Source organism: Pseudanabaena sp. FACHB-2040 (genome assembly GCF_014696715.1).
In the GTDB taxonomy this organism is placed as follows: domain Bacteria; phylum Cyanobacteriota; class Cyanobacteriia; order Phormidesmidales; family Phormidesmidaceae; genus JACVSF01.
Genome location: NZ_JACJQO010000019.1, coordinates 110835 through 167620, shown reverse-complemented (window position 1 = coordinate 167620; position 56786 = coordinate 110835). Strand labels below are relative to the sequence as shown.

Below are 56786 nucleotides of genomic sequence, written 5' to 3'. Positions count from 1 at the left end.
GCAAGCTTGGATTGAGCGAGTCAAGCACCTTCCCGGCTTCATCAGCATGCGCAACATAGAAGCGCCTTCCCTGGTCTAAACCCCAGTCACCCCGTCATCCCTATTTTCCGTAGAGTGTTGAGAGCGTTGGGTCATGCTGCGCTTGACACCAACCTACAGGGCCACCTCCCCGCGTCTCCCCTGCCCCCTTCTCCCAAACACCATGCCTCGCAAATTCACCCAAATCGCCTTCACCCCCGCTGTCAAAGCAGCTCAGGAACAGCGCGGCTCGCGCGAGACGTATGCCCGCTTTGAGAAAAGTGGCCCTGACAACGACAGCGTCACGCCCGAAATTGCTGACTTTATTGCCCGTATGGACGGTTTTTATCTGGGCACCGTCGGCTCCAACGGCTATCCCTACATTCAGTTCCGGGGTGGCCCACCGGGCTTTCTCAAAGTGCTAGACGACAAGACGCTGGGCTTTGCTGACTTCAAAGGCAATGTTCAGTACGTTACCGTGGGCAATCTTGGGGAAAACGACAAAGCTTTTCTTTTTTTGATGGACTACCGCCATCGTCAGCGCCTCAAAATTTGGGGAAGCGCCCACTACCTTGAAGGCGAGAGCGAAATACTCAATCGATTAAGGCTGCCAGGTTACAACGCAGACGTGGAAAGAGCCATTCTATTTACGGTAGAAGCCTGGAACTGGAACTGTCCGCAGCACATTCCTATTCGCTACTCTGAGGCGGAAGTGGCTGCCCTACAGGCTAGAGTGGCAGAGCTAGAGCAGCAGCTTGCCGACCGAGAATGATTCTCTAGCTATAACGGGTTAGGGTATAGCCAAAACGCCAGGTTCTTGGTGAGCCAGGGCATGACTGGGTAAGTCAGCAACGCCGACACAAACACGACCGAAAGCAATAGTGCCAGCAAAGCCGGCATCTCAGCTAGAAACCGCCCCAGCAGCGCATTCGACAGCAGAATGAGGGGATAGACCGCCAGCACACCCAGCACCACTTTCTTGTAGTAAGGCGGTTGACCAGCGGCTTTGACCTGCGACTTGGGCAGCGTAAACCACAGCTCCAGGCCACTGGGCAACTGCTGGTGGCTTCTAGCAGAAATCAGCCCGTAGGACTTGTCCATCCAGGCTTGATAGGTGGAGGACGTTAGCCAATCTCTCAGGTGAGCATAGGTATCGAACTTCACAATCACCACGTATTCAGGATAGTCGTGGTCGCGAGGCCGAATGATCTCTATTCCTAAGAAGCCATCAAACTGCTTGGCATCTTGATTGATACCTGTTGTCCAAGCCTCATATTCCTGAATGCGGCCTGGCTTCACAATTTCTGAGATCACCACTGTAATTGAGCCAGACACCTGTGAATCGCACACACAACCCCCTCATGCCGTAGATTAAGACAGGAGATTCACTAGCCAAGCATACCCCGTGAAATTTGTCTTTATTATTGATCCGATCGAGCGGCTGGATCCGGGGCACGACACCAGCGTTGCCCTGATGGAAGCGGCTCAGCAAAAGGGGCATGAAGTCTGGATTACCCAGGCATCGCTGCTCAGCGTAATTCAAGGAAAAGCGATCGCATTGCTGCAGCCCGTGCAGCTGAAGCCGGTGCAGCTGGTAGAAGGCCGTTGGGTCGCGGAGCCGCAGTGGTTTGAGGTTGGAGAAGCGGTGCATCGCCCCCTAGAGGACATGGATGCGGTCTTTATGCGAACTGACCCTCCCGTTACGGTGCCCTACCTCTACGCTACCTACATTCTCGATCACATTGATCCGTCTAAAACACGGGTTGTGAACGCGCCTAATGGTCTGCGAACGGCCAATGAGAAAATGTACGCCCTGCAGTTTACCGAGGCCATTCCCGAAACGATTGTCAGCCAGAACAAGCAGGTGATTCGAGACGCGGTAGAACGCTGGGGGGCAGCCGTGCTCAAGCCCCTAGGCGGCAAAGCCGGGGAAGGGATTTTGTTTTTGGAGGGTAGCGATCGCAACTTCAACTCCATGATTGAGATCAGCACCCAGCAGGGCAAAACACCCGTGATGGTGCAGATCTATCTGCCAGCCGCCAAAGAAGGTGACAAGCGCATCATCATGCTCAATGGCGAACCCATTGGAGCCGTCAACCGCATTCCTAGTGGCAGTGAGTTTCGCGGCAATATGGCAGTAGGCGGACGCGTCGCCCAGGTAGAAATTACCGAGCGCGAACGGGAAATCTGTAGTCAATTAGCCCCCACGCTCCGTCGAGATGGCCTATTTTTGGTAGGAATCGATGTGATTGGTGGCTATCTCACTGAGATCAACGTCACCAGCCCGACCGGCATCCGGGAAATCGACCGGCTAGACGGGGTCCAACTGGGCCACCAGGTCATTGAGTGGGTTATTCAGTCAAAAAACACTACGCTGCATTGATGGAGTCACCTCTGAGCATGAAATCACAGGTCCCTAGCTTCAACCGCCGTCAGTTTATCCGCTATGGGTCGCTGGCCTTGGGAACAGGCGTTTTAGCCGCCTGTACCGGCAGGTCGCAAACGGATCAAGCCCCAACCGCTGCTAACAGCACCGCTGCAGACCAGCCGTTGCAGACCGTCACCTTTGGCACCAACTGGTATGCCCAGGCCGAACATGGCGGCTTTTACCAGGCCGTTGCCACCGGCATTTACAACGACTACGGCCTTGATGTCACCGTTCAAATGGGCGGCCCCCAGGTCAATGGCACCCAGCTGCTGATGGGCGGTGCAGTTGACTTCTTCATGGGCTACACTGCCGACGCTGTTAAAGCCGTCGAAGAAGGCATTCCCAAGCGAACTGTAGCCGCCATCTTCCAAAAAGATCCCCAGATTCTGGCAGCACACCCCGGTGCCCAAGATCTAGCTGAGCTGAAAGGCCGACCGATCTTTATTTCCTCAGCCGCCAACGTTACCTACTGGCCCTTCCTAGCTGCCCGGTACGGCTTCACTGACGATATGAAGCGACCCTATAACTTCAACCCTGGCCCCTTCCTGGCCGAAAAATCTTCAGCGCAGCAAGGCTACCTCAGCTCCGAACCCCTAGCCATTCAAAAAGAAGGCGGGTTTGAGCCCGCAGTCTTTTTGCTAGCCGACTACGGCTACGACCCCTACGCCTGCACCATCGAAACCCGCAACGAGCTGATCGAGCAAGACCCCGACCTAGTGCAGCGCTTCGTCGACGCCTCGATCAAAGGCTGGTACAGCTACTTCGAAGACCCAGCCCCCGGCAATGAACTGATCAAACAGGCCAACCCCGAGATGACCGACGAGCAAATCGCCTACGGCATCGAAAAGATGCAGGAATACGGCATTGTTCTATCCGGCGAAGCCCAGCAACAAGGCATTGGAGCCATGACCGACGCCCGCTGGGAGTCGTTCTTCACCACCATGTCCGAAGCCGGAGTCTTCGGGGCAGACACCGATTTTAGACAGGCATATACTCTGGATTTTGTGAATAAGGGGACAGAGTATTACCAGGCGTAGGGGGGTACATGGGGAGATGGGTGGGTAGGTGGGTGAAGGGTTTAAGGTTTAGGGTGTAGGGAGGCGCTTGCTTTTGGGTCTCGTTGCCCCCAAGCGTTCCCGGCAATTTAGCCAATCCTGCTGGAAGGTATAGGGAGGCGCTTGCTTTTGGGTTTTGTTGCACCTGCTAGCCGCAGCTTATGTCTCGATTCTCTTGAGTAAGGTTTTTGCTGGGTTTTGGCATAGGCAGGAGAGGCCGAACCTCGGTTTGGCATTCCCAGGCAGAGCCCTAGGAACGAGGAATAGTAAGAAACACTCGAACCCCTCTAACCACTCCCTTCTCCTTAAACCCTTCACCCTAACCCCTTCACCCTAACCCCCACCCCCCATCAACCCGCCTACCCATCCACCCCTCGCCGCCCCATGCCCCCCATCATCACCCTCCACCAAGTCAGCAAAGTCTACGGCAACGGCACAGTTGCGTTGCAGGGGCTTGATCTCGCGGTGGAGCCGGGTCAGTTTGTCAGCCTAGTGGGGCCTTCGGGCTGTGGTAAGAGTACGGTGCTGCGGCTGGTGGCGGGGTTGGGGCAGCCCAGCAGTGGGCGGATTGAGTGGGGCCTGTCGCCGGGGGAGCGCAATCTGGCTTTTGTCTTTCAAGATGCGGCGCTGATGCCTTGGGCGACGGTGGTGGATAACGTCCACTTGCCGCTCAAGCTCAAGGGCAAGTCTTTGAGAAGCTGCCGGGCCGACATTCAAGAATCGCTCAATCTGGTGAGTCTGGGCGGGGCGGAGAGGAGCTACCCCCGGCAGCTTTCGGGCGGCATGAAAATGCGGGTGTCGATTGCGCGGGCGCTGGTGACTCGGCCCAACGTTTTGCTGATGGATGAGCCTTTTGGGGCGCTTGATGAGATGACTCGGGCGCGGCTCAACAGTGATGTGCTACACCTGTGGGAACAGAAGCACTGGACGGTGCTGTTTGTCACCCACAATATCTATGAAGCTGTTTACCTGTCTAATCGGGTGGTGGTGATGGCGGCTCACCCTGGTCGCATTGTGGCTGACCTGGCCATTGATGCGCCTTACCCGCGTAGCGAAGATTTTCGCACGTCTGCCCAGTTCAACCATTACTGCCGCGAGATCTTACGCTACCTGTCTTCACCGGAGAGGACGGTGACTGTGCCCTGATAGCTGCTGCCCTGCATTTTGGTTTTGCCATGGAGCCCAATTCTTCACTTCCTCAATCCTCTGCCCCAGGCTCGCCGGGAGCAACTGTTTGGGGCGCAGCCTCGCAAATAACTCGGTTCAGCCGTCTCTGGTCGCTAGAGGTAATAGCCCCGATTGTTGTGGGGCTGGGGGCACTGGTGCTGTGGGAGGGAGGGGTGCGGCTGTTTCAGTTGCCGCCCTACTTGCTGCCCGGCCCGCTGCTGGTGCTGCAAACGCTGGTGCAGGAGTGGCCGCAGCTTTTTCCCTCGCTAATAGTGACGCTGCAAATTACGGTGGCGGCTTTTGTGGGGGCAACGGTGTCGGGGGTGCTGATTGCGATTTTGTTTACTCAGAGCAAGTGGATCGAGCGCAGCTTTTTTCCCTACGCCGTAATTTTGCAGACGATGCCGGTGGTTGCGATCGCACCTCTAATCATCATCTGGTTCAAAAGCAACACCTTTGCCGCCCTGGTGGTGTGCGCCTGGATTGTGGCCCTCTTTCCGATTATTTCTAACACGACCTTAGGCCTCAACAGCGCCGACCATTCCCTGCAAAACCTGTTTCAGCTCTATGGGGCCAATCGCTGGCAAACCCTGTGGCACCTGCGCCTGCCCAGCGCCCTGCCCTATTTCTTGGGCGGCCTGCGGATTAGCGGCGGGCTGTCACTGATTGGGGCAGTCGTGGCCGAGTTTGTCGCCGGTACGGGGGGTGCTCGCTCCGGCATTGCCTATCAAATTCTCATGTCCAGCTACAATCTGCAGATCCCTCGCATGTTTGCCGCCCTGATTATGACTACAGGGCTGGGGGTGATCATTTTTGTCCTGCTTACTCTGCTATCTGACCGGCTGCTGCGTCACTGGCACGAAAGTGCCCTGCAGCGCGAAAATTAAATCGTCCTCTAGCTTGACCCGATGGCAGTATCTTCCTTTGCGTCTGTTCCCGACACAGCCCACTACTGGCTGGCTAATGCCCGCATTCCCCTAGCCCTGCTGACTCGAGACGGCGCGCCCAGCGACCCGATCCCCTGGCTGGCCGCCGCGCCTCAATCTGAAGACTTAGTAGCGGTCAATATCGAAATCAAAGGGGGAGCGATTGCCACCTTGACCCCGGCCAGCCTTCATGTTCCTGAGGGCGCTGCGGCCTGCGATCTGCACCAAGGACTGGTGTGGCCCTGCTTTGTCGATATCCACACGCATCTAGACAAGAGCCACACCTGGCACCGCACTGCTAACCCCAGCGGCACTTTTGAGCAGGCCCTCAAGCAGATTGACATCGACCGGATCAAGTACTGGCGCTCTGAAGATCTCTATCGCCGCATGGAGTTTGCCCTCAAGTGTGCTTACGCGCACGGCACCCGCGCCCTGCGTACCCATCTCGATGCCCTAGACGACCAGGCCGAAATTAGCTTTTCGGTTTTTAGAACGCTGCGGCAAGAATGGGCGGGACGACTGGAGCTACAGGCGGCCAGTCTGCTGCCGATTGAAGCCTTCGAGACTGACCAGGTTTCGGCTTTGGCAGATCTGGTGGCTGAGAGCAGCGGTATTTTGGGCGCAGTAGCCTATCCCAATCCCAACCTGGATCAGCAGCTAGACCAGCTCTTTCAGCTAGCCCAAACGCGGGGCCTAGACCTCGACCTACACGTAGATGAGAATCTAAATCCAGCCGCTATGGCCCTGCGGCATGTAGCTCAGGCCAAACTGCGAAATGGCTATAGCGGCACTGTAGTCTGCGGCCACTGCTGCAGCCTGTCGGTGCAGTCGTGGGAGGTGGCAGCAGAGACGATACGCTGGGTTAAAAAGGCCGATATTGGCGTGATTAGCCTGCCGATGTGCAACCTGTTTTTGCAGGATCGGCAGATCGGCCGTATGCCTCGGCGGCGGGGCGTCACCCTGCTGCCCGAACTTAAGGCCCAGGGCGTTCCTGTGGCTTTTTCCAGCGACAATACCCGCGATGTTTTTTATGCCTACGGCGATCTAGACGGGCTAGAGGTCTTTACCCAGGCAGTGCGGATTGGGCAGCTAGATCGGCCTATTGGCGATTGGCCCCAGGCAGTCACCGCTACCCCCGCTGCCATGATGGGGCTAAAAACACCGGGCACTCTAGCCGTTGGGCAACCGGCAGATTTGGTGTGTTTCAAAGCCAGAACGTTTAATGAGTTGCTGTCACGGCCACAATGCGATCGCATTGTTCTACGCCAAGGCAAGGCCATCGACACCACCCTACCTGACTATGTTGAACTGGATGATCTGCTAGACCGTTAACGCCCGATTTTTCCCACAGCTTCCTCTAAGGGGTGAAAAAGCTGACAGTGTCACTCAAATGCAGGCCTGCTTCCTAGACTGAAAAGAAGCCCAAATCGGCCTAGCAGGCCCACCCCCAAGAGCAATGCTTCAAGCCCTGATTGTGCTGCTGACGGTTAGCCTGATTGCAGTAGGAATTTTTATCCAGCCGCTACTGCAGCGGCAGCACCGGGAGCGTCTTAAAAAACAGCCGCTGCCCCCCCTTTGGCGAGCTCTGATCGAGCAAAACTTACCGATCTACCACCAGCTTTCACCCAATCAGCGGCAGCGGCTACAGGGACACATCCAGGTCTTTTTGGCAGAGAAACAGTTTATTGGCTGTCGGGGTCTGCAGGTCAGTGAAGAGATGAAGGTGACTATCGCTGCGGTGGCCTGCCTGCTGCTACTCAACGAGCGCAGCACCTACTTCCCCAAACTCAAGTCGATCTTGATCTATCCCGATGCCTATATCGTGAAGCAGCCCGCCGCCAACGGCCCCTACGTGGTGGAAGAACGGCAGGAAGTCCGGCTGGGCGAATCATGGTCGCGGGATCAGGTGCTGCTGACCTGGCAAGAGATTCAGGCAGACGCGCGCAACTGGAGAGATGGCCACAACCTGATCCTGCACGAATTTGCTCACCAGCTCGATCAGGAAGATGGCAAAGCCGAAGGCGTACCCATCCTCAAGAAACGGACTGACTATGTCCGCTGGCGTGAGGTCATGAGCAACGCCTACGACCAGCTTTGTCAGGCCGTAGGGCGACGATATCCGACGGTGATGGACAGCTACGGGACTAAAAACCCAGCAGAATTTTTTGCGGTTGCGACTGAAACTTTTTTTGAGAAGCCCAGGCAGCTCCGGGCTCATCATCCGGCCTTATATACGGAGCTGGAGCAGTATTACCAGCTCGACCCAGCGGCGTGGGGATGAGGGGGTGGATGGGTGGATGCTTTGAGATGAATTAAGAGACTGTAGAGATGCGATTAAATAACCTTGGGCAAGGATTCGCTGAGGTGTCTCTATAGTCTTGAATAATTTTGTGGGATGGGCTTCTGAAATGCCCATCCCACGGGAATGCCTACTAATTGATCCTATGCTGGGACGGCAGCCGGTAGGTAGCCCAGTTCTTCTAGCTTGGCCAACACCTTGTTGACGCTTTCCTCTAGGGTCTCCTTGTGGGTTTCGCAGTTGACCTCGGGGTTCAGCGGCGGCTCGTAAGGATCGTCAATGCCGGTGAACTGCTTGATCTCTCCGGCGCGGGCGCGCTTATAGAGGCCCTTGACGTCGCGAGCTTCGCAGACTTCGAGGGGGGCGCTGACATAGACTTCCATGAAGTCACCAATGCGATCGCGCACCTCATCGCGCATTGCCCGGTAAGGAGAAATGGCCGAAACCAGCACAATCACACCGTTGCGGGTCAGCAGGTGGGAGACAAAGCCAATGCGACGGATATTTTCGTCCCGATCTTCTTTGCTAAAACCCAACCCCTTGGTTAAGTTGGTGCGGACGATATCGCCATCGAGCACTTCCAGTTTGCAGCCACGGGAGCGCAGTTCTTGCTCCAGCGCTTCGGTAATCGTGCTTTTGCCAGCGCCGCTCAAGCCCGTCATCCAGACGGTGACACCACGGTGTTGCATGGGTGTTGTTCTCCTTTATCAACCAAACTACGTCTCTTTGCCGCCAGCCCAAGTCTTTACCCAAGCCAGCCGAAATCCCCTGCCAAAACTCAGTGGCGAGGATGCCTCAACCTAAAGTAGCAGGAAATAATACCTAGCGATCCCTACCAGTTTAGCCCTTAATACGGACTGGTAATGATCGATTCATTGGCAGCGTCGGCAGCAGATTCCGGTGAATTAGGGCCGGTACTGACCATATAGCGGCGACGCTCACGAATGAGCTTGGGCCTGAGGTAAAGGTTTTCTAACAGCACGGCTCCGCCTGCTACCCAGGGCGGCACAATCAGCGCCCCAATTAGCCCTAGTACCTGGGTTCCGCCCAGCACTGCCAGCAGCTGATACAGCGGATGCACCCCCACTGAGGAGGCTACCAGCAGCGGATCGAGGATGTAAGTCTCGAGGTTCTGAATGATGATGTAAAACAGCAGCACCCAAAGAAACACCCAGCCGCCTTGGGGCACAGCCACCACCAGCGCCGGAATGGCTCCCAAAATTGGCCCCAAAAAGGGAATCAGGTTAGTCACCCCTGCGATCGCACCTAGACCCAGAGCAAAGTCAGACAGGCCCAAAAAGGTGAGGCCGATCGTCGTTACAACTGCCAGTGTCAGCGACACCAAAAACCGCCCTCGAATGTAGCTGCCAATCCGGTTGCTGACCGGGCCGACCTGGGCTGCCAGCCTTTCATCCCAGGGCCGGGGCAGCAGGCGCACCAGATTGTTGATTAGCGTGCGGCTGTCGGCCAGCATATAGCCCGACAGAAACAGAGACAAAATCAGGCTAAACACCCCGCCTAAAATGCCTGTCGTCAGCCCGTAGGAGCGAATCAGCAGCTGCTGGCTAGAGCGAATGGCCCAGCTAGTCAGCCCCTGCACATCGAGCACCCGGTTGACCAATTCATTGGCCAGCTCCGGGCGCGTATTGTTGAGATTCAAAGCCCAGGCCGAGATCACGTCATAGACGTTTTTGATCGACACCGGAATCAGTCCAATCAGCCGCTGGATTTGCTCAAACACAGTCGGCCCTACCAGCACTCCGGCCCCAACTATGCTGGCAATAATCGACAGGTAAATCAGCACGACTGCTAGCCAGCGCGGTACTCGATAGCGTTCTGCCCTGTCTACCACCGGCGCAATAGACGAGGCCATCACCACTGAAATCATCACCAGAAAAATCAGGCTACGGAGCTGCCACAGTAAGATCAGCAGCGGCACCGACAGCACCAGCCCCAGCACTGTGCCCAGGGGAATCGTCAGACGTTGTTCTAGCGGTCGGTTAGGCGTTCCCGGATTAGTAGAAATTCCTGGCATGGCAGGGAGTCAGCCCAAAAGGACACAGCACATTAGTGTTTCTTGTGCTGTTGTCTATTGTGCATCAGGTAATGCCGAGGCGCTGTTGTTTGGGGGATGGATGGATGGGTAGGGGGTGGGAACGTCGTGATGTGGGGATGCGGGGAGGTAAGCCCTGGAGGTTGGCGTTAAGCGCAGCGCGGCCCAGTTCCGTAGGCTGGGTTGAGGCTCGGCAAAACCCAACGCCATTAAGAGTTTGTTGGGTTATCTCCGAAGGAGAGGCTACGCCAACGCAAGCTCAACACCAACCTACATTTCTAAATTCCCGCATGGTTCCTGCGAAGGCTTTTGATAAGGCAATGCCTACCCCACCAATGCTCTCACCCATCCACCCCCTACCCATCCACCCTTACACCTCTACAACGTATAGGTAAACTCATCCACCAATACTCCCGGCACCCAGGCTCCGCCTAGCGCCCGGTGCTCATAGGAGCCGACTTCGGGCACGCAGACTACGGATTGGGTTAGATCCACTAGACAGTCGCCGAAGCAGCGGTAGAGGCTTTCGTCAAAACGCAAGTTTTGAATTGGCGCGACGATCTCGCCCTGCTCTACCCAGAAGCAGGCGTAGCGGGTCATGCCGGTAACGCGGCCCTTGGGCTGATCGCTCCAGTTGAGGTAGTGCAGGTTGGAGACATATAGCCCGGTGTCAAGCTGCTTTAAGATGTCGGCTTCGTTGAGCGTGCCGGGACTTACTTCTGGAGCCCTTAAGTGCTCTGCCGTTACTGCGTAGTTGGAGACCAGCCCGTACTCCTGGGCGGTGCGGGAGCTAATTAGGGTGTTGACCAATTCTCCAGAGGCAATTAGGGGCAGTTCAGTAGGGGCCACTTCTCCCCACTGGTTAAACCGAGGCACCAGACCCCGGCCAAAGTTTTCTCGCAGGTGAAACTTTGGTGAGAGCTGCCGCTCGTTCTGCTGTAGTGCTCTTAAAGCGCCGCCCGAACGCCGCAGGGCGGCTTCACTGATGCCACCCCAGGAAAACATACTGAGCAGATCGGCTACGGCTGCCGGGGCTAGATAGGTGCGGTACTGCCCTCGGGGCACTGCTTTGGGCGAACGCCCCATCAGCCCCAGAAACTGGCGGCAGGTTTCGATTTGGCGCTCGTACTGGGCAGCATCCCAATAGTTTCCGGCCAGGACTTCTTTGACGGCCTGACCATCTGCTGTAAAGAGGGAGTAGTCTAGCGTAAAAGTCTCGGTCTCAAACCAGTGCAGCTGGCCAAGAGAGTCGGCGTACCCTCGTATACAGCGGCCCCCAGCATAGAGCCCAGCGCTGTCGGTGCCTGTTAGGGGCGCGAGAATGGCCTCGGGCACTGCTGCTGCCTCTAAAATCTGGCCGGGGTATTCCTCCCGGCTGGTGGCGGCTCCTCGGGGCGTAACCAGAAACGGGTCTTCTGGCAGCTGGGGCAGTTCTTGGCGGGCTTCGACTAGGGCAGCAGCAATCAGGGGCCAGTCAGTTTCCTTGTCGCCGGTGAAGGGCAAGATGCGATCGCACACTCGCCCCGAGCCGATCAGCGTTAGCTCCAGCTGACCATCACTGACTTGCCCTGTTTGCCGCACACGGCCCCGGTTGAAGCGGGTAAATTGGCTCTCTTCAGCCACCAGGTGCAGCAGCACCTGCTCCCCCCGCTCAACATACTGATTAAGAACTTCGGCAATCTGATTAAATGTGCTTTCCCAGCCCACAGAACGACTCATTGGGCACCCCCGAATACTTCTACATTTTCAAACGCGCACACTGGAGCAGCATGGCCCACCCGAATGACCTGGTTAGGCTCTCCCTTACCGCAGTAGGGCGTGCCGTACATTTCCCAGGTGTTGCGATCGCCTACCTGCACTAGGCTGTGCCAGAAGTCGGGAGTGGTGGCCCGGTAGTTGGGGTTGCGCACAGGCCGAGTCAGTTCACCGTTTTCGATCAGGTGACCATATTCACAGCCAAACTGAAACTTATAGCGCTGATCATCGATTGACCAAGAGCGATTGGTCTCCATAAACACGCCTCGCTCGATCGAGCCAATCAGGTCAGCTAAAGACGTTTCCCCTGGCTCTAGGTTAATGTTGGCCATGCGGTCAATTGCTGGGCGATTCCAGGAAGAAGCTCGGGCACAGGCTACGCCCTCTACCCCCAGACGGGCCTGACTCTCCAAGCTGCCCAGCCCTCGCTCAAGGCGACCCTGCCGGATTAGATGCTGCCGAGTTGCAGGAGCACCCGTATCGTCATAGGCATAGCTGGCAAACTCCCCGGCCACAGTCGGGTCAAAGGTAATGTTCATTAGCGGCGACCCGTAGGCCAACTGGCCAAAGTCAGTGGGCTTTACAAAGCTGCCCCCAGCATAGTTGCGCTCGTCGCCCAAGATTCGATCTAGCTCTAGGGGATGGCCGACGCTTTCGTGAATTTGCAGCATCATCTGGTCAGGGGCCAGCACTAAGGTCGATGTCTCAGTTGGGCACTCCTCTGCTGTCAGCAGCTCCAGCGCCTGATGGGCCACTCGATCTATCTGCTCCCATAGCGCTGCCTGCGGAAACAGCTCCCAGCCGCCCTGGTAGCTATGGGCCAGATAGCCGTTGTTAGTGCGAGTCTGCACCACTGATCCAGATTGGGCAGTGGCGCTAAAGTGTGTCTCCAGCAGCGCCAACTGCTGATAAACCTCAGACCCATTGGAGCTAACAAACCACGACTCAGTCTGGTTGGCGATCGCCGTCGCGTTGGTTTGCATAATCTGCTCAGACACTTTAAGCTCCCGGCAGATCTTGCTCAAAAGCTCGCAAAGCTCGGCCGGTGACAATCCATCTAGAGGCTGCTGCTGAGGGGAATAGTATTGCCCCACCACCGGGGGGCGAGCCTCTACTGAAAAGCTATGGAGACGCAGCGCACTGGCCGCGACTGCCTGCTGGTAGGCCGCGACTGCCGCTGCCCGCAGCGCCTCCGGCGTCAGCCGGTTGGTAGCAGCATAGCCAAACTGACCGTGGGCCAGCACTTCGACCATGGCTCCCTGGTCGAGCGATCGCATATTGTCCTCAGGGTGTCCGTCCCGCATCATTCGCCGCGTTATTGACTCTCTGACCCCTCGGATACCAATCCAATCTGCGGGTAAATCAATTCCTTCTAGCACCCTGGCTAAAGACGCCAACGTTTTATCCGATCCAAACCCGATAGACATAAGCTCCAGCCCACAAGCCCTGATTGAAAACCTAAAACACTGAGCCAGCGACCCCATCTACGGGCCAGACTGGCTGAGTGACTGTTCTTTAGTGTAAGCAGTTTTTCCCGCTCCACTTCACTGCTCGTACAAGAACCTGGTGAGATATCGGCGGCCCTCCCAGGTTCCTGCCTCTACGGCTGAAGAAGTTAGAGGTTTCTATCAATAAAATAAAAAGTAGATTTCAGGATATGCCTTTTAATAAAAGCTAGAAATAGCTAATTTGGTTATCATGTAAGTCACAGAGAGGAAACGGTTTAGAGATTTAAAGCCATGGAGCTGGACAAAATCGATCTCACAATACTGTCCTGCTTAACCGCCTCTGGGCGAATGACCTGGGCAGAACTGGCAAATCAACTGGGTATTTCTTCTCCCGCTGCCGCCGACCGAGTCCGGAAACTCGAAGATGCAGGCGTCATTGAGGGATACACCGCCCTTCTCAACGCTGCCAGCCTGGGATATGACCTGACAGCCTTCATCGCAGTCACGCTAGAGCGCCCGGGCCAACGATCCACCTTCCTAGAGCACATCGATCAGCTAACCGTGGTGCAGGAATGCCACCACATGGCAGGCGAAGACGACTACCTGCTAAAGGTGCGCTGCCGCCACACGCGCGATCTAGAGCACCTAATCAGCGATGTGATCAAGGAGATCCCTGGCGTCGTCAAAACCCGCACCTCGATAGTCCTCTCCACTCTGAAGGAGACTCCGGTGTTGCCTATGGGGGAGACGTTGGGGAGGGATAGGTGAATGGGTGGATGAGGTAGGGGGTGGATGGGTGGATAAAGAGCTGGGAGATCTCTTACCTCCCTTGGGTCTCTTGTGTTCCCATATTCCGCCTTTCCCAGCAAGGCTCATCTTTTGTAGAGAGTTGAGTCGCGCTGCGCTTGACGCCAACCTACAGAGTCCATCTTCCCTGCCCCTTCACCCTTCAACCATCCACCCCTACCCCCATGGAACCCCTCCCCTTCCTCACCAAAGGCATACTCCTCGGCTTGTCTATAGCCATCCCCGTTGGCCCCATTGGGCTACTGTGCATCCGCCGAACGTTGGCTCAGGGGCAGCTTATGGGGCTGGCTTCTGGCCTAGGGGCAGCGACTGCTGACGGCCTCTACGGCTTGGTTGGGGCTTTTGGATTAACGCTTGTCGCTGACTTGCTGGTGGACCAGACAGGTTGGCTGCGCCTGATCGGTGGACTGTTTCTGTGCTATCTGGGGATCACTACCTTTTTGGCTAAGCCAGCAGAAGCGGCGGCTAATGTTACCAGCCGGGGCCTATTTGGGGCCTATGCTTCAACCTTTGCCTTGACGCTGACCAATCCCGCGACTATTCTTTCGTTCATTGCTATTTTTGCTGGGCTGGGCATTGCCGAGTCGGGGTCGGGCCGCTTTGGTGCCAGCCTGACTGTGATTGGCGTTTTTTTGGGCTCTGCCCTGTGGTGGGTGCTGCTGAGTTGGGGTGTGAATCTTTTTCGGACTTCGTTCAGTCCTAAGCGGCTGAGGTGGTTAAATAGGCTGGCTGGCGTGGCAATTTTTGCCTTCGGCATCGTGGCCCTGACAGTGAGGTGAGGGAATGGTAGTAAGAAGCTTCCGGTGGCGGCATGGAAATCCTTGGCGATGGGTCTGGATTGCCCTGCTGCTGGCTCTTGTGCTAGTGAGCCTGACGGCTGTTCCGGTGGGCGCGCGTTTAGACTCGCCAGGCCTGGAGGTGGCTCAATCCGTTCAGCAACTTCAGCAGCAGCAGCAGGAAATCAACAAAAAGCGTGCTGAGCTAGAAAACGAACAAAATCGCCTGCAGACTGAACAGGCCACCTCCGAGAACCGCCTGCAGGGTCTTCAGCAAAACATTACTGCTACGGCTAACCAGATTACGGAAACAGAATATCGGCTTAGCCAGGCTGAGAAACAGCTCAAAGACCTCCAGGCCAAGCTTGAACAGGCGCTAGCTCAGTTCCGGTCCATGCAACAGGCAACGGTTGCCCGGCTGCAGTTTCTACAGCGGCAGCAGGGCAGCGAGGGTTGGGCTGTGTTGCTGCAGAGCAATGACTTTAATGAGTTTCTAGATCGCCGCTACCAGCTCAAGCGGGTGTATCAGGCCGACCAGAACGTCTTGGACGAGCTTAAGCGCCGCACCGACGACATCAACCAGCAAAAGGCGGGGGTAGAAGCGCAAAAGAATCAGGTGGCTTTGCTGCGGCAGCAGCAGCTGGCCCAAAAGCAGCAGTATGAGCAGGAAGCAGCCTCAGAACAAAGCATGATTGCCCGCTTGAAAAACGAGCGAGGTGCGCTAGAAGCGGCAGAGGCCCAATTAGCTCGTGAATCGGAGCAGCTAGCCAATCTAATTCGGGAAAAGGTAGCGGCCCAGACCGGCATTATTCGAGGGACAGGGCGCTTTATTTATCCGGCAGGTGCTCGCCTCACTAGCGGTTTTGGCACTCGGGTTCACCCGATTTTAGGCTCCCGTCGGTTCCATTCGGGGGTTGACTTTGGCGCAAGCCACGGGACAACGATTCGAGCGGCAGATTCTGGGCGAGTGATTTTCTCGGGCTGGTATGGCGGCTATGGTCAGGCGGTAGTGATTGACCATGGCGATGGGCTGTCTACGCTCTATGCCCACGCCAGTCGCCTGTTTGTGCAAGAGGGGCAGGCGGTTCAGCAGGGACAGCCGATTGCAGCAGTGGGTTCTACCGGCCTCTCCACTGGGCCTCACCTACACTTTGAGGTGCGCCGCAACGGTAGCCCTATTGACCCGATGGGTTTTCTCTAGGGGCTTCGGTGCGAGGGCTGTTTTTGAACGGCTAGACCTAATAAAAAAGGCGCAAGAGTTTGCGCCCTACCACAAAACCAAACCGAGACGTCAGCCTTGGTTTGGCAGGAAATAATTGCCTAAGAATTAACCTAGGCTCTTTTTGACATGCTCTTTGATGCGGGCTTTGCGCTCTTGATCACCCTTCATGTTAGGCATGCTGCTGAGGCTGATTTGGGTGGTCATTGCGATATGTCGTTTGATCTGATCTTTGTCTGCCATTGCTGATAGCCCTACTTACTGCGTAAAACGATTCACTGGATCTTTGCCCAATAAACAGGCCGCTTTGCCTTAGCGAAGCGACCTTTTGGCAATCATCACTACGAAAGCTAGGGATCGCCTGAGAAACGCTCTGACGCCTTTGTACCTTCATATTTATTAATGTACGGCAATAAAATGCAAGTTGTTGATCCACGGCACAGAACTTTGGCAGACAGGTAGGCTGGATAGGGGCCTAATGAGGGTTTGAAGGCAGATGGTGGGAAGTTCTCGGCGGGTTGTGGTGATTGGTGGGGGTGCTGCTGGGTTCTTTGGCGCAATTGTCTGTGCTGAGACGCACCCTCGGGCTCAGGTTGAGCTATTAGAAGCGGGTCGCAGCCCGCTGACTAAGGTGAGCATTTCTGGTGGGGGGCGCTGCAATGTCACGCATCACTGCTTTGAACCGGCTGCGCTGGCGCAGCACTACCCACGAGGCAGCAAGGCGCTGCGGGGTGCCTTTAGCCGGTTTCAGGCTAAGGACACGGTGGACTGGTTTAGTCGCCGGGGGGTAGCTTTGAAAACCGAGGCCGATGGCCGCATGTTTCCCACCACAGATGATTCTGGCACCATCATTGATTGTCTGATGGATCGGGCAGGTCGAGCTGGAGTCAGGCTGAGGACGGGGGCTGCGGTGCGTTCTCTGCAGCGAGTGAACGAGGGCTTTGAACTGGTTTTGCGATCGCAAGAAATCCTAAACTGCGATCGCATTCTCCTAGCCACCGGCAGTCACCCCACTGGCTATGCCCTAGCCCAATCGCTGGGCCACACCGTCATTTCCCCAGTGCCTTCCCTGTTTACCTTCAACGTTAAAGACAAAGCTCTACAGGCGTTGGCCGGGGTGGCCGTCGATCCGGTCGTGCTCACCCTCAAGCTGCCGGGCCAAAAACCCTTGACCCAGACAGGGCCACTACTCGTTACCCATTGGGGTCTTAGCGGCCCTGCCGTGCTCAAACTTTCCGCCTGGGGAGCTCGCCCTCTCCACGAGAGTCGTTACCTGGGCACGCTGGCCGTGAACTGGCTACCGAACCAGTCGCCCGATAACCTGCGACAAGCGCTCCTTACTACCAAGACTGAGCAGGCCAAAAAACTCGTCCTTAACTACTGCCCCTTTGATCTGCCCCGTCGCCTCTGGCAGTACCTCGTGCTAGAGCGGGCCAACCTGGCAGAGACCCTAACCTGGGCCAACCTGCCCAAAGCTGGACTGCAGGCACTGATACAGGAATTGGAGCAGGGGGCGTTTGCGATCGCAGGCAAAGGCGTTTTCAAAGATGAATTTGTCACCTGCGGCGGCATCAGTCTCAAGGAAATTGACTTCAAAACAATGGAGAGCCGCCTCTGCCCCGGCCTCTACTTCGCTGGAGAAATCCTGGACATCGACGGCATTACCGGCGGCTTTAATTTTCAGAACGCTTGGACGACGGGATGGTTAGCGGGACAGGCGATGGGGTAGGAGGACTCCTCCACCCTTACCTCAACTGACAAAACTTCCGCACCCGATCAAACTCTGCATCTTGCCAAGAATAGGCGAAGTGGCTAACCGTTTTAATCTGGGGTGCCACTCGGCGAATGGCCTCCATCTGCGTCTCTAGAGCCGGGCGGTTGTTGGTCGGGCGGCCCCAGGTTCCAGCAATAGCGGGTTTGACAAACTGATGTCCGCCTGAACCTGCCGCGTCCAGCACGCGTCGAATCTCATCTAGAATGCAGCCCGTGTTGCCACAGACGCCATAGGCCATCGGGTGCCATTCCAAAGAGGGCGAGAAGCGATCCCAGTACTGCAGGCGTGAGTCAAACCCGCCGGTGCCCACGGTCTGATTGCCGTTAGGGAAAAATACGGCCCCTGCCGGAATGCCCTGCTGCTGAACGGGCTGAGCCACCTGATTGAGAAAATCGATCACGCCCTGAACGGCATGGGCCACGCTGAAGCGCCACAGTTCGCTTTGCAGTGCTGGTCGGCGCACCGAAGCCGGGGGCAGGGGGTTGACGGCAGAGGGCGTTTTGCTTTGCCAGAGGGGTTCTGGCTCTGCTGGATAGAGCTGCCCCACCTGGTCGAGGTCTGAATCGACTAGGTGACCCCGGCTGATGTAGCGCTGAATTAGCTCTAGCCCTTGTTGATTTAGGGCCCGCTGAAACAGCACGTTGCGCGAGGCATCGCCGTAGATCCAGAGATCATCGACTCTAGCGGCGACAGAGCCAGCCCCATTGCCGCGTGGGTAGCGGATATAGTCAAACAGCACCCCATCCGGACGGCGGCGCAGTACTGACTGCAGCATGCGCTGGTAGTCTTGCTGAGCCTGGGGGTTGTAGGGGTCGATAAAGATTTCGTCGGAGTTGCTGGTGCCTCCACTGCGGGCAAAGGTCAGGGTATCCATGCCTCGGCCATTGCGGGCCAGCACTTGCTGTCGGTCGGGGCGCTGGGCATAGGAATAGCCAAAGTTGAGAGTAAACATCCAGGCATAGACCTGCATGCCCCGCTGCCGCCCTTTTTCAATCGACTCTGCCAGCAGATCGCGCCGCTCATAGCCGGGTGACTGCACCACCGAAGGCCAGACCGTTGGATTGTCGGCCTGGGGCAGCAACACCTGGCCGCCATAAAAAGCTTCGACGTAGACCTGGTTGTAGCCCAGGTTAACCATTCGATCGAGCACGGCTTCTAAGATGCCGGGCTGCAAATCACAAGGGTAGAGCCGTACCCAGACCGCCTGGTTGCTAGGCCAGTTTTGGGTGCGGCAGTTTCTTAACCGATCAGCGTGCTGCTGCACCAGAGTGCTGTATTCCTGGCGAGCACTGTCATTGCCTTCAAAGGCTGCTTTTCTTAGCTCTTCTTTGCGGACTGCCTCAGCCTGTGACACTTGGCAGTAAACATTGAGCTGCTGCGCCTGAGCCGCCGTTGGCTGAATGCCAGCGCTGATTAGACTCAGCATACTGATTCCCAGCAACAGACCTCGCAGCTTTTTTGCTCGCAGACGGCTGAGCCAATTTTTGCCAATACCCATGCAACGTTCCAATTTCCCAACAAAACCCCGGTCTTGACCAGGCTACCCGGTCAGGCAGTGCTAAGCTTAGCACTGCTATTCTGAAAGCTGCGAATCTTCGTTGGCGCTCTCTAAAAGCATGTTTTCGAGGAGCGATCGCAACTTCATGCGCTGAATATAGGGCCAGCCTCCATTCAGCTCAATGTCTCGCAGCAGCGCATAAAGCTGCTGACGATTTTCCGGCAGAGAAGTTCGAAAGAGGGTATCTCGGATTTCTCGATGCAGATACTCCAAAACCCGCAGCAAAGACAAGATTTCTAGGCTGTCATTACTGCGATTTAGAGCAGCCGCTTCGATGTAACGGGCAATATCCTTTAGATCCTCTGGAAGCGTCCCATCCAATTCAAGGAAAAGCGGCTCTTTCATAGAGATTGACTATCGCTGCAAGACTTCCCTTAACTCTAGCGGCAGTTAGGCCAGTGTTTAGTCAACCGCTTTAGGAATTCATCAAGCCCTGATTTATAGGGGAAATTTGAGGCCAGTCGCGAGAGCTGCCCCTAAATTTATCTTTGACTCAAGACGCAATCAATCGTAGCTCTATGGCAGAAAACCACATTAGCGAGAATGCTTTGCCCCGTCGTCCAAAAAATGGTCACAGAGGCATATAGAATACTTAGTTGAGGCTCTATCAAGCATTTGGCGTCTATTTGAGGGAGTTCTGAATGACGGGAAAGCCAGTTTGGCCTCTCGTTATTAAGAAGTCTTTAACAGTTGATGGGCTTCCGTCACGGTCGCTGTTGGCCCTGACATTTCCGTAGCACTGTTGATGTCTTGCTGATGGTTCAGAGCCGATGTCATTCAAACCCGCACTGACAGCGACTTTAATCATATTGATTTGAGGTTGACCATGAGGTATCGCGCCCTAATCGTTGCGTTCCTGGCAATCTGCCTGAGTGTATTAACTGCCTGTAGCGAAGCTCCTTCCGCCACCAGCGATGTGGCTCTGACCTATGACCAGATCCGCAACACGGGTTTGGCCAACAAGTGCCCCCAACTAGGGGAAACTCGGCGGGGCAGCATTGAGGTTGAGCCAGGCAAGTCTTACCAGATTGTAGATATGTGTCTGGAACCCACGGCTTATTTTGTCAAAGAGGAGATGGTCTCTAAGCGACAACAAGCCACCTTCGTTCCTGGTAAAGTCGTAACCCGCAAAACTTCCAGCCTAGATCAGGTGCGCGGTGACCTGATTCCCGAAGCTGATGGCAGCTTCACATTTCTGGAAAAAGACGGCATTGACTTCCAGGCCATTACCGTTCAGCTGCCTGGGGGGCAGCAAGAGCCTTTCCTGTTCACTGTCAAAGGACTGGTGGCCCACTCTCAATCCGGCTTGAATGCCGTCACCACTTCGACCGACTTTGAGGGCGACTACCGCGTTCCCTCCTACCGGACTTCTAACTTCCTTGACCCCAAAGGTCGTGGTCTAGCAACCGGATACGACACCGCTGTTGCTCTCCCCGGACGGGGTGATGACGAACTGGAGCGGGAAAACGTCAAAGCCTTTGACGTTGGCGACGGCCACATTTCCCTGCAAATTTCCAAGATCGACACCTACAGTGGCGAGATTGGCGGCACCTTTGAAGCAGTTCAGCCCTCTGACACTGACATGGGTACCGCTCAGCCTGTAGAGATTAAGCTTCGGGGCGTTTTCTATGGCCGCATTGAAGAGGCTGCCTAGGCGGTCTTAGTCAATTGGTCTATACCCAACTTGAGGAGGAAGTCTAGGCTTCCTCCTTTTTATTATCTTTTCTTGCCTAAAGAGACTGTTGCAGGGATCTGGCAGGTCTTGCAAAGATCTCTGCGGTGGCCGGAAGGGGTTTGCTAGACCCGCCCCTACAATCTTTGTTATTACAATAGTGAATACGGACTGCGGCTATTAGGCATTGCCTTAAGCTGCATCCGGTACTCTTTAAGTCTGCTTGGCCCCCGACTAAACCTAGTTGGGGGGTGCTTGTGTTGCCCGTTCCTTCGACCTGACTGCTATGGCTTTTTCGTCTGTTATCCGTACCCTGGAGCGATCTGCTCTAACGGCTGATCTGCTCAGCAAACTTAAGCAGCAGGGCGAGCTTCACCTCAATGGGGCGGCCCGCCTACCGAAGGGCCTGGTGGCCAGCACCTTAGCTCGCGCCCAGACGGCCCCTCTGCTGGTGGTCACAGCCACTCTAGAAGAAGCAGGACGCTGGGCCGTTCAGCTAGAAGCGATGAACTGGTCCACAGTTCACTTTTATCCCACTTCCGAAGCTTCGCCCTACGACCCCTTTGACCAAGAATCGGAGATGACCTGGGGCCAGCTGCAGGTGCTGGCAGATCTGTTGAAGCTCACCCGCAGCCCTGGATCGGGTGCTAAACCCCTAGCGATTGTGGCGACTGAACGGGCACTCCAGCCCCACCTGCCCCCAGTTGACCAGCTCCAGCCCTATTGCCTAACGCTGGTCAAGAATCAGGAGCTAAACCTGCGGGAACTGGGCACTCAGCTAGCCCGACTGGGCTACGAAAAAGTCCCAACGGTTGAAACCGAAGGGCAGTGGGCCCAGCGCGGCGACATTGTTGATGTGTTTCCGGTGGCTTCTGAGCTGCCGGTGCGCCTGGAGCTGTTTGGTGATGAGCTGGAGCGGCTGCGCGAATTTGATCCCAGCACTCAGCGATCGCTAGATGCCATTGACCAGCTAGTGCTCACGCCTACTAACTACGCCCCGCTAATTTTGGAGTCGCTGCGCCAGCAAGGACTGGTAGAGCAGCTGCTCTCTGAAGAAGCGCAGGAGGGGCTAGATAGTGGCATTGTCCCAGAGGGGGCGCGTCGCTGGCTGGGTCTGGCCTTTGCTCAGCCTGCTTCGCTGCTGGACTATCTGCCGGAAAACACGTTGATTGCGCTGGATGAACCTGATCAATGCCGCGCCCACAGCGATCGCTGGCTAGAGCACGTTAACGACCACTGGGTTGAGGTCAATGCTGACGTAGAAGCGCCACAGCTGCCTAAAATTCATCGATCTTTTAACGAGTCTTTGACCGAGGCTGAGATCTTTCAGCGGGTTCACCTGAGCGAGCTGGCTGAAGAAGGCAAGGGACTAAATCTCTCTAGCCGCCCGGTGCCGGCAATTCCGCACCAGTTTGGCAAGCTGGCTGAGACGATTCGGGGAGAGCGCGATCGCAACTTTGCCATCTGGCTAGTCTCGGCCCAACCCTCGCGTTCCGTTTCGCTGCTGCAGGAGCACGACTGCCCGGCTCAGTTTGTGCCCAACCCCCGCGACTTCCCGGCCATCGACAAACTCCAGGGCCAGCACGTCCCCGTTGCCGTGAAATACTCCGGCCTGGCCGAACTCGAAGGCTTTGTGCTGCCCACCTTCCGCATTGCTATTGTCACCGACCGAGAATTTTTTGGTCAGCATACCCTGGCTACGCCCGGCTATGTGCGTAAGCGGCGGCGGGCTGCCTCTAAGCAGGTAGACCCCAACAAGATGAAGCCGGGAGACTTCGTGGTGCACCGTAGCCACGGCGTCGGCAAATTTCTCAAGCTAGAGAGCCTCACCCTCAGCAACGAGACTCGGGAGTACCTGGTCATTCAATATGCCGACGGACTGCTGCGGGTAGTTGCCGATCAGCTCAATGCCCTGTCGCGTTACCGGGCCACTACCGAGACTCCGCCTCAGCTCAACAAAATGTCGAGCAAGGCCTGGGAAAAGACCAAAGGCAAGGCCCGCAACGCCATCAAGAAAGTGGCGGTCGATCTGCTCAAGCTCTATGCCCAGCGGGCCAAGATGGAGGGCTATGCCTATCCGCCCGATATGCCTTGGCAGGCTGAGCTAGAGGAGTCGTTTCCCTACCAGCCCACCCCCGATCAGCTCAAGGCGGTGCAAGACGTTAAGCGCGACATGGAGAGCGAGCGCCCGATGGATCGTTTGGTCTGTGGCGACGTCGGCTTTGGCAAAACCGAGGTGGCGCTGCGGGCTATCTTCAAGGCCATTACCTCCAATAAACAGGTGGCCTTACTGGCTCCCACCACCATTCTCACCCAGCAGCACTACCACACCCTGAAGGAACGCTTTGCGCCTTACCCGATTCAGGTGGGGCTGCTCAACCGCTTCCGCAGTCAGCAGGAGAAAAAAGACATTTTGCAGCGGTTGGCGACTGGAGAACTGGATGTGGTGGTCGGCACTCACCAGCTCTTGGGCAAGGGGGTGAACTTCAAGAACCTGGGCCTGCTCGTAATCGATGAAGAACAGCGCTTTGGCGTCAACCAAAAAGAAAAAATCAAGTCGCTCAAGACCCAGGTAGACGTGCTCACTCTGAGCGCCACCCCGATTCCTCGCACCTTATATATGTCGCTCTCTGGTGTGCGGGAGATGAGCCTGATCACTACCCCGCCACCCTCGCGTCGCCCGATTAAAACGCATTTGGCTCCCCTCGATCCGGAGCCGATTCGCACCGCCATTCGCCAGGAGCTAGACCGGGGCGGCCAGATCTTCTACGTGGTGCCCAGAGTCGAAGGCATTGAGGAAGTCTCTGCCCGCATCCGCGAAATGGTGCCCACGGCCCGCATCTCCATCGCCCACGGCCAAATGCAGGAAGGCGAGCTGGAATCGACCATGCTCACCTTTAGCAATGGCGATGCCGACATCTTGGTTTGCACCACCATCATCGAGTCGGGCCTAGATATTCCCCGCGTCAACACAATTTTGATTGAAGATGCCCACCGCTTTGGGCTGTCCCAGCTCTACCAGCTGCGGGGCCGGGTAGGTCGCGCCGGAACTCAGGCCCATGCCTGGCTGTTTTACTCCAAACAGCAGGCCCTCAGCCCCCAAGCGAGGCAGCGCCTGCGGGCGATTCAAGAGTTTACCCAGCTCGGTTCGGGCTACCAGCTGGCCATGCGCGATATGGAGATTCGAGGTGTGGGCAACCTGCTAGGCGTCGAGCAGTCGGGCCAGATGGATGCTATCGGCTTTGACCTTTATATGGACATGCTGGAAGAAGCGATCGCAGAAATTCGAGGCCAAGAAATTCCCAAGGTAGAAGATTCCCAGGTGGATCTCAACGTCACTGCCTTTGTGCCCAATGACTACATCCCCGACCTGGATCAGAAGATGGGAGCCTACCGATCGCTGGCCTCAGCCAATAGCAAGGTCGAGCTGATGCAAATTGCCGCTGACTTGAATGACCGCTTTGGCCCCATTCCCTATGCCACCGCGCAACTGATTAAGGTGATGGAGCTGAAGCTGCTGGCCAAGCAGGTCGGGTTCTCCCGCATCAAGCCCGAGGGCAAGCAGCACGTGATTCTGGAAACACCGATGGAAGAACCGGCCTGGAACCTGCTGCAGGAGAAATTGCCCGCGCATTTGCGATCGCGCTTTGTCTACACCCCCAACAAAGTCACCGTGCGCGGCCTCGGTGCCCTCAAACCCGAAAAGCAGGTAGAGAGCCTAGTCGAGTGGTTGACTCACCTCCAGGGAGCCATTCCCCAATCTTTAGTAGGTGTGTAGTTGGTTTAAAACCCCTCTTAAGGTGAAGTGTGAGATAGAGGCACGAGGCTTTTGGTCTGCGGCAAGATCTGTGGCATAGCTCAATGCAACAGATAAAGAAACGGCTGCGGCTAAAACTCTACTGGAGTCTGCGCTGTCTAGTACGCAGACTAAAATTCAGAACCCTCTTGCTAAGTCATACTCGTTATGACTATGATTAGTTTATAAAAGCATAACGAGTATGACCTGAGAGCAACAAGGACACACTGACCTATGAAGACCTCTAAGTTTGCTTCAAGACCTAGACAACTGACTGTGCTTGAGCTAGTTGCCATCGGGCTGTTTTTCATCGTTCTGCGGGTTGCCTCTGTCCACGCGTCAGATCTGCTGCTCGACCATTTCGTAGCCAATCCGGTTGAGCCCGTTGCTCAGCACGTTGCCAGATAGTTTGACCTAGTTATTCATGGGGTCGTTGGGGCCATATAGTATGCAGGTAGGAAAGCCATTACTGCCTATGACCGCTAATCCTCCCTTCTGCCCTTTGTCCTCTGCCTTAAACCCTAGAGATCTGATTCCTCCGTTTGAGCTACCTGCGGTTAACCGCAGCGGTGCTGTTCAGTCTTGGCAGTACAAGCAAAGGAAGCATCTGGTTATTTTTTTCTTTCCTGGGCTTAGCTGTCCGGCGTGCTGTCAGCTATTACTAGACTTTGCCCGGCAGTATTCGCGTTACCAGAGTGTCGAGACTGAAATTCTTGCCATCTCATCCGGTTCCCTCGAACGCCTGCAAGACTGGCTAGCGCAGGCTCCTGTCCCCTTTCCAGTGCTGCACGATGGGGAAGGTCGGGTGCTACGGCGCTACATTGGGCCGGTGGAGGAGCCGCTGCCAGTAGGTCTGTTTGTTTGCGATCGCTTTGGCGAACTCTATACCCAAACTATTGCCGCAGATGCTAATGACCTGCCCAGCGAACCCGAAATTCGGGACTGGGCAGGTTTCATCGACATGCGCTGCCCCGAATGTTTCCCGCCAGAATGGTAATTCCCATTCCCCACAGTCAATCTACATGAAATTTTTGGTAGGGGCGCAAGGGCCTGCACCCAGTGTCACATCTGTAGCTGTAGAACAGCCGTATCTCGCTCCCGACCAGTAGACTCTAGATTGCCTGCTCAGTGTAGTTGAACCTATGCCACCCTGAAGCCGTTAGCGCTAGGCTAGATCTCGCTAACAGAGAGACAGACAGTGACCCAACCCGACGCGCTGCGTAGTTTGCTAGATTCGGTTGCCGCAGGCCAGCTTAGCCCCGAAAAGGCGTTTGACAAACTTAAATACTTAGAATTTGAGCCTGTAGAAGACTTTGCCAAAGTCGATCACCACCGGGCTCTACGCACGGGCTTTCCTGAGGTGATTTGGGGACCGGGCAAAACCGTCCATCAAATTGTGCAGATCATGCGAAGCATGCGCGACCATGCTCCTGTTGTCATGGCCACTCGCATTGAGCCAGAGGTCTACCACCAGATTCACGCGGAGCTGCCTGAAGCTTTTTATTACGAAGCCGCCCGCATCTGTGCTCTGGTGCCGCTCAACATGGCCCCTCACCATGCGGGTACTATTGGCGTGCTGACAGCAGGTACTGCCGACCTGCCCGTGGCCGAAGAAGCCGCAGTCACGGCAGAGCTTTCCGGCTTTCAGGTGCGGCGGCTGTGGGATGTAGGCGTGGCAGGGCTGCACCGGCTGCTGCGGCACCGCCAGGTAATGGATGAAGTCGATGTTTTGATTGTGGTTGCAGGTATGGAGGGGGCGCTGCCTAGCGTGGTTGCCGGGTTAGCAAACTGCCCGGTGATTGCCGTACCTACCAGCATCGGTTATGGGGCCAGCTTCAACGGGCTAGCCGCCCTGCTGACCATGCTCAACTCCTGCGCGGCGGGAATTGGCGTAGTCAACATTGACAACGGCTTTGGTGCAGCGGTGTTGGCAGGGCAAATTCTCAGAACGGCAGCTCGGCTAAACCGAACCTTGCCATAGATCTGAGAGACTAGGGAGATCTGAGAGACCAGGGAATGCGGAGACACCAGCAGGCTAGTCCTGCAGGCTGGCTCCTCCGGCAGTGGTCAGTAGAGCCTCGGGCCGATGACCGTTGGGCTGCGGCGAACTAGGCCGTTTGATGCCGGGGAGAAATTTATCTGCCAGATCATGGCTTTCTTCCAGCAAATATTGGAGGAAGGTTTCGGCTACCACTGAGAGCTGCTTACCAGCTAAGTTAGCCACATACCAGTGACGCTCAATGGGGAAGTGCTCAATATCGAGAATGGCAAATTCGCCTTTTGTCCCTTCAGAGATGATTGTGTGCAGCGACAGGACTGAAATGCCAAGCCCCCCTGCGATCGCTTGTTTGATCGCCTCGTTGCTGCCTAGCTCTAGCCGCACTTTAACGTCTACCTTGTGCTTGCTAAATAGCTTTTGCACTGCCTGACGAGTGCCCGAACCGGGTTCTCGCATGATGAAAGGTTCACCGTTGAGGGCCTGAATAGAGATATTAGACTTGTCCACTAATGGGTGATTCTTTGGCCCAATCACCACGAGAGGATTTTCTAGAAAAGGATGAATCTTCAGGTCAGGCTGCTCTGGTGGAGAGCTAATGATATAGAGATCGTCTTCGTTATTGGCCATCCGCTCTTGGATGTGCTGGTGGTTGGTCACCTTTAATGAGATGTCGATGCCGGGAAAGCGCTGGCAAAAAGGCCCCAGCAGCCGTGGCGTAAAATATTTAGCTGTGGTGATCACTGCTAGCCTAAGCTGCCCTTGCTTCATGCCTTTGATGTCGGCTACAGACATTTCAAACTGGTCTAGCCCTTCAAAGATCTGTTGGCAGGTCTCTAGCAGTTTTTGCCCAGCCTGGGTGAGGTAGAGCCGCTTACCAATCTGTTCAAACAGGGGCAGCCCCACCGCCTTGGTCAACTGCTTGACCTGAATCGAGACAGTGGGCTGGGTCAGGTACAATTCTTCGGCAGCGCGGGTAAAGCTCCCATGTCGGGCAGTCGCTTCAAAAACCTTGAGCTGGTGTAGCGTCGCGTGAATCAACGATCCGCCTCCATATTCAACCAACTTTAATAGATTACATTCTATCAAAACATAGCATTCGTATTGTATTTTTCTATGCTTTTCAGCCCAACATTGCCAACAAGTGGGTTGCAGGTCACAATTTTTTCCATTTTGTCGGCTCGTTTTTCCTACGCTAGATACGCGTCTCGGTATGACATCCTGATGCCTGACTCCGCCTAGGCACCTATTCTAAGCGGCCCTGCTGTAGGTTAGGCAGGGCCGCATCAGGCATTTCACCCACTGCAGAACACGAGCAGGGAAACGGGCCTTTAATCAGTCAATCGTTTTTAAGACCTGTGGTGGCGATTAGCGCAAAGCGTAGTCTTCACGATATTCGACAAATTCAATTTCGTTGCCGTCGGGATCGCTGACGTAAATGCGGTGCTTCGTTTCGGGAGCAGACATCGTATAGAACTCGATGTTGTTTTCTGCCAGGAGGGACTTCAGCTCTTCGCCGCTGTCAATGACAAAGCCGAGGTGGTTGATGCCAATGCCTTCGTAGGGCTGCTGATGGCGCTCACTTTCGGGCTCGTCATTGAGTGCTAGATAGACCTGATCGTTGCCAAAATGTGCCCAACGGCTGCCGTCTGGCCCAGTCCCTTGAGCCCGCACGCGCCAATCAGGGAAGAGGGTTTGGTAGAACTTTTGTGTTGCGTCGAGGTTTTTGCAGGCCAGGTTAATGTGCTCAAAGCGATTAAGTTTCATAGAGCCTCCAAGGGGGTAAGTAAAGCAGGCCTCTCACACCGTCTTACTCATACTCGTTATGAGTTCATTCTAGTGTAAGAGGATGTTGAGTGGGAAGAGGAGGAGACACGGGGCGCTAAAGTAAAAAGCATTCTGGTAGCAACCTCAACCTATGCGAGCTTTGCTGGGCGGCGCGACTTTGCTGGTCTTTCTCTTTATGTATCTGCCCATTGTGGTGATTGTGGTTTTTAGCTTCAGCCAGGGGCGGGTGCTGTCGCTGCCGATTCAGGGCTGGACGCTGGACTGGTATCAGCAGGCGCTGGCAGATGAGCGACTGCGAACGGCATTGGGTAATAGTGTGCAGGTGGCGGTGGTGGCAACTGCGATCGCAACTCTCCTTGGCACCCTCGCTTCACTGGCCCTACAGCGCAACCAGATCTATGGCAAAAGCCTGTTTCGGGCGGCTGTGGTGATGCCGATTTTGCTGCCAGGGATTATTACCGGGGTGGCGATGCTCAGCTTTTTTGCGGCGCTGAATATTCCCCTGGGTTTGTGGACGGTGATTATTGGCCACGCGACCTTTGGTTTTCCGGTGGTCTTTAATACGGTGGCAGCGCGGATTGCTCAGCTGCCCAAGAGTCTAGAAGAAGCGGCGGCAGATCTGGGAGCAGCTCCCTGGGAAGCGTTTTGGCGAGTGCTGTTTCCCAACTTGCGATCGGCCCTGATCGCGGGGACTCTGCTAGCCTTTACCCTCAGCTTTGATGAGATTATTGTGACCATCTTTCTCACCGGGCAAGACAACACGCTGCCAATGGAGATCTGGGCGCGGCTACGCTTTGGCATGACGCCAGAAATTAATGCCACGGTCTGTTTGATTTTGCTGGTGTCGGTGGGGTTGGTGCTGCTGAGCCAGAGATTGTCTCGCGACCCAGACATTTCCTAGCCATACGGTTGAACTCAGCTGCTTTTTTTGATACTGTCTCTTGCAAGCTGAGAAATCAGCCCATTTTGCAGTTATGTAGGACTTAAGACTAGTCGGGGAAAAGAGAGGATCCGACCCCTCCCCAATCCCCTAACCCCTCAACTTAGACAAGGTAAGCTGAAAGGCTAGGTTTAATTATGTCCTAGACCTTTAAGGCTGCTGGATAGTACCTACTCTGCAGGCTTTACGAGCCTTTCAGCTTAAGTCAACTGACTCTGCGACCTGGCAAATCGCTCCATCAGCTTTAAGTTCCTGTCAGTGAGATGCATTGCTCGCTCGGCCCAAACTTCTACAATTTCAAGAAGTTCCTCAAGCTCAAGGTTGTGCATAATTCGCCTCGCTTGAGATATGCCTTGAAAGCCATTGCTCCGTGATTTATGTTTAGCAACGAGTTCTTTAACAGCTTGAATGCCGCTTCCATCTTCAACCACAATGTCAACGAGCCCCAACTGCTTCAACTCTTCGGCTGTATAGCGATGCCCGCTCGTAATAATTTCACTGGCTAGCTTCTGACCCACCCGCCTGCTTAGCAGTGAGTAGGCTCCCATCCCTGGAAAAAGATTAAATAAAATCTCTGGAAAACCGAAGCGTGAACTTTGCTCAGCCACAATAATATCACTTGATAAAGCGGCCTCAAACCCTCCGCCCAAGCATAGACCTTGCACCAATGAGATGGTTGTGAGCGGTAAGTTGTAGGCAATATAGTTTCTATACAAAACTTCGACGCAAAGCTGCCCGTAATGCAGTAGCCCAGGAAAATCTTTTTCTCGAATTAGCTGCGCAAAGAGCTCTAAATCTCCTCCCAAATTGAAGACGGACGGAACATTCGAAGCTACGATAACATAGTCAATTGGGTGTATACAATTCTGATACTCAAACTTACCCTGAGAAGACTCAATGAACTTCCCAAAAGATTCTAATTCCTGAAGAAAACTCAAATTGAAACAGGGTCTTGGGTTTGGCTGCCAGTATAGCCAAATGGCATTAAGAGCAGAGTCAAAATCTGAGGCTAGCTGAGGGGAAACATGCTGATTAATTCCTCCAAGATGAGACTTTTCGAGAACCGAAGCCATATTTCAAAACCTAAGACTACGTGCACCAAAACTCAGGGAAATATACCATTGGAAATGCCCCTCATGAGTAAGATAGATAACAAAGATTTAACTTGGCCAATAAAATCTATGAGAACTTTACAAATCGTGTGCTGTGTCACTGCTTTGCATAGCATACAGAGATCTCCAGTAGCTATGTAAAGTAGGTGAATTTTTTGTAAGCAACTCACGTCAACACTAGAGATTTCAGCTTGTCTATTGGTTTTAGTAATATTAATTACTGATTAAATTGATGGAATATAGCAAGGGCTCTTGACAGGGCAATGCTTATCCCGCGAACCCTAAAAACTTTTTGCTCGAAATTTTCTGCTGGCAGTTATCACGCACTTCTCTAAAATTGCGATCGCACCCTCATAGAACGCCCTAGCGAAGCGCTAGACGTTAAAATTGACCTAACTTCCTTTCCTGGGCAAGCGCTAATGGTACAGACTCCATCCAGATCCATCACCTTAGAGGAGTTTCTGAAGCTGCTAGAAACCAAGCCTGCCAGCGAATACATTGATGGGCAAATCATCCAAAAGCCGATGCCGCAGGGAAAGCACAGCACTATCCAGACAGAATTTTCTACCGTTGTCAATGTAAATCTTAAGCCTCAGAAACTAGCGAGAGCCTTTTCAGAGCTGCGCTGCACTTTTGGTGGACGGTCTATCGTGCCAGATGTGTCTGTCTTTACCTGGAGCAAAATTCCACGCGACCAAAATGGTGAGATTGCTAATGCTTTTTCAATCCCGCCTGATTGGACAATCGAAATTCTTTCGCCTGACCAAAGCCAAACCAAAGTAACTAAAAATATTCTGCACTGCCTCAATCACGGCACTCAAATGGGCTGGCTAATCGACCCCGATGAGCAGACGGTGTTTGTATATCTACCTAAACAGCAGCCAGAAGTCTTTGATCAGCCTGGCCAAAGGCTTCCTGTTCCAGCCTTGGCTAACGAACTAGACCTGAGCGTGGGAATTGTCTTTGGCTGGCTACTGGAGTAGAAAAAACTTTAGCCATAGCTAGAGGGCTTGGTTCTTCATGCACTCCACCAGCAGCGGCACATTTAGATTGGTAGGAAGGGGCTGCGATCGCAAAGCTCATAGCCGGAAGTTTAGGGCGTTCACGTTAAGACATGGCCTCAAGATGTAGAGCGCGCATTGAATTGTCTCCTTTTCTCGGCTTGGGCTTTCGGGCCTTTGAGGGTCAAATACCGCAGCAACAAAACTTTTCCCAAAGAATCCCACGTTGCCTCAACCCTGGAGCGACAATCATCATCAGCACCGTAGTGAGCTGAGGGTATTTCTGTCTGCCCTTGTGGCGAGGAAGGAGGAGAGAAGAGAGAGGGTAAGTCTCTTGCTTTGGCTCAGGCTTTCTCGAAACCGCCTCGGAACCGCAAGGTGTTGATCACTACGGCAGCCCCGCTCACAACAGGCTTAAATCTGACCAGACGGTAAGGACAATCCCCTATGGACCAGTACAAGATGATCATCGGCGGCGAAGCAGTCAACGCCGTCAGCAGTGAATGGGACACAGTTATCAATCCTGCCACCGAGGAAGCCTTTGCCGAGGTTCCCAGCGCCGACTATGCCGACATCGAAAAAGCAGTGGCAGCGGCCAAAGCAGCCTTTCCGGCCTGGTCGAAGCTGACCCCCGGTGAACGCAGCGCCCTTATGTTTAAGCTGGCTGATGCGCTAGAGGCCAAGAGCGATTTGCTGGTGCAGGTAGAGTGCCAGAATGCGGGCAAGCCGACCAAACTGGCGGCCAATGGCGACATTCCCTTTGCGATCGATAACCTGCGCTTTTTTGCCGGACAGGCCCGCAGCATCGAGGGCACCTCGGCCAAGGAATATGTGGCTGGCTACACCTCCGTGATTCGCCGGGAAGCGGTAGGCGTGGTGGCTTCGATCACGCCTTGGAACTACCCTTTTATGATGGCGATTTGGAAGATTGCCCCTGCGATCGCAGCTGGCAACACCGTAGTCATCAAACCCGCCCCCCAAACCCCGCTGACTACCCTGATTTTTGCTCAAACAGCGCTGGAAGTGGGCTTTCCCGCCGGCGTTATCAATGCAGTGACAGGTGGCGGCCCTGGCGTGGGTGAACCTTTGGTGACCAATCCCGACGTGCGGATGATCTCTTTCACCGGCTCTACCCGCACCGGCAAGCGCATTATGGAGCTGGCCGCCCAGAAAATGACGCGGGTGCATATGGAGCTAGGCGGCAAAGCGCCCTTTGTCGTGTTTGAAGATGCCGATGTGGAAGCGGCAGCTCACGGGGCCATCGTTGGCGGCTACATGAACACCGGGCAAGACTGCACCGCCGCCACTCGCATGATTGTGCATCGTTCGCAGTATGAGGCGTTTATCGATCTCTATGCGTCCTTAGCGGCGAAGGTGCGCGTCGGCGATCCATTGGCCGCTACGACTGACATGGGGCCACTGATTTCCCAGGTCCAGCAGGAGCGGGTGGCAGGCTTTGCTCAGCGGGCTAAGGATGCTGGGTTGAAGGTCGCCCTAGATGGCGGCATTCCCGATGGCAAAGGCTTTTTCTTTAAACCCACGATCTTCCGCGATGCGCCGCTAGACAGCGAGCTGATGCAGCAGGAGGTCTTTGGCCCGGTGACGGTGGTGGTGCCGTTTGACACGGAGGAAGAGGCACTTGCGATCGCAAACGACACCCCCTACGGCCTCGCTGCCTCAGTGTGGACTAACAACATGGCCCGTGCCTGGCGCACCACTGCCGCCATTGAAGCAGGCACCGTCTGGGTCAACGATCACCTGCCCATCGCTTCTGAGATGCCCCACGGCGGCTTCAAAGAGTCGGGCTTTGGCAAAGACATGTCGCGCTACTCCTTCGAGGAATACACGATCGCCAAGCACATCATGTTTGAGCTAGAAGGCGATGTTAAGAAGGCCTGGCACGCAGCCGTCTTCTACGATCCCGAATAACGCCCTCCTCGTTCCCAGGCTCCGCTTAGGAACGCCTCCCCAACGGTTCTGCTGCCAATACAGGCGGCAGAGCCGTCCCCTGCCTATACTCAGGCGAAGCCTGGGCACCAGGACAGGGCACCAGAAAAATATTTAGGAAAAACATGGGAAAACCTGCGGTTCGGCTAGTCAACGTTGTCAAAAACTATGGGGCTGTCCAGGCCGCAAAAAACATCAGCTTGGAGGTGCTCGAAGGCGAGTTCTTCACGCTCTTGGGAGCCTCTGGCTCTGGCAAAACCAGTCTGCTGCGGCTGATCGGCGGTTTTGAAACGGCTGACAGCGGCCAGATCTGGATTGGGGATGGAGACGTTACCGCCCTGCCTGCCCACCAGCGCAACGTCCATACAGTTTTTCAAGACTATGCGCTGTTTCCCCACCTCAGCGTGTTTGAAAACGTGGGCTTTTCCCTGCGGGTTCAGAAACTGCCCGAGTCCGACATTCAAAAGCGGGTGCAGGAAGCGCTAGATCTGGTGCAGCTGGGGCAGTATGGCGATCGCAAAATGGCCCAGCTTTCCGGCGGTCAAAAGCAGCGCATTGCTCTGGCCCGCGCCGTGGTAGATCGGCCCGACGTGCTGCTGCTAGATGAGCCCCTTTCGGCGCTAGATGCCCAGATTCGGCTAGAACTGCGTACCCAGCTCAAGCAACTGCAGCGGCAGACCGGCATCACCTTCATTTATGTCACTCATGACCAGGAAGAGGCGCTGGCCCTGTCTGATCGCATCGCCGTGATGCGAACCGGCGAACTGCTTCAGGTCGGTACGCCGCTGGAAATTTACGACTCTCCAGCAGATCTCTACGTGGCTGAGTTTATCGGGCGGGCCAATTTCTTTAAGGGCGTGCTGATAGGCGCGAGCGAAACCTGCGGCAAGGTGCAAATTGGCGATCAGTTTGTTGAGGGAACGGTTGTCGGCACCGTTTTGCCTCAGGCTTCTGTTCGCCTAATGGTGCGGCCTGAAAACATGACTCTCCTTGCCGAAGCGACCCCCACTAGCCTGCCCGTCACGATTCTGCAGAGCCAGTATTTGGGGTATTCAACCAGCTATTTGCTGGAGTTGGGCGAGGGGCAAAGCCCACTTCAGCTCCCTACCTTTCATGCTCTGGAACTGCGCCGACGGGGCTCCCTGCCTCGCAGCGAAGGTGAGACCGTCTACTTGACCTGGGATTGGTCAGAGGCGCTGATTTTTGCCGCCTGATTTTTTTGTATCAGGTTAGGGCCATGCGGCTGGACTGACATTTCTACGCCGATTGTAGGGAAAAGAAATCTTTGTAAATGGCTTCGCCGACCTGGTTTAGCCGAATCTGCAGACTGTCGAGAAATTCGTGGAGCCCCTGATTCACAATCTCGTCAATGGTGACATAGTCTAGCTCTGAACGCAGGCGGCCGATGGTGCGATCGCTCGGCATCCGCCAGGTTCCAGACGGGGTGCCGGTGATCTGGCGCAGAGACTTCTCTGCCTGCAGCACACAGAACTGGATTGAGCGCGGAAACTCCCGGTTCAAAATCAGAAATTCGGTGACGCCGTTGGGGGTAATGCGGTACTGGCACTTACGGTACATTTCATAAGCGCTGGCCGATTTGAGCAGGGCAATCCACTGCAAGTCATCCAGCGACGAGCCGACATCGGAAATAGACGGCAGCAGGATGTAGTACTTCACATCTAAAATGCGGGCGGTCTTGTCAGCGCGCTCTAGCAGGCGGCCCAGCAGGCCAAAGTGCCAGCCTTCATTGTGGGCCATTGTGGCATCCATCACCCCGGCAAAGAGGTGGCTAGACAGCTTAACTTCAGGAAAGAAAATGTGCAGATCAGAGAGCGAGCCTGCCTCAGCAGCCTCCTTCACCATGAGGTAAAAGGCGTTGACCTGTTCCCACATTTCAGAAGAAATGATTTCGCGCACCGAGCGAGCATTTTCGCGGGCTGCCTGTAGGCAGGAAAGGATCGAATTGGGGTAGTTCTTATCAAAGGTGAGAAAGCGGAGCACGTTCTCAGCCGTGGCTTCCCCGTAGCGCTGCTTGAAAAGGGCTTGGTCGCCCGTCGTGACGACCAAAGGTTCCCACTGCTGCACTCCTGGCGAATCGAGCAGCAGATTGAGGTTTACATCGACAAAGCGGGCGACGTTTTCGGCCCGCTCGACGTAGCGGTTCATCCAGTAAATCGAGTCGGCAACGCGGCTGAGCATGGGAGGGGATGGGTGGATGGTGGATGGGTGGATGGGTGGGGATAAGGAGACGCGGGGACAGGGGGACACGGAGACGCGGGGAAATGAAGATGGGGGAGGTAGGGGAGGTGGGGAAGTAAGGATTCCGTCTAGTTCAATGGCCCTACCGGGCATCGGAGAAACACACCCTCTCACCCGCCTTCGGTATCCCTTCCCCGCGTCTCCGCGTCTCCCCCTCCCCACGTCCTTCTACCTTCTGCCCTGGTCAGCAGGTCAAGACACCGTTGGCTTAACTACCCAGGTATCCTTGCTGCCGCCGCCTTGGGAGGAGTTCACCACTAGCGAGCCTTTACGCAGGGCGACGCGGGTTAGTCCGCCTGGATTAACGTAGATGTCTTTGCCATAGAGGATGTAGGGCCGCAGGTCTACATGACAGCCCTCAAAAGTATCGCCAATTAGTGTCGGGGTTCGCGACAGGCAGAGGGTGGGCTGGGCGATGTAGCCGCGCGGATTGGCCTGAATTTTTTCGGCAAAGTCCTGCCGTTGATCAGGGGTGGCGTGAGGGCCGACCAGCATACCGTAGCCGCCGGAGGCGTTGGTGGCTTTGACCACTAACTGATCTAGGTTGGCGAGCACGTGGGCCTGCTCTTGGGCCTGTTCACAGAGATAGGTGGGCACGTTGGGGATGATCTGCTCTTCGTTTAGGTAATAGCGGATCATCCGGGGTACGTAGGCGTAGATCAGCTTGTCATCGGCAACGCCAGTACCGGGGGCATTTGCGATCGCAACCCGCCCATTTTGATACACCTCCATTAGTCCCGGCACCCCCAGCATTGAGTCAGACCGAAAGGCCAGCGGGTCGATAAAGTCGTCGTCAATGCGGCGATAGATCACGTCTACCCGCTGCAGCCCCTTGGTTGTGCGCATCTGCAGATAGCCGTCGGCCACCACCAGATCGCGCCCCTCCACCAGTTCTGCCCCCATCTGCTGAGCCAGAAAAGAGTGCTCAAAATAGGCAGAGTTGTACATGCCCGGCGTTAGCACCACCACCCGAGGATCGGCCAGTTGCGACGGCACCAGGTTCAGCAGTGCTTCTAGCAGCTGGCTAGCGTAGTCGTCTACCGGCTTAATATCCATGGAGGCAAACAGATGCGGGAAGGTGCTTTTCATCACCCGGCGGCTCTCCAACACATAAGACACCCCAGAAGGACACCGCAGGTTGTCTTCCAGCACGTACCAGCTGCCGTCTTTGTCGCGAACCAGGTCGGTGCCGGTAATGTGGCACCAGATGCCCTCAGGCGGCTGCAGACCCATGCAAGGCGGCAAAAAGCCAGGGGCCGACTCCACATCCTCGCGAGGAATCACGCCGTCTTTAAGAATTTTTTGGTCGTTGTAGATATCGTGCAGGAAGCAGTTAAGAGCGTAGATGCGCTGCTTCAGCCCTTTTTCCAGCCATTCCCACTCGCTATAGGGCACGATGCGAGGAATCACATCAAAGGGAAAGATGCGCTCGGTGCCCTGCTCATCGCTGTAAACATTGAAAGTCACGCCCATTTTGAAAAGAGCATTTTGGGCGGTCTGCTGTCGTCGCTGCAGCTCGGCCAGCGTCAGGCTGTTGATCCGGTTGACGAGGGGAGCGGCTTCGAATCGGGGTTGGTTCTTAGCCGTAAACAGCTCATCAAAAAAATCTCCCGGATCATAGGTATCAAATAGCACAGTCGAGCTCACTCCCCAGCGTGTTCGTTCAGCCGCCAGCAATAGAATTATTGAATAGACGCTCAGCCGGACTGCAAACTGTAGTGTTAGCTACCAAGCAACCGATCTTTATGTTGATGAGCCAATCCCTTAACGGCTCAAATAGCTGTTCCAGGCCTGCCAAAAAATGTAGACCGACAGCAGCGCCAGCAAAGCCCGAAACATAAATGTGATGGCCTGATCGGGCAGCTTGGGCAAAAAGCGAGTGCTGACCTGCACCCCCACCAACCCCCCGATGCCTAAGATCAGCCCCACCTGAAACAGCACGTTGCCGCTGAGGGCGTGGCCGCTGCAGGCTGCGATCGCAGTTATCACAATTACCCCCAAACTTGTCTGCACCGCTGTTTTAATTCCTTCTCCCAGCAGCAAAATCTGCAGCGGCACCATGATAACGCCGCCCCCCACCCCAAATAGCCCCGCCAGAATCCCTGCCGAACTGCCGGTAATGAGCCGCGCTAAAACGGGGTTCATCTCTCGTTCGCCCCCTGTAGAGACGCGTTCGTGAGGCGGGTCGGCAGGTGTCATCGCGTCTTCGGCCCCAGCAGATCTGCCGTTGAAATCAGCCGGCGTCGGGTTGTCCGTCGTCTGCGCCTCTACCTGATGCCGTTCCTGCCGCGCCTTTTGGGCCACTACCTGCTTACGCAGCCCCACCAGATACACGTTGAGAACCAAGAGCAGACCAAAGCCCCCCAGCAGGACATAATCTGGGAAAACATTGGCTAGCAGCACCCCCAGCTGAGCCGTGACCAATGCTGGAAATCCCAGCATCAGAACCTTACGCAGGTCTAGAAAGCCCATGCGCCAGTTCTGCACGCTGCCGGTAATCGACGTGACAACAATGGCCAGACTGCTGGTTGCAACCGCTTCTATCGGGGTAATGCCGAGGCGCACCATGATCGGCACCAAAATCGTGCCGCCGCCAATGCCTAAAAAGCCCGCCAAAACGCCAGAAAGCACCCCGGCTGCCGCCAGCAGCCCAAAATCATCGACCATACATTGTTGCCAGTGTGGATTAGCTCGATGCCAGAACCCACTGTACCAGGGTGCGCACGCCATATCCTGTAGCCCCTGGACTGTGGTAAGGCCCCTCCTTCTCAATCCACACCGGACCGGCCACATCTAGATGCGCCCAAGGCGTGCCGTTGACAAACTGCTTCAGAAACAGTGAGGCTGTAATCGAGCCACCAGGGCGAGGACCGGTGTTTTTCATATCGGCCGCTAGAGATTTCAGGCCCTCAAAGTATTTCTCTTCCATCGGTAAACGCCAGAGCTTCTCGCCACTGAATTCGGCAGCCTGGGAAATTTCCTGAGCCAGCCCGTCGTCCGGCGTAAACAGCCCAGCAATATCGTCCCCGAGTGCAATAATGCAGGCCCCGGTTAGCGTTGCCAGATCGACAATGGCATCTACACCCAGTTTTTCGGCAAAGACCAGGGCATCAGCTAGGGTCAGACGACCCTCAGCATCGGTGTTGTTAACCTCAATAGTTTTGCCGTTAGACGCGGTCAAAATGTCGCCGGGACGGAGGGCGCGGCCGCTGATCATGTTCTCAGTTGTGGCGCTGATGAAGTGGACTTCTACTTCTGGCTTCAGGCGACCGATAACTTTGGCGGCTCCCAGGGTGGCAGCCGCGCCGCCCATATCCACTTTCATCATTTCAATGCCGCTGCCAGCCCCTTTAATGTTTAGGCCGCCAGAGTCAAAGGTTAGCCCTTTGCCCACAATGGCCAGCTTGCGCTTGGGGGTGCCTTCGGGCTTGTAGGTCAGGTGAATGAATTTGGGCGGTATCTCAGAGGCCTGGGCCACGCCTAGATAAGCTCCCATGCCGAGCTTTTCACAGTCTTCCTGCTCCAGCACTTCCAGAGTCAGGCCGCAGGACTGGGCAATCTCTGCTGCAGTTTCGGCCAGGCTGACGGAGGTAACTACGTTGGGCGGGGCGGCAACCAGCTCCCGCGCCAAAATCACGCCTTCACAGATGGCTTGGGCTTTGCTAACCGCAGCCTCTTGCCCTGCTAAGTCCAGCAGGTGAACCTGTTGAACCGGGTTGGCCTTCTCGTCTTTATCTGATTTAAAGCGGCTGTCTTCCTGAAGCGCCAGGATGCTCCCTTCGGTCAAGGCTTGGGCTGTGAGGGCCGGGTCGTTGTTCCAAACCGGCAAGCTGAGACCCAGGGAGGAACACTTTTCCTTTCTAGCCAGTCTCGCTGCAGTAGCGGCGGCTTTGCGAAGGGTTTCGGGTTTTAAGCTTTCGACAGAACCCAGGCCGACTAGCCCCAGCTTGTGTACCGGACCTTGCTTGCCTACTCGCAGGGTCGCTGTGGCACCGTCTTTGCCCGTAAACTCGGTTTCATCTATTAAGTCTTGCAACAGTCCGGTGAGCCGCTCATTGAGCTCAGCCATCATGCCAGCCAGCGGCAAAGACTCTTCACAAACGCCAATGACAAGGCAATCGCCAGACCAGGTCAGACAAGTTTTGTCCGATGCTTGAAACTCCATCCCGGGTTCACTCTAAGTAACGCTTATGTAACGCTTATATTCTGAACCATTGTGATCGCAGGTTGACAGGATGTGCCATGCTAGGCCAAAAAAACCTGTCCCAAAACAGATTTTTTCTGCTACAAAGCTTTACAGCGCTGGTAGGCCTCCATGCTGAAATTGAAGCAACTGAAGGAAAAACTGCCGCTTGGGCAGATCAATATTCGAAAAAGAATTCCCCTAATTGCGATCGCAGGGGTAACTGCGCTCTCTGTGGGCATGGCTGTCGCCTTAATACGGCACCGCCCGCCCGCCGGGATTTTGCCCGATACGGCTGCTCAACACTCCCTAAACCCCTTCGCCGAGCGACCCGATGTAGTGCCTCAACTGGCACTGCTACCGGCTGAGATGCGGGCCTTACAGCTAGCTCAGCTAGCCAATGGTGAACCCTCGCTTGTCAGCAGCCGGGCTCGCTATCTATTGGCCGTCGATCAAATTAACCAGGATCGGGGCGGCAGCGCCATTCCCCTGCTCACAGGGCTAGAAGAAGCCTATCCGGTGCTGGCTCCCTACACGCTGCTGCGGCTCGGTCAGGCCCAAAAAGCGGCAGGCCAACCAGAGGAAGCCGTAGCCTCCTGGCAGCAAGTCGTGGAGCGCTACGGCAGCGACCCCGCAGCGGCAGAGGCACTCTCCCGTCTCAGTGAAACCGATCCCGCCTACCTAGAGCAGCTGCTACAAACCTTTCCAGCCCATCCCCGCAGCATTGATCTAGCCTTTGCCCGCCTGGCCGAAGATCCTAACCGGGCCGATACTCTACCTCTGCTCAAGCTGATTGCCCAGCACGGCCACTACCGGCCTGAAGCCGAAGCAGTTTTAGACCGGCTCTCCAAAGAATTTGCTGACCAGCTCCAGCCTGCCGACTGGCAAATGATTGGCTTTGGCTACTGGGAGCTAGGGCGCTACGTCAAAGCCGGCCCGGCCTATGCCAAAGCCCCTGCCACTGCTCGCAATCTCTACCGGGCCGGTCGGGGCTACCAGCTCAACGGCAACGCCACCGCTGCTACTAACTACTACACGCTGCTAGATCAGCAGTTTCCAGACGCGCCAGAAACCGGATTGGGGTTGGTGCGGCTCTCCGATATCCTCTCCCTAGAAAAAGCGGCAAACGTGCTCGATCAGGTGATTGCCCGCTTTCCTGACCGGGCCGGCGAAGCGCTCCTGAAAAAAGCAGAAGTCCTAGATGCCCTCAACAGCTCAACCTCGGCCCAGGAAGCTCGCCAGTCCTTGCTGAACCAGTACGGAGCCTCCGAAGCGGCAGCTGAGCTGCGGATGAAATATGCCGAGAGCGCAGCGGCAGCCGGAGACCTGCAAACGGCTTTACGGTGGGCTCAAGAGACCGTCAAGTTCAGCCCCGACCAAGAAGTTACCCCAGAAGCCGGATTTTGGGCAGGCCGGTGGGCCAGGCAGCTAGGCCAGTCAGACGTTGCCCAAGCCGCCTTTGAGCACGTCATTGGCCACTACCCTGAGTCTTACTATGCTTGGCGCTCAGCCGTCATGCTGGGCTGGGACGTGGGCGATTTTAAGACCGTGCGCTCTAAATTGCCTGAAGTTCAGTTACCGCCTCAGCGATCGCCGCTGCCCACCGGATCAGAAGCGCTGCAGGAACTCTATCTGTTGGGGCACAACCAAACGGCTTGGGAACGTTGGCAGGTGGAGTTTAGCAATCATCAGGAAGCCACTGTGGCCGAACAGTTCACCGACGGCCTGATGCGGCTGGGCGTGGGCGACAACCTCGACGGGATCTACATGGTGTCTAGCCTGTCCTGGCGGGATCACCCCGAAGACCAGGCTCAGTACCAAACCCTCAAGGACAACCCCGACTACTGGCAGGCGCTGTACCCCTTTCCTTTTGCAGATTTGATCCAGACTTGGTCGCTTGAGCGCCAGCTCAATCCCCTGCTAGTCACGGCTTTAATCCGCCAAGAATCGCGCTTTGAGCCCAACATTCGCTCGGTGGTAGGGGCCGCTGGGCTGATGCAGGTAATGCCTGAAACAGCCGCCTGGATCCAGGACCAAGCGGGCATCCCCGACTACAACCTCGACAACCCCAACGACAACGTCAACTTGGGCACCTGGTATCTGGACTACACCCACCGGGAATACGACAACCATTCGCTATTTGCGGTAGCCAGCTACAACGCGGGCCCAGGGGCGGTAGCTGGCTGGATCAGTGAGGGCGGTTTTGCCGATGCCGATGAATTCGTTAAGAAAATTCCCTATCCAGAAACCCAAGGCTACGTTCACTCCGTTTTTGAGGGCTACTGGAACTATTTACGGCTATACAATCCGGAGGTAGCCAAGCAAGTCTCTCAGTATCAGTCGCGTAGCGCACGCACCTCTGCGGTTTCCCATTCTGCCGTTTCCCATTAGAATAAGCTCCGTCAGAGATCGTGGTTCCTCTGTGAAAGATTCAGTGAGGGTAGTGTGGCCAAGTTAGCATCGACTCAAATTGAGCAGCTTCGCGAAATTGGCGCTTACCTGCGTCAGATCCGTCAGCAGCAGGGTCGGGGGCTAGATGATATTGCCAATCAAATCTTCATTCGGCCAGCGCTGCTGCGAGCGGTTGAAGAAGGGCAGGAGCAGCAGCTTCCCGAACCTGTTTTCATTCAAGGTTTTATCCGGCGCTATGGCGAAGCCCTGGGCCTCGATGGCAGCGAACTCTCGAAGGAATTTTCGGTTACAGCCGCTCATATTGTGTCCGAACCCCCTAGCAACGGCAACGGCTTGACCAACGGTCATACCGAAGTCGAAATGCGGCCTCCGGTTCAAGAAGCTCGGCAGCCAGTCCAAGAAACCTGGCAACCGCTTCAAGAAACTCGGCAGCCCATTCAGTTTCCCCATGATCCTCCTGTTCCTGAACGCGGTGTGAATCGGCGTCAAAGCGGCCTGCCTTTGGGCCTGGCCGCAGGGGCATTGGTCTTGGTAGCAGGAGCCGCTTTGGGGATCTGGAGCTTGGCCAATCGACCGAACCAGGCTTCTGTAGCTAACTCTAGCCAGTCCCCAACGGCAGCGCCCGAAGCGGTAACCCCCGAGCCTGTCCCAGTACCAGTGCCTACCCCTGCAGCTACGCCTGAACCGACTTCCAATGCGCCTGTGGTGGCCGACCTGTCCATGCGCGATCGCGCATGGATTAGCGTCGTTGCCGATGGCCAGAAAGTCTATGAGGGCATTCTCGAAAGCGGCACCGAAGAAACCTACGAGGCCCAGAGCAGTCTTCGGATTACCTCTGGCAATGCTGGGGGAGTAGCCCTCTCTTTCAACGGCAGTGCGCCAGTCTCGATGGGAGCCTCGGGCACTGTCAGAACCCTGACGCTAACCCCTGAAACTGACCCGGCCACTCTGGCTGTTCCCTAACCTTGCTCCACAACCTGACGCGTGAGTGCTCTGGTGTTTACAATCTAGGAGACACCTTGGGGCTTCGCCTATCCAATGCCTATGACGCCTCCCTCCGATCTTGAGACTCTAGACAACCAGACCCTGGTCTCATCCGCCGCCCCGGCAGAAGATCCAGATTCCTTTTTGGATGAGGTGCCTGCCGATCTAGAGATGTCTCTGTTTGACCATCTGGAGGAACTGCGCCGCCGCATCTTCTACAGCCTAATTGCGGTTTTTGTCTGCATTGTGGGCTGTTTCTTTGTGGTCAACCAGATTGTGCAACTGCTAGAGGTGCCTGCTCAGGGCGTTAAGTTCCTACAGCTTTCACCGGGTGAGTATTTCTTTGTCTCTTTGAAAGTGGCAGGATACAGCGGTTTGCTGATTGGCAGCCCGTTTATTTTGTACCAGATCATCATGTTCGTGCTTCCGGGGTTGACTCGGCGGGAGCGGCGGCTAATAGGGCCGGTGGTGCTAGGTTCAAGCGTTCTCTTTTTTGCGGGTTTGGCCTTTGCCTACATTGCCCTGATCCCAGCAGCGCTAAATTTCTTTATCAACTACGGGGCTGATGTGGTAGAGCAGCTCTGGTCGATTGACCGCTACTTTGAGTTTGTGCTGCTGCTGCTGTTCAGCACCGGGCTAGCGTTCCAAATCCCGATCGTGCAGCTGCTGCTGGGCCTGCTGGGCATCGTTTCCTCTCAGCAGATGCTTTCTAGCTGGCGCTTTGTGCTGTTGGGGGCAGCGGTCCTAGGCGCAGTGCTGACACCCTCTACCGATCCAGTGACCCAGAGCCTCTTGGGCGGGGCGGTGCTGTTTTTATACTTTGGCGGGATTGGCATGGTTAAGGTGATTGGGCGTTAAAGGCTCCAACCTGGGACTTGGCCCGCAGAGGCTGGGGGAGTTGCGGCATGTTAAGCTCTCAGCTTCACTCTCAGCCCGCTTCCTATAATTGAGGTAGAACGCCCTGCATTCTCAGCAGCTGCTTAGACCCTTCACTTCATAGGGACTTCGCTTCAGGAGCAAGTAGTGTTCGTGCAAGGCGGTCAACCCTGATTGGGAGGCCCATCATGTTTAGAAGAATTTTAGTTGCGCTAGATGATTCTCCGCTACGAGCCACAGTCTTTGAAAAAGCCCTGGCGATGGCGGCAGCGCTCGACGCTCAGTTAATGCTGCTACACGTTCTGTCAGCCTATGGGGTTGGCAGCCCCGGCATTCCCCTACGTGCTTACCCTGCCTACTATCCCATCTTGGATGACGCTTCTTGGCAACTTTACCAGGAGCGGTGGCACACGTTTGAAACAGCGGGTATTGAGCGGCTTCAAAGAGATTCGGAAACTGCTACCAACGCCGGAGTTAGGGCCGAATTTATCCAGTCTGGGGGAGAACCCTCTCTCGTGATTTGCGATCTGGCCCGCACCTGGGAAGCTGATCTCATCATCGTTGGCAGCCACGGACGCAGCGGATTGAGCGAGCTGCTGATGGGCAGCGTTAGCAACTATGTCATGCACCATGCGCCTTGTTCGGTGCTAGTGGTGCATAGCTCCAAGACAAAGTCTGCTCACAGCACCAAATCAGCAATGGCTGACACAACTGCACTTAGGTAGACAGCCTAAACTAGCTCTAACGTTCTGCCATGCTCTAAATATGGCTCCCGGTGGTTGGGTTTGGCTACGCTCAACCTAGCCTGGCAAGGAATCTTGGGGTTTCGCCAAGCCCTACCCAATTTACAAACTTCAGTTTCGTCTGGGTGACTTCTGTCAGGGGAAATTCTTAACGGGTAGGGCGGGTATCGTAGACACGCCAAGCAATCAAAGCGACCAGCCCGCCAAAGAAGATTAGGGCTCCCCAATCAGCAGAACTGGCGGGCAGAGGCAGGTAAGCTAGGGGTAGGCCAAAAAGAGGCATCATCGTTTTACTGGGATGTCTTTGTGTTGTGTGCGCATGTTGTGTAGCGCAATTGTGTAGAGTTTTTCAAAAGTCGCGAGATACGGTCTTAGTCTCGCCAAAGGGCAATTCCCCCCAACAGCCCCATCATATTGGAAACGATTTTGACATTTTTGGGTAGGTCAAAGTTGATCTGCTTGGTTTCACCGCCGCCTAGGTAGAGCGTGTCGTAGTTAAAGATAGCTTGCAGCAGTGCGATCGCTTTTTCCAACCGCCGGTTCCACCGTTTTTTGCTTATCCCTTCTAAGGCAGATCGGCCTAATTGCTGCTCGTAGGTTTCCCCTTTGCGGAAGGGATGGTGGCCCAGTTCCAGATTAGGGACGAGCGTACCGTTAACAAAGAGGGCTGCTCCGACACCGGTTCCCAAGGTAAGCACCAGTTCAACGCCCTGGCAGGTTACGGCTCCCAGCCCCTGCACATCAGCATCATTGGCCACGCGAACCGGCTTGCCCAGAAGTTGGGTGAGCGATTGGGCTAGATCTACGCCAATCCAGCGGCTGTCTAGATTGGCCGCCGAGCCAATGACTCCTTGGCGCACCACGCCAGGAAAACCTACTGATACTCGGTCGAAGTCTCCCTGCTGAGCCGCCTGTGCTTGAATGAGGTTAATAATGGCCTCTGGCGTTGCAGGCGCAGGCGTATTTTGCCGCAACCGCTCGGTCAGAGCTTCTCCCCTGGCATCTAGCAAGATGGTTTTAATGCCGCTCCCGCCAATATCAACAGACAGTGTTTTCGAAGCCGCCGAGGACGGATCTGGGGCTGCCTGACTACAGCCTGCTGCCTGCAAATCGTCCGCGGGCAAAGCGTTTGTGGGTAAAGGTTGAGTCACGGTCGCAGGGTCCGTTTGCTTAGCCGTTTTTGCTCTCCCATCATCGCTCCCGCTTCCTTATGTGACAACTGCCTAACACGCAACAGTGACTGCAGTATAGGCAGAATCTCGCCCTTCAATCAGGCGTCATGAGGAATATTTAACGATTTTCGGGCGGGATATTTAACGTTTTGTTTAGGCCCAGGCGATGAGGCAAACGGAAGCCTAAGATTTTTGCCGCCAAACTTGGGGTTGTCGAAACCGATAGATATCGCGAATCGTTTGCACCCAACCAGCAGACACGCTCTCAAGAATGCGATCGCCTTTTTCTCGCGTCGCGACTGTTGCATCTCCCAGCACCCCGCTGCGGGTCAGGTCCCGCGTTACCCAAGCAAAGGGCAGTGCCCCCTCCATACTGAGCAGGCTATTCTCTGGCAAGCCTTGGGGATACTCCTTCACGGCCCGATCCATGTGCACCTGATCAGGCAGCACAGACAGCATCAGGCTAGTCTCAGCGTCTCCAGCATGGATGCCCAACTCTTTTTCTAAATCGCTCAACAGTTCGCCTGCCGTGTTGGGGACGCGCCAGGTAAATAGGGGAAAGACCAGGAAGTCCTCATAGGTCTGGTGCAGATCCCGGGCCGTAATTTCTATCACCTGGGGCTGTCCCCCGTGAGAGTTCATTAGCACTAGCTTACGAAAGCCCGCTCGGTAGATGCTCTCTCCCACCTCTCGCAGAACCGCTAGCAGAGTTTGGGTGGAGAGCGTAATCGTGCCCGGAAAATGCCAGTGCTCATTGGACTTGCCGTAATACAGCAGCGGCAACGTATAGGCGGGCACCTCAGATTCCAGTTTTGTGAGGGCTTTGCCCAGTACGGCAGCGCTGATAGCGGCGTCTACTGCTAGGGGCAGATGAGGACCATGCTGCTCAATTGCCCCAATGGGCTGAATAATTACCACATTTTCCTTATCGGGCATGGCTTGAACATCTTGCCAGGTGAGATAGGGAAAATATCGCTCAGGCGGAAAAAAACTGTGCATCGGCATTGCTAATAGATGTGTAGGAAGAAGGGACTCAGCAGAGAGCCATACAGGATAGAGGTGGCGAGAATAAAGTCTATACTCCTAGTAATGTCTTGAATCCGTGACAAGTTTGGCCTTTTGTCTTGACAGAAAAAGTCAAAACGGTAAAAATGAATACAGAAAGTAAATCGTTCATCCGAGCTAGTAAGAGCCTAATTGGCTCTAGCACAGGACGGAAGTAGGGACTCCCCGAAGGAACGCGCCTCTAACTCACTTCAATTCATTACTCTGAGAGGCGAAATTATGTCTTTACGTTATCGCGGCGTTAGCTACGAACCCACTCAAGCCCAAGTAGAAATGTCTGAAGAGCTCATTGGTCGCTACCGGGGTGCAGCTGTTTCTCGGCACACCCCCAAGCAGTCAGCAGCCCACTCTTCAGTAGAAGGTCTTAAGTATCGGGGCGCAACTGTAAAGTAGGCTTGACCCACTTTACAACTTAGTTTGCTGTCTGGCTTGAGTCAAAAAATTCCTGTAGCACACTCGTTCTAGAGAAAAGCACTCCATTCGGGGTGCTTTTTAATGCGATATCCTCAGAAGAAATATGGGATAAATGCTGTGCCAGTCGTATGGTTCTTAATGGGCCTGGCAACAGGGCTGGGAATCTGGTTCTGGCGTTGGACTCGATTCAATGCCCGGTTGAAATTGCTGGTGAAAAGACAGCAGATTGATCCTGGATCTTCTGATCTCGATTTGATAACACAGCTATCGCACAGGATTGCTGACCAAGGCCAGCAGGTCAATGGTTTAGAACGGGCTTTAGACAGCCATCAGTTTTTGCTGGAAAATGCTCCGATTGGCTACCTCCTAGTCAATGAAGAAAACCAGCTGCTGTGGTGCAACCTGCAGGCCGGTCAGCTCCTGGGTATTTCTCAATCTTTTGATGAGCTAGAGCAACGACCCCGACTGTTGCTTCAGCTCGTGCGCTCTTATGAGCTAGACAACCTGATTGAGGAAACGCGTCAACTGCATCAGCCCTGCCAGCGAGATTGGACCCTCTATCGGGTGTCACCCAATCCGCTTAATCCGAAAAATGAGCCTGCCTATCCCTTGAGAGGCTATGGCGTGCCTCTCGATCAAGGGCGAATTGGCGTCTTTTTGGAGAATCGTCAGGAAGCGGTGACTCTGCTGCAGCAACGCGATCGCTGGACCTCTGATGTGGCCCATGAACTCAAAACACCGCTGACCTCGATCCGTCTGGTGGCAGAGACGCTTAAACCGCGTATTGATGTCGCCTTACAAGGTTGGCTAGACCGCTTGCTCAATGAAACGATCCGCCTCAGTAATTTGGTTGAAGACCTGCTTAACCTGAGCCGCCTTGAAGGCCAGAATTTTCAGGGTCTGAACCTAAAGCCGGTTGACCTGGCTCAGTTGATTACGGCTGCCTGGCAGAGTCTGGAACCGCTGGCACGGGTAAAGCAACTTAGCCTTACCTACGACGGGCCAGTGACTTTACTGATGACAGTGGATGAGTCTTTGATGTACCGGGTCTTGATCAATCTTCTAGACAATGCCATCAAGCATAGTCCGTCTCGCGCTTCGGTGTTTGTTCAGTTGAGTCTGGTGGAAAGCTCCGCTTTAGAAGGGGGAATGGCGGTCTGCTTGGATGTGATTGACAATGGATTGGGGTTTCAAGACAAAGACTTGCCCCACATTTTCGATCGCTTCTACCGGGCCGACCCGGCGCGCAAGCGCGAAACCAATCGATCCGCCCGGGGCTCAAGTAGTTCGCAGGTGTCTGCGAATGAAGGTTTAGGCGGGGGCGGCAGTGGGCTGGGCCTCTCAATTGTTCAGCAGATTGTGGAGGCGCACCAGGGCACTATAGCTGCAGAAAACCATCCGGATCTCGGCGGAGGCTGGCTGAAAATAATTTTACCTGGCAGCCTGCTGCTGGCTCAAGACAGCATAGCCGGTCATTCCCCCTTGTAAGGCGTGGCGGTAGCTGTTTGAATAGATTGGGAACAAAAGTTTACGATTTTGGGCTTCTCTCATGCAGGAGCGTTTGCAAAAGGTTATTTCTCAATGGGGTCTAGCTTCCCGACGACAGGCTGAACAGCTCATCCTGGAAGGGCGGGTGCGGGTAAATGGTGCGATCGCATCCCTCGGTCTAAAAGCCGATCCCGCTATCGACGCCATTGAGGTCGATGGGCAGCCCTTAGCTGTCCAGGAAAAGCCGAAGCTAACCTATCTGCTGCTTAACAAGCCTGCCGGGGTGGTTTCTACCTGTGACGATCCCCAAGGAAGAAGAACTGTTTTAGATCTTCTTCCCCAGATCTGGCAGGTGCCGGGCCTGCATCCCGTAGGCCGGCTTGATTTCAACTCAACCGGAGCCCTGATTCTCACCAACGACGGTCACTTTACCAACCAGTTGACCCATCCTCGTCACAGCATTGCCAAAACCTACCGAGTGCGAGTGCAGGGCAGCCCTGCTCCTGAAACCCTGCGAGCCTGGCGGCAGGGGGTCAATCTAGAGGGCCGCCTAACTCGTCCGGCTGAGGTTCGTGTAGTGCGGGCAGAGAGCTCAGACAGCACGCTCCTGGAAATCGTGCTGCGAGAGGGGCGTAATCGCCAAATTCGTAAAGTTGCAGATCAGCTAGGCCATCCTGTGCTTAGCCTACACCGAACAGCTATCGGGGCGATACAGCTCTGTCATCTCTCTTTGGAAAGAGTGCGTCCCCTCTCTTCCCAAGAAGTCATAACCTTGATAGCATCGTCTGCGAGCCCTAAAGTTCAAAAGACTGGTCAGCAAAAACCGTCTGCTGATGTTGTGCGTTGCCACTGATTCTCCGTTCTATGAAGAAAAAGGCAAATACCCCAGACAGTATTTACAAAGAGCAGCTCCAGGAGATTGGCAGTATTCTCAAAGCGGCTCGAGAAGATCAGCAGCTACATCTCGAAGATGTAGCTGACAAGACGCTTATTCGGGGCAGCTTGCTAAAAGCGATCGAGACGGGAGACCTGGATAATCTGCCTGAGCCGATTTATACTCGGGGCCTGATTCGCCGCTATGGCGATATCTTGAACCTGGATGGAGAAACCTTGGCTAGCCAGTTCTTTGCACCCGCTGCTCGGGCTCGGCGGCGGACCTCCTGGAAAGAAACCCCAGCGGCACAGCTGCGGCCTCTCCACCTTTATGCGGCCTATGTGGTCCTCATGGTGGCTGCCGTTAGCGGTCTTTCCTACGTGTTGCGCCAGACGGCTCCTGAGGCCAGTGCTCTGCCGCCCCTCGACCCTCTAGCTACCCAGCCCCGATCAGAGCAATCGGCTCAAGTCACTCCAGATAACCCTGAAGCGGCTGGCCCAGAGGGAGGAAACCCGAATTCTCAGGCCCCTAACCATCCCATTCGAGTGGAGACAACGCTGACAGCCCAGTCCTGGCTGCGGGTTGTAGCCGACGGCAAGACCGAATTTGAAGGAATTTTGCAGCCTGGGGAAAATCGTCTCTGGACCGCCAATCAAGCTCTGACGGTGCGGGCCGGCAACGCAGGGGGTGTCGTTGTTACCTATAACGACGGCCAGGCTGAGGCATTGGGAAAGCCTGGTACAGTTGCTGAAATCACTTATTCTCCTGCCCAGACTATTGGTTTGGCCTTCTAAGCTCCTAGCTTGAGAAGCATCGAGGTTCAAAAGCTCAAAAGCACCCGGCTAATGCCGGGTGCTTTTAGTATTTTTAAGCGGCTCTAGGCCAGCAGGAATGAGGCGAACTAGGCCATTAGACTACAGGCAAACCGAGCAACTCTCCTGCCCCGGCAACAATGCTGCCCACCGCATAGGCCAGCACACCCTGCTGGGTGAACCAGTTTACCGCCTGATCCGCCTCTTCTAGCGGTACGATGACCGCAAACCCAAGCCCCATATTGAAAGTATTAAACATCTCTGGTAGAGGCACTGTGCCTGCCTCAGCCAGCCACTGGAAGATGGGCAAGATCTGCCAGCGCTCAGGGTCAATTTGAATCGCCTGCCCTTGCCCCAAACAGCGGGGCAGGTTCTCTGGCAGGCCTCCCCCAGTAATATGGGCCATGCCCCGAATAGTGAGCCCGGCCTGACGGGCCTGCAGAATAGGCTGAACATAGAGCCGAGTGGGTTTGAGCAGGGCCTCGCCCAGCGTTTCCCCGCCCAGAATGGGGGGCCTCTCATCCCAGCCATACCCAGACTGAGTGCGATCGCAACGGGGAGCCTCGTCGACAATTCTGCGAACCAAGCTGTAACCATTGCTGTGAACGCCCTGGCTAGCCAACCCGATAACGACATCTCCGATTTGAATGTGGCTACCGTCGAGGATGGCCTGTTTCTCAACCACGCCTACACAAAACCCAGCCAGATCGTATTCCCCAGGAGCATAAAACCCTGGCATCTCAGCGGTTTCTCCACCTAATAGGGCACAGTTGGCCTGGCGGCAACCGTTAGCAATACCTTCCACCACTTGGGCTAGCTGAGCGGGCTCTAGCTTGCTTGTAGCTAGGTAGTCCAGAAAAAAGAGCGGCTCTGCGCCACTGGTCAGCACATCGTTGACGCACATAGCCACGAGATCAATGCCGACAGTGTCATGTCGGTTTAAAGCTTGGGCAATCTTAAGTTTGGTGCCAACCCCGTCCGTGCCAGACACCAAAACGGGTTCACGATAGCCCTGAGGAATCTGGCAAAATCCGCTAAACCCGCCTAAACCACCCAGCACCTCAGGTCGCCGAGTGCCATCTACTAGAGATCGAATGCGGTGGACAAAATCACGGCCCGCCTCGACGTCTACCCCGGCTTCTTTGTAATCCATCTACGTAGTCCTAAAAATTTGGATAACCCAATCCATTACGTTAAGAAGCCAGGGGAAAAGACGTCAACGTGGTAGCGAAAAAAGATACCTGGGGTCGGTTGGCTACCTGAATACACCGATCCCCATCAACACAAAAAGTTGCATATGAACATTTCCAAGTTATTTATAACTATTTACAGATTGCCACCTTGAATCAATTGGTTTTCTAGAACAAATCGGCTAGGTCCCATAAAAAAATAAAAACTTTCTAAGGTTTTCTCTAACCCCAAAAAACTGGGAAACCGTTAGTGCAGAAGCGGTTTAACGAAACTTTAAAGTTTTCGTAAAGCCTAGGGACTTGATCCCCATCCGAAAGTTCCTGGATTCGCAATTTAAGAACTTCATGCTAAGTTACGTTTCGTCCAACCTTTGAAGCAAAGTCGGAATGGGTATGAGTCAGGACATCTTTCTGGCCATGGTGAATAAAGCGGCATTTTGCCGTAGCAGCTCACCCGTCCCTATTTCCGCAAAGGATATACATCGGTACGGTTCCTGTGTGTGGGGAACTTCTCTTGCTGGCATAGCGGGTGACCGATGAAATCCGAATTGTTGAACTCTATGGAATTTAATGAAACATCATGTACTGGGTAGTTTGACTGCTGCCCTGGTGATGTCTTCCTTTGGAGCCCCGCTAGCAAGCCACGCCCAACAGGTAGACGAGACGGACCATCTGCCGCCCTTGGCGGCCTCTGATATTTCAGAGATGTCTCCTGAGAAATCGCCCGATTCAGCTGCAAACGCCGCTGTGCATCCTGAAGACTCTGCTTCAGGCTCTAACGAACTTGCTACCTCTGAATTAGTTTCTGATCCCTTCTTAGATGAGTCTGCCCGACCCGAGCAAACTGACCTGGTAGAGATTGAGTCTCAACCCTTAAGTCTGGCCGATCTAGCTAGAGATGATAGTCTTATTGTCGTTCAGCCCCATCCCTTTGACAGCCGTCAGGCGGCTACTCTCTACGTTCGCAATTTGCCGGTTCTGACTTTTCTGGGCAACGATCTTCCCGCCCTGACTGATAACAAAGCACTGGAAAGCTCATCTGGAAATTCGCTGTCTGATCCGGTTTCTAGAGCAACCCACATTGGCTCCCAGCTAGAGCAGTTTTACGCTGAAGGCGATGCTGAGCAGATTGCAGTGCGCTGGAATGCAGCTGAGACGCAGTACCAGGTCACCTTAAACGGAGATACCCTGGTAGCCATCGATGACAACACGATTTTGCCAGATACCACTGAAGACCCGGCTGAAGATGCTCTGCAAATTGCTAATCGGCTGCGGCGGCTGTTGGGAGATGCCTCCTCTCTAGAGGAGATTGAGGGCCGTCCGGCTCCGGCTCCAGCCCAAGAAACGCTGGTAGTAACGTCAGTGTTGACAGGGGTAGCTTCCTGGTATGGACCTGGATTTCACGGGCGGCGTAGCGCCAGTGGCGAAGTTTTTAACCAGAATGCGATGACAGCAGCCCACCGAACGCTGCCCTTTGGCACGGAGGTTAGGGTTACTAACTTAAACAATAGTCAGCAGGTGATTGTTCGCATCAATGACCGGGGGCCGTTTGGGCATGGCCGGGTGCTGGATTTATCAGCGGCGGCAGCTCAGGCAATTGGCCTAGTGAGCAGCGGCGTTGGCACGGTCAAGATCGAGGTCTTGGGTAGGCCGTAAGAGCAGGGCAGCAAACAGGAGAGGGCAGAAGCAAGAGGGCAGGAGGCCGAAGGGAAAACTCTGGCTGCTTGTTTTTTGCTCTCTTCGGTAGGTGCTTCTTGCATTAATGAGCAGGTTTTTCCTATGACTGCAGGGTTTACAGCAGTTTTAAAGACCTGCCCCCTGAAGATTTATAGCTCCCCGCTTATCCTAGGAAGTGGGGGGTTTTTGTTTGGGTCTAGTTTGGGCATTTGACATCTCTAGTAATCGAGCGCTAAGGCTGTCTCCCGAGGAGGAGCAGTGCTGCTGGCTCGACTGAGAACCCCAATCTGGTAGCCTATAGGTTTTGGAGTTTTCGCAACCCAAGTTGAACCGTAACGCAGCTAAGGGGGCCGTTTGTGCGAGTTTTGAAGACGATCGAAGGATTGAACTGCTGTCTCGCCCAGTGCCGCCATCCGTTCGGGAAGCCGCTTGAGGACTTACCTCAGGTGGGTCTGGTGCCTACAATGGGAGCGCTCCACCGGGGCCACTTAAGCCTGATTGAACGGGCCCGCCGGGACAATGAAATTGTAGTTGTCACTATTTTTGTTAACCCTTTGCAGTTCGGCCCAGGCGAAGACCTGGAGCGCTATCCCCAAACCTTGGGTGCGGATCTTCAATTGTGCGACCAAGCGGGGGTCGATATTGTATTCGTGCCTACGGCTAGGGTGCTCTACGGCATGACAAAGCCCAGTTTGGATCAGTTGACTCAGGTGCGGCCTCCGGGTGCCATGACGAAGATTTTGTGCGGTCAGTTCCGACCCGGACATTTTGAGGGTGTTGCAACTGTCGTTACGAAGCTGCTAAATATTGTGCGGCCTGATCGAGCTTACTTCGGGCAGAAGGATGCTCAGCAGCTGGCTATTTTGAAGCAGCTAGCTAAGGACTTAAACCTACCAGGGGAGCTGGTGGGCTGCCCGATTGTTCGAGAGACGGATGGACTGGCGTTGAGTTCCCGCAATCGCTACCTCAACGGGACAGAACGCTCAAAGGCCGCTATCATTCATAAGGCATTGCAGGCGGCTGAAGGGCTGTTTAGGCAGGGTGAGCGACAGCGCCTGGCTTTGGTAAGTCAGGTTAAAACGGTGCTGGAAACGGTGCCCGAAATTGAACTGCAGTATGTGGATTTAGTGCACCCTGAGACGATGCTGCCTTTGGAGGACGTGAAATCGGTGGGACTACTGGCTGTGGCTGCTTTTTTAGGAACAACTCGACTAATTGATAATGTGGTGCTGCGATCGCGCCGTCCCATTGTGGCTATTGATGGGCCAGCTGGAGCCGGTAAGTCCACGGTGGCGCGGCAGGTGGCGCGGGATTTGGGCCTCCTTTATCTTGATAGCGGGGCCATGTACCGGGCGGTGACCTGGTTGACCTTGCAGAAGGGCCTTGATCCCCAGGATGAAGTGGGGGTAGCTGAACTGATTCAGGATTGCCACATTCGGCTGGTTCCTTCGGGAGACGATCCGGCCTTTGCGGCCTACCCCTCCCGGATCTGGATTAATGGCGAGGAGGTTACTCGGGCAGTACGCAATCAGGAAGTAACGGGGCAAGTGTCGGCCATTGCGGCCCAGCCTGTGGTGCGAGCGACGCTGCTCAAGCAGCAGCAGCAGTATGGGGCTGAAGGCGGCGTGGTAATGGAGGGGCGCGACATTGGCACCCAGGTCTTTCCCCATGCAGAGCTAAAGATTTTTCTGACGGCATCGGTTTCGGAGCGGGCCAAGCGTCGCCAGCGCGACCTGCAGGCCCAAAATCAGCCTGCAATTAACCTGGAAGATCTGGAGAGGGCGATTGACGAACGCGATCGTAAAGACAGCACTCGCCGTGTTGCCCCCCTGAAAAAAGCCCCCGATGCCCTAGAGCTACAGACCGACAACTTGACCATTGCCGAAGTAGTGGCCAACATCGTTGACCTCTTTCATCAGCAGGTAGGGCAAGCAGAGCAGGTGGTCAATCGCTCGGTGGTGCGTTAGCAAGGGCGGGTCGATCGGGTAGCTTACATGATTACTGGCAAGACTCAGATTTTGGGTGTAATTGGCGATCCGGTTACCCACTCACTTTCCCCGGTAATGCACAACGCAGCGCTAGCTGAGTTGGGGGCAGACTTTGTTTATGTAGCCTTTCCCATCGCGACGGCCCAGCTCGAAACAGCAGTGGCGGGTTTAGCGGCCATAGGCGTCAGTGGATTTAACGTTACCATTCCCCACAAGCAGGCAATTATGCCGCTGCTGAGCAAGATCTCGGCTGAGGCTCAGGCTGTGGGAGCCGTCAACACCGTCTGGCGCACCGAGCGCGGCTGGGCAGGAACCAATACCGATGTGCTTGGTTTTGTGGCTCCTCTGCAGGCGTTACGCGACTGGAGCCAGGCTCAGGCGGTGATTTTGGGCAATGGGGGGGCTGCCCGAGCGGTTGTGGCCGGATGTGCTCAGCTGGGCCTGAAGGGGGTGTCGGTTGTGGGCCGTAATCCAGACAGACTGCAGGCATTTCAGTTGAGCTGGCAGGGTTCGCCGTTTCAGCCACCGTCGGTACACCCCTGGGAGGCGTTGCCAGATCTGCTGCCCCAGGCTGATTTAGTTGTCAACACTACGCCGATTGGTATGCATCCCCAGGTGGGGGCAACGCCGCTAGATGAAGCGTTGCTGGCGGGTGCGAAGGCGGATGCGATCGCATATGACCTGATCTACACTCCCAGCCCCACCCAGTTTCTCTCTCTTGCTTCACAGCATGGGCTTGCCACGATTGATGGCTTAGAAATGCTGGTGCAGCAAGGGGCGGCGGCTTTAAAGATCTGGCTGCAGTCCTCCGTGCCCGTAGACACGATGCGTCAGGCCCTAAAAGCTCACTTGGGCCACTGAGGCGCTAGCGCCCAAATTACGGTAACTGCCGAACCACGGTAAACTGAGGATTAGCCACATCAAGCTGTTTTTCTGCTGAAATGCAGGAGTTTGAGCCTTTGGGGCCACGGCCCCAGACAAGATTTTTGAATCGGTACTCGCAATTTTGGTCGTTGGGCAAAGGGTGAAGCAATGCGGTTCAAGGGACTGTTCATCGGTGTTTTGGCAGGGGCATTTTGGCTGCTGTGTGGGCTTACCCAGCCTGCCTTCGCCC

Annotated in this window: 52 protein-coding genes and 1 riboswitch (2 of these 53 cut by a window edge); of the genes, 33 read left to right on the top strand and 19 right to left on the bottom strand. The window is 55.2% G+C overall.

Annotation, left to right across the window (positions count from 1 at the left end; genetic code table 11):
• Both H6G13_RS20925 and H6G13_RS20920 read left to right on the top strand, forming a co-directional pair.
• Positions 1–79, top strand: partial view of a glutathione S-transferase gene (locus H6G13_RS20925; RefSeq protein WP_190486449.1) — the 3' end only. It extends 539 nt beyond the left edge of the window; only the last 79 of its 618 coding nucleotides appear in the window; its start codon lies off the left edge, out of view; its stop codon occupies positions 77–79.
• Between the two features lie 123 nt (positions 80–202).
• Complete coding sequence (locus tag H6G13_RS20920; RefSeq protein ID WP_190486447.1) at positions 203–790, top strand: pyridoxamine 5'-phosphate oxidase family protein; 588 nt, start codon at positions 203–205, stop codon at positions 788–790.
• A gap of 8 nt (positions 791–798) precedes the next feature.
• On the opposite strand, the gene H6G13_RS20915 is transcribed toward H6G13_RS20920, so the two are convergent.
• The gene (locus H6G13_RS20915; protein WP_190486445.1) at positions 799–1368 is read right to left on the bottom strand and encodes an antibiotic biosynthesis monooxygenase; all 570 of its coding nucleotides are present in this window, start codon (positions 1366–1368) and stop codon (positions 799–801) included.
• A 55-nt stretch (positions 1369–1423) separates the two neighbouring features.
• On the opposite strand from H6G13_RS20915, the gene gshB reads away from it, so the two are divergent.
• The 6 genes from gshB (at position 1424) to H6G13_RS20885 (ending at position 7875) form a co-directional block, all read left to right on the top strand.
• A complete protein-coding gene (gene gshB / locus H6G13_RS20910) occupies positions 1424–2401 on the top strand; it encodes a glutathione synthase (protein WP_190486443.1) in 978 nt (325 codons plus the stop codon).
• Positions 2402–2418: 17 nt separating this feature from the next.
• Entirely contained in the window at positions 2419–3483 is a 1065-nt protein-coding gene (locus H6G13_RS20905) for an ABC transporter substrate-binding protein (RefSeq protein WP_242028447.1), read from the top strand.
• A gap of 402 nt (positions 3484–3885) precedes the next feature.
• Entirely contained in the window at positions 3886–4647 is a 762-nt protein-coding gene (locus H6G13_RS20900) for an ABC transporter ATP-binding protein (protein WP_190486439.1), read from the top strand.
• 29 nt (positions 4648–4676) lie between these two features.
• Positions 4677–5555, top strand: coding sequence for an ABC transporter permease (locus tag H6G13_RS20895; protein WP_190486437.1), 879 nt, complete (start codon positions 4677–4679; stop codon positions 5553–5555).
• A gap of 21 nt (positions 5556–5576) precedes the next feature.
• A complete protein-coding gene (locus H6G13_RS20890; protein WP_190486434.1) occupies positions 5577–6926 on the top strand; it encodes a cytosine deaminase in 1350 nt (449 codons plus the stop codon).
• A gap of 124 nt (positions 6927–7050) precedes the next feature.
• Positions 7051–7875: a M90 family metallopeptidase gene (locus H6G13_RS20885; protein WP_190486432.1), complete on the top strand. Its 825-nt coding sequence runs from the start codon at positions 7051–7053 to the stop codon at positions 7873–7875.
• A 161-nt stretch (positions 7876–8036) separates the two neighbouring features.
• Here the strand turns inward: H6G13_RS20885 and cysC are convergent, their stop codons facing one another.
• The 4 genes from cysC to H6G13_RS20865 form a co-directional block, all read right to left on the bottom strand.
• Positions 8037–8582 (bottom strand): adenylyl-sulfate kinase, encoded by a 546-nt coding sequence (gene cysC / locus H6G13_RS20880; protein ID WP_190486430.1) that lies wholly within the window; start codon positions 8580–8582, stop codon positions 8037–8039.
• A 158-nt stretch (positions 8583–8740) separates the two neighbouring features.
• The gene (locus H6G13_RS20875) at positions 8741–9928 is read right to left on the bottom strand and encodes an AI-2E family transporter (protein WP_190486428.1); all 1188 of its coding nucleotides are present in this window, start codon (positions 9926–9928) and stop codon (positions 8741–8743) included.
• Positions 9929–10324: 396 nt separating this feature from the next.
• On the bottom strand, positions 10325–11665 hold the full coding sequence (locus tag H6G13_RS20870; protein ID WP_190486427.1) for a metallopeptidase TldD-related protein: 1341 nt from the start codon (positions 11663–11665) through the stop codon (positions 10325–10327).
• Entirely contained in the window at positions 11662–13128 is a 1467-nt protein-coding gene (locus H6G13_RS20865; RefSeq protein ID WP_190486425.1) for a TldD/PmbA family protein, read from the bottom strand. The genes H6G13_RS20870 and H6G13_RS20865 overlap by 4 nt, the downstream gene beginning before the upstream one ends.
• 312 nt (positions 13129–13440) lie before the next feature.
• Here H6G13_RS20865 and H6G13_RS20860 point away from each other — a divergent pair, with 312 nt between their 5' ends.
• The 3 genes from H6G13_RS20860 (at position 13441) to H6G13_RS20850 (ending at position 15933) form a co-directional block, all read left to right on the top strand.
• A complete protein-coding gene (locus H6G13_RS20860; protein ID WP_190486422.1) occupies positions 13441–13917 on the top strand; it encodes an Lrp/AsnC family transcriptional regulator in 477 nt (158 codons plus the stop codon).
• A 203-nt stretch (positions 13918–14120) separates the two neighbouring features.
• A complete protein-coding gene (locus H6G13_RS20855; RefSeq protein ID WP_190486420.1) occupies positions 14121–14735 on the top strand; it encodes a LysE family transporter in 615 nt (204 codons plus the stop codon).
• Between the two features lie 4 nt (positions 14736–14739).
• Positions 14740–15933, top strand: coding sequence for a M23 family metallopeptidase (locus tag H6G13_RS20850; RefSeq protein WP_190486418.1), 1194 nt, complete (start codon positions 14740–14742; stop codon positions 15931–15933).
• A 126-nt stretch (positions 15934–16059) separates the two neighbouring features.
• Here H6G13_RS20850 and H6G13_RS29240 read toward each other — a convergent pair whose 3' ends face one another.
• Entirely contained in the window at positions 16060–16194 is a 135-nt protein-coding gene (locus H6G13_RS29240; RefSeq protein ID WP_277882540.1) for a hypothetical protein, read from the bottom strand.
• 253 nt (positions 16195–16447) lie between these two features.
• On the opposite strand from H6G13_RS29240, the gene H6G13_RS20845 reads away from it, so the two are divergent.
• Positions 16448–17680, top strand: coding sequence for an NAD(P)/FAD-dependent oxidoreductase (locus H6G13_RS20845; RefSeq protein WP_190486416.1), 1233 nt, complete (start codon positions 16448–16450; stop codon positions 17678–17680).
• A 16-nt stretch (positions 17681–17696) separates the two neighbouring features.
• On the opposite strand, the gene H6G13_RS20840 is transcribed toward H6G13_RS20845, so the two are convergent.
• Both H6G13_RS20840 and H6G13_RS20835 read right to left on the bottom strand, forming a co-directional pair.
• Positions 17697–19223: a family 10 glycosylhydrolase gene (locus H6G13_RS20840; RefSeq protein ID WP_190486414.1), complete on the bottom strand. Its 1527-nt coding sequence runs from the start codon at positions 19221–19223 to the stop codon at positions 17697–17699.
• Positions 19224–19298: 75 nt separating this feature from the next.
• Positions 19299–19628, bottom strand: a complete 330-nt coding sequence (locus H6G13_RS20835; protein WP_190486412.1) for a hypothetical protein — start codon at positions 19626–19628, stop codon at positions 19299–19301.
• Between the two features lie 481 nt (positions 19629–20109).
• On the opposite strand from H6G13_RS20835, the gene H6G13_RS20830 reads away from it, so the two are divergent.
• From H6G13_RS20830 to larB, 5 genes are all read left to right on the top strand, one after another.
• Positions 20110–20937, top strand: coding sequence for a photosystem II manganese-stabilizing polypeptide (locus H6G13_RS20830; RefSeq protein ID WP_190486410.1), 828 nt, complete (start codon positions 20110–20112; stop codon positions 20935–20937).
• A gap of 304 nt (positions 20938–21241) precedes the next feature.
• Positions 21242–24733 (top strand): transcription-repair coupling factor, encoded by a 3492-nt coding sequence (gene mfd / locus H6G13_RS20825; RefSeq protein WP_190486408.1) that lies wholly within the window; start codon positions 21242–21244, stop codon positions 24731–24733.
• Between the two features lie 252 nt (positions 24734–24985).
• The gene (locus tag H6G13_RS20820; RefSeq protein WP_190486406.1) at positions 24986–25159 is read left to right on the top strand and encodes a hypothetical protein; all 174 of its coding nucleotides are present in this window, start codon (positions 24986–24988) and stop codon (positions 25157–25159) included.
• 67 nt (positions 25160–25226) lie between these two features.
• Complete coding sequence (locus H6G13_RS20815) at positions 25227–25748, top strand: redoxin domain-containing protein (RefSeq protein ID WP_190486405.1); 522 nt, start codon at positions 25227–25229, stop codon at positions 25746–25748.
• Positions 25749–25949: 201 nt separating this feature from the next.
• Positions 25950–26732: a nickel pincer cofactor biosynthesis protein LarB gene (gene larB / locus H6G13_RS20810; RefSeq protein ID WP_190486403.1), complete on the top strand. Its 783-nt coding sequence runs from the start codon at positions 25950–25952 to the stop codon at positions 26730–26732.
• 54 nt (positions 26733–26786) lie between these two features.
• Here larB and H6G13_RS20805 read toward each other — a convergent pair whose 3' ends face one another.
• Positions 26787–27788 carry a LysR family transcriptional regulator gene (locus H6G13_RS20805; protein ID WP_190486401.1) on the bottom strand — a complete coding sequence of 334 codons (1002 nt, stop codon included), beginning with the start codon at positions 27786–27788 and terminating at the stop codon, positions 26787–26789.
• 327 nt (positions 27789–28115) lie between these two features.
• Positions 28116–28514, bottom strand: coding sequence for a VOC family protein (locus tag H6G13_RS20800; protein WP_190486399.1), 399 nt, complete (start codon positions 28512–28514; stop codon positions 28116–28118).
• A gap of 151 nt (positions 28515–28665) precedes the next feature.
• Between H6G13_RS20800 and H6G13_RS20795 the strand changes: the two genes are divergently transcribed.
• Entirely contained in the window at positions 28666–29436 is a 771-nt protein-coding gene (locus H6G13_RS20795; RefSeq protein ID WP_190486397.1) for an ABC transporter permease, read from the top strand.
• A 239-nt stretch (positions 29437–29675) separates the two neighbouring features.
• On the opposite strand, the gene H6G13_RS20790 is transcribed toward H6G13_RS20795, so the two are convergent.
• Positions 29676–30548, bottom strand: coding sequence for a crotonase/enoyl-CoA hydratase family protein (locus H6G13_RS20790; RefSeq protein WP_190486395.1), 873 nt, complete (start codon positions 30546–30548; stop codon positions 29676–29678).
• Positions 30549–31006: 458 nt separating this feature from the next.
• Here H6G13_RS20790 and H6G13_RS20785 point away from each other — a divergent pair, with 458 nt between their 5' ends.
• The 3 genes from H6G13_RS20785 (at position 31007) to H6G13_RS20775 (ending at position 34749) form a co-directional block, all read left to right on the top strand.
• A complete protein-coding gene (locus H6G13_RS20785; protein WP_190486393.1) occupies positions 31007–31570 on the top strand; it encodes a Uma2 family endonuclease in 564 nt (187 codons plus the stop codon).
• 465 nt (positions 31571–32035) lie between these two features.
• Positions 32036–33517, top strand: a complete 1482-nt coding sequence (locus H6G13_RS20780; RefSeq protein ID WP_190486391.1) for an aminobutyraldehyde dehydrogenase — start codon at positions 32036–32038, stop codon at positions 33515–33517.
• A gap of 143 nt (positions 33518–33660) precedes the next feature.
• Positions 33661–34749, top strand: coding sequence for an ABC transporter ATP-binding protein (locus H6G13_RS20775; protein WP_190486389.1), 1089 nt, complete (start codon positions 33661–33663; stop codon positions 34747–34749).
• Between the two features lie 43 nt (positions 34750–34792).
• Here the strand turns inward: H6G13_RS20775 and H6G13_RS20770 are convergent, their stop codons facing one another.
• The 4 genes from H6G13_RS20770 to H6G13_RS20755 all read right to left on the bottom strand — a co-directional run bounded on the left by H6G13_RS20770 (position 34793) and on the right by H6G13_RS20755 (position 39959).
• Positions 34793–35734, bottom strand: a complete 942-nt coding sequence (locus H6G13_RS20770; protein ID WP_190486388.1) for an alpha-E domain-containing protein — start codon at positions 35732–35734, stop codon at positions 34793–34795.
• 252 nt (positions 35735–35986) lie between these two features.
• Positions 35987–37429 (bottom strand): circularly permuted type 2 ATP-grasp protein, encoded by a 1443-nt coding sequence (locus H6G13_RS20765; RefSeq protein ID WP_190486987.1) that lies wholly within the window; start codon positions 37427–37429, stop codon positions 35987–35989.
• Between the two features lie 129 nt (positions 37430–37558).
• Complete coding sequence (locus H6G13_RS20760; RefSeq protein WP_190486386.1) at positions 37559–38461, bottom strand: sulfite exporter TauE/SafE family protein; 903 nt, start codon at positions 38459–38461, stop codon at positions 37559–37561.
• A 19-nt stretch (positions 38462–38480) separates the two neighbouring features.
• Entirely contained in the window at positions 38481–39959 is a 1479-nt protein-coding gene (locus H6G13_RS20755; RefSeq protein WP_190486384.1) for a leucyl aminopeptidase, read from the bottom strand.
• A gap of 150 nt (positions 39960–40109) precedes the next feature.
• Here H6G13_RS20755 and H6G13_RS20750 point away from each other — a divergent pair, with 150 nt between their 5' ends.
• From H6G13_RS20750 to H6G13_RS20735, 4 genes are all read left to right on the top strand, one after another.
• Positions 40110–42368, top strand: a complete 2259-nt coding sequence (locus H6G13_RS20750; RefSeq protein WP_190486382.1) for a transglycosylase SLT domain-containing protein — start codon at positions 40110–40112, stop codon at positions 42366–42368.
• A gap of 54 nt (positions 42369–42422) precedes the next feature.
• Complete coding sequence (locus H6G13_RS20745) at positions 42423–43352, top strand: RodZ domain-containing protein (RefSeq protein ID WP_190486381.1); 930 nt, start codon at positions 42423–42425, stop codon at positions 43350–43352.
• Positions 43353–43433: 81 nt separating this feature from the next.
• A complete protein-coding gene (tatC, locus tag H6G13_RS20740; RefSeq protein ID WP_190486378.1) occupies positions 43434–44231 on the top strand; it encodes a twin-arginine translocase subunit TatC in 798 nt (265 codons plus the stop codon).
• A gap of 206 nt (positions 44232–44437) precedes the next feature.
• Positions 44438–44974, top strand: a complete 537-nt coding sequence (locus H6G13_RS20735; RefSeq protein WP_190486376.1) for a universal stress protein — start codon at positions 44438–44440, stop codon at positions 44972–44974.
• A gap of 166 nt (positions 44975–45140) precedes the next feature.
• Here H6G13_RS20735 and H6G13_RS20730 read toward each other — a convergent pair whose 3' ends face one another.
• The 3 genes from H6G13_RS20730 to H6G13_RS20720 form a co-directional block, all read right to left on the bottom strand.
• A complete protein-coding gene (locus H6G13_RS20730) occupies positions 45141–45278 on the bottom strand; it encodes a hypothetical protein (RefSeq protein ID WP_190486374.1) in 138 nt (45 codons plus the stop codon).
• A gap of 85 nt (positions 45279–45363) precedes the next feature.
• On the bottom strand, positions 45364–46101 hold the full coding sequence (locus H6G13_RS20725; RefSeq protein WP_190486985.1) for an ROK family protein: 738 nt from the start codon (positions 46099–46101) through the stop codon (positions 45364–45366).
• 246 nt (positions 46102–46347) lie between these two features.
• Entirely contained in the window at positions 46348–47163 is an 816-nt protein-coding gene (locus H6G13_RS20720) for a creatininase family protein (protein ID WP_190486372.1), read from the bottom strand.
• A 169-nt stretch (positions 47164–47332) separates the two neighbouring features.
• Positions 47333–47409: riboswitch (Glutamine riboswitch) on the top strand.
• Between the two features lie 39 nt (positions 47410–47448).
• Here H6G13_RS20720 and H6G13_RS20715 point away from each other — a divergent pair.
• The 4 genes from H6G13_RS20715 to H6G13_RS20700 all read left to right on the top strand — a co-directional run bounded on the left by H6G13_RS20715 (position 47449) and on the right by H6G13_RS20700 (position 50799).
• Positions 47449–47622, top strand: coding sequence for a DUF4278 domain-containing protein (locus H6G13_RS20715; protein ID WP_190486370.1), 174 nt, complete (start codon positions 47449–47451; stop codon positions 47620–47622).
• A gap of 138 nt (positions 47623–47760) precedes the next feature.
• Entirely contained in the window at positions 47761–49131 is a 1371-nt protein-coding gene (locus H6G13_RS20710; protein ID WP_190486368.1) for an ATP-binding protein, read from the top strand.
• Positions 49132–49192: 61 nt separating this feature from the next.
• Positions 49193–49984, top strand: a complete 792-nt coding sequence (locus tag H6G13_RS20705; protein WP_190486366.1) for a pseudouridine synthase — start codon at positions 49193–49195, stop codon at positions 49982–49984.
• 11 nt (positions 49985–49995) lie between these two features.
• Entirely contained in the window at positions 49996–50799 is an 804-nt protein-coding gene (locus tag H6G13_RS20700) for a RodZ domain-containing protein (protein ID WP_190486364.1), read from the top strand.
• A gap of 115 nt (positions 50800–50914) precedes the next feature.
• Here H6G13_RS20700 and purM read toward each other — a convergent pair whose 3' ends face one another.
• Positions 50915–51970 (bottom strand): phosphoribosylformylglycinamidine cyclo-ligase, encoded by a 1056-nt coding sequence (purM, locus tag H6G13_RS20695; RefSeq protein ID WP_190486362.1) that lies wholly within the window; start codon positions 51968–51970, stop codon positions 50915–50917.
• Between the two features lie 607 nt (positions 51971–52577).
• Between purM and H6G13_RS20690 the strand changes: the two genes are divergently transcribed.
• The 4 genes from H6G13_RS20690 to H6G13_RS20675 all read left to right on the top strand — a co-directional run.
• The gene (locus H6G13_RS20690) at positions 52578–53663 is read left to right on the top strand and encodes a septal ring lytic transglycosylase RlpA family protein (RefSeq protein WP_206756534.1); all 1086 of its coding nucleotides are present in this window, start codon (positions 52578–52580) and stop codon (positions 53661–53663) included.
• 377 nt (positions 53664–54040) lie between these two features.
• Entirely contained in the window at positions 54041–55651 is a 1611-nt protein-coding gene (locus H6G13_RS20685) for a bifunctional pantoate--beta-alanine ligase/(d)CMP kinase (RefSeq protein ID WP_190486360.1), read from the top strand.
• A 27-nt stretch (positions 55652–55678) separates the two neighbouring features.
• Positions 55679–56533, top strand: a complete 855-nt coding sequence (locus tag H6G13_RS20680; protein WP_190486359.1) for a shikimate dehydrogenase — start codon at positions 55679–55681, stop codon at positions 56531–56533.
• A 171-nt stretch (positions 56534–56704) separates the two neighbouring features.
• Positions 56705–56786: the start of a hypothetical protein gene (locus H6G13_RS20675; protein WP_190486358.1), read on the top strand. Its footprint extends 344 nt past the window's final position; 82 of the gene's 426 nt are visible here — the first part of the coding sequence; the start codon lies at positions 56705–56707; its stop codon lies off the right edge, out of view.

What these genes read in the sequence shown, in the direction of transcription:
- H6G13_RS20885 (WP_190486432.1), top strand. Translation starts at nt 7,051, where the DNA reads ATGCTTCAAGCCCTGATTGTGCTGCTGACGGTTAGCCTGATTGCAGTA.
- H6G13_RS20830 (WP_190486410.1), top strand. Translation starts at nt 20,110, where the DNA reads ATGAGGTATCGCGCCCTAATCGTTGCGTTCCTGGCAATCTGCCTGAGT.
- H6G13_RS20800 (WP_190486399.1), bottom strand. Translation starts at nt 28,514, where the DNA reads ATGAAACTTAATCGCTTTGAGCACATTAACCTGGCCTGCAAAAACCTC.
- H6G13_RS20780 (WP_190486391.1), top strand. Translation starts at nt 32,036, where the DNA reads ATGGACCAGTACAAGATGATCATCGGCGGCGAAGCAGTCAACGCCGTC.
- H6G13_RS20750 (WP_190486382.1), top strand. Translation starts at nt 40,110, where the DNA reads ATGCTGAAATTGAAGCAACTGAAGGAAAAACTGCCGCTTGGGCAGATC.
- H6G13_RS20835 (WP_190486412.1), bottom strand. Translation starts at nt 19,628, where the DNA reads ATGAAAGAGCCGCTTTTCCTTGAATTGGATGGGACGCTTCCAGAGGAT.
- H6G13_RS20860 (WP_190486422.1), top strand. Translation starts at nt 13,441, where the DNA reads ATGGAGCTGGACAAAATCGATCTCACAATACTGTCCTGCTTAACCGCC.
- H6G13_RS20895 (WP_190486437.1), top strand. Translation starts at nt 4,677, where the DNA reads ATGGAGCCCAATTCTTCACTTCCTCAATCCTCTGCCCCAGGCTCGCCG.
- mfd (WP_190486408.1), top strand. Translation starts at nt 21,242, where the DNA reads ATGGCTTTTTCGTCTGTTATCCGTACCCTGGAGCGATCTGCTCTAACG.
- H6G13_RS20865 (WP_190486425.1), bottom strand. Translation starts at nt 13,128, where the DNA reads ATGTCTATCGGGTTTGGATCGGATAAAACGTTGGCGTCTTTAGCCAGG.
- H6G13_RS20735 (WP_190486376.1), top strand. Translation starts at nt 44,438, where the DNA reads ATGTTTAGAAGAATTTTAGTTGCGCTAGATGATTCTCCGCTACGAGCC.
- H6G13_RS20875 (WP_190486428.1), bottom strand. Translation starts at nt 9,928, where the DNA reads ATGCCAGGAATTTCTACTAATCCGGGAACGCCTAACCGACCGCTAGAA.
- H6G13_RS20845 (WP_190486416.1), top strand. Translation starts at nt 16,448, where the DNA reads ATGGTGGGAAGTTCTCGGCGGGTTGTGGTGATTGGTGGGGGTGCTGCT.
- H6G13_RS20850 (WP_190486418.1), top strand. Translation starts at nt 14,740, where the DNA reads ATGGTAGTAAGAAGCTTCCGGTGGCGGCATGGAAATCCTTGGCGATGG.
- H6G13_RS20690 (WP_206756534.1), top strand. Translation starts at nt 52,578, where the DNA reads ATGAAACATCATGTACTGGGTAGTTTGACTGCTGCCCTGGTGATGTCT.
- H6G13_RS20720 (WP_190486372.1), bottom strand. Translation starts at nt 47,163, where the DNA reads ATGCACAGTTTTTTTCCGCCTGAGCGATATTTTCCCTATCTCACCTGG.
- H6G13_RS20715 (WP_190486370.1), top strand. Translation starts at nt 47,449, where the DNA reads ATGTCTTTACGTTATCGCGGCGTTAGCTACGAACCCACTCAAGCCCAA.
- H6G13_RS20760 (WP_190486386.1), bottom strand. Translation starts at nt 38,461, where the DNA reads ATGGTCGATGATTTTGGGCTGCTGGCGGCAGCCGGGGTGCTTTCTGGC.
- H6G13_RS20855 (WP_190486420.1), top strand. Translation starts at nt 14,121, where the DNA reads ATGGAACCCCTCCCCTTCCTCACCAAAGGCATACTCCTCGGCTTGTCT.
- H6G13_RS20705 (WP_190486366.1), top strand. Translation starts at nt 49,193, where the DNA reads ATGCAGGAGCGTTTGCAAAAGGTTATTTCTCAATGGGGTCTAGCTTCC.
- H6G13_RS20900 (WP_190486439.1), top strand. Translation starts at nt 3,886, where the DNA reads ATGCCCCCCATCATCACCCTCCACCAAGTCAGCAAAGTCTACGGCAAC.
- H6G13_RS20730 (WP_190486374.1), bottom strand. Translation starts at nt 45,278, where the DNA reads ATGATGCCTCTTTTTGGCCTACCCCTAGCTTACCTGCCTCTGCCCGCC.
- H6G13_RS20700 (WP_190486364.1), top strand. Translation starts at nt 49,996, where the DNA reads ATGAAGAAAAAGGCAAATACCCCAGACAGTATTTACAAAGAGCAGCTC.
- tatC (WP_190486378.1), top strand. Translation starts at nt 43,434, where the DNA reads ATGACGCCTCCCTCCGATCTTGAGACTCTAGACAACCAGACCCTGGTC.
- H6G13_RS20770 (WP_190486388.1), bottom strand. Translation starts at nt 35,734, where the DNA reads ATGCTCAGCCGCGTTGCCGACTCGATTTACTGGATGAACCGCTACGTC.
- H6G13_RS20755 (WP_190486384.1), bottom strand. Translation starts at nt 39,959, where the DNA reads ATGGAGTTTCAAGCATCGGACAAAACTTGTCTGACCTGGTCTGGCGAT.
- H6G13_RS20785 (WP_190486393.1), top strand. Translation starts at nt 31,007, where the DNA reads ATGGTACAGACTCCATCCAGATCCATCACCTTAGAGGAGTTTCTGAAG.
- H6G13_RS29240 (WP_277882540.1), bottom strand. Translation starts at nt 16,194, where the DNA reads ATGGCAGACAAAGATCAGATCAAACGACATATCGCAATGACCACCCAA.
- H6G13_RS20815 (WP_190486405.1), top strand. Translation starts at nt 25,227, where the DNA reads ATGACCGCTAATCCTCCCTTCTGCCCTTTGTCCTCTGCCTTAAACCCT.
- H6G13_RS20680 (WP_190486359.1), top strand. Translation starts at nt 55,679, where the DNA reads ATGATTACTGGCAAGACTCAGATTTTGGGTGTAATTGGCGATCCGGTT.
- H6G13_RS20905 (WP_242028447.1), top strand. Translation starts at nt 2,419, where the DNA reads ATGAAATCACAGGTCCCTAGCTTCAACCGCCGTCAGTTTATCCGCTAT.
- H6G13_RS20775 (WP_190486389.1), top strand. Translation starts at nt 33,661, where the DNA reads ATGGGAAAACCTGCGGTTCGGCTAGTCAACGTTGTCAAAAACTATGGG.
- H6G13_RS20890 (WP_190486434.1), top strand. Translation starts at nt 5,577, where the DNA reads ATGGCAGTATCTTCCTTTGCGTCTGTTCCCGACACAGCCCACTACTGG.
- H6G13_RS20820 (WP_190486406.1), top strand. Translation starts at nt 24,986, where the DNA reads ATGAAGACCTCTAAGTTTGCTTCAAGACCTAGACAACTGACTGTGCTT.
- H6G13_RS20795 (WP_190486397.1), top strand. Translation starts at nt 28,666, where the DNA reads ATGCGAGCTTTGCTGGGCGGCGCGACTTTGCTGGTCTTTCTCTTTATG.
- H6G13_RS20870 (WP_190486427.1), bottom strand. Translation starts at nt 11,665, where the DNA reads ATGAGTCGTTCTGTGGGCTGGGAAAGCACATTTAATCAGATTGCCGAA.
- cysC (WP_190486430.1), bottom strand. Translation starts at nt 8,582, where the DNA reads ATGCAACACCGTGGTGTCACCGTCTGGATGACGGGCTTGAGCGGCGCT.
- H6G13_RS20790 (WP_190486395.1), bottom strand. Translation starts at nt 30,548, where the DNA reads ATGGCTTCGGTTCTCGAAAAGTCTCATCTTGGAGGAATTAATCAGCAT.
- H6G13_RS20840 (WP_190486414.1), bottom strand. Translation starts at nt 19,223, where the DNA reads ATGGGTATTGGCAAAAATTGGCTCAGCCGTCTGCGAGCAAAAAAGCTG.
- purM (WP_190486362.1), bottom strand. Translation starts at nt 51,970, where the DNA reads ATGGATTACAAAGAAGCCGGGGTAGACGTCGAGGCGGGCCGTGATTTT.
- H6G13_RS20920 (WP_190486447.1), top strand. Translation starts at nt 203, where the DNA reads ATGCCTCGCAAATTCACCCAAATCGCCTTCACCCCCGCTGTCAAAGCA.